Source organism: Clostridium sp. LS (genome assembly GCF_002760435.1).
Classification (GTDB): Bacteria; Bacillota; Clostridia; order Clostridiales; family Clostridiaceae; genus Clostridium.
The window spans coordinates 57,672-110,092 of record NZ_AUUU01000021.1 but is presented as its reverse complement, the minus strand read 5'-3'; the positions used below and the strand labels follow the sequence as shown (position 1 = coordinate 110,092).

48 protein-coding genes, 2 pseudogenes and 1 riboswitch (1 of these 51 only partly in view) are annotated in these 52,421 nt (G+C 29.4%); of the genes and pseudogenes, 9 read left to right on the top strand and 41 right to left on the bottom strand.

The genetic code is table 11. The features are described 5' to 3' along the window. Positions 1-482: 482 nt before the first annotated feature. From COL3_RS06070 to COL3_RS06060, 3 genes are all read right to left on the bottom strand, one after another. On the bottom strand, positions 483-1,352 hold the full coding sequence (locus COL3_RS06070) for an ABC transporter substrate-binding protein (protein WP_008418303.1): 870 nt from the start codon (positions 1,350-1,352) through the stop codon (positions 483-485). A gap of 138 nt (positions 1,353-1,490) precedes the next feature. Beyond that, positions 1,491-1,739, bottom strand: a complete 249-nt coding sequence (locus COL3_RS06065; protein ID WP_008418305.1) for a hypothetical protein — start codon at positions 1,737-1,739, stop codon at positions 1,491-1,493. Between the two features lie 119 nt (positions 1,740-1,858). Beyond that, positions 1,859-2,419, bottom strand: a complete 561-nt coding sequence (locus COL3_RS06060; protein WP_008418307.1) for a nitroreductase — start codon at positions 2,417-2,419, stop codon at positions 1,859-1,861. A gap of 304 nt (positions 2,420-2,723) precedes the next feature. On the opposite strand from COL3_RS06060, the gene COL3_RS06055 reads away from it, so the two are divergent. Next, a complete protein-coding gene (locus COL3_RS06055) occupies positions 2,724-3,611 on the top strand; it encodes a LysR family transcriptional regulator (RefSeq protein ID WP_008418309.1) in 888 nt (295 codons plus the stop codon). Positions 3,612-3,672: 61 nt separating this feature from the next. Here the strand turns inward: COL3_RS06055 and COL3_RS06050 are convergent, their stop codons facing one another. Next, positions 3,673-4,302 carry an HAD family phosphatase gene (locus tag COL3_RS06050; protein ID WP_008418311.1) on the bottom strand — a complete coding sequence of 210 codons (630 nt, stop codon included), beginning with the start codon at positions 4,300-4,302 and terminating at the stop codon, positions 3,673-3,675. A gap of 361 nt (positions 4,303-4,663) precedes the next feature. Between COL3_RS06050 and COL3_RS06045 the strand changes: the two genes are divergently transcribed. Continuing rightward, positions 4,664-5,758, top strand: a complete 1,095-nt coding sequence (locus tag COL3_RS06045; protein WP_008418312.1) for a hypothetical protein — start codon at positions 4,664-4,666, stop codon at positions 5,756-5,758. A 171-nt stretch (positions 5,759-5,929) separates the two neighbouring features. Beyond that, positions 5,930-6,266: pseudogene (locus COL3_RS06040) on the top strand (YnfA family protein). A 220-nt stretch (positions 6,267-6,486) separates the two neighbouring features. On the opposite strand, the gene COL3_RS06035 reads toward COL3_RS06040, so the two are convergent. The 3 genes from COL3_RS06035 to COL3_RS06025 all read right to left on the bottom strand — a co-directional run bounded on the left by COL3_RS06035 (position 6,487) and on the right by COL3_RS06025 (position 11,054). Further along, positions 6,487-6,804 (bottom strand): hypothetical protein, encoded by a 318-nt coding sequence (locus COL3_RS06035; RefSeq protein WP_008418316.1) that lies wholly within the window; start codon positions 6,802-6,804, stop codon positions 6,487-6,489. Positions 6,805-6,948: 144 nt separating this feature from the next. Beyond that, a complete protein-coding gene (locus COL3_RS06030) occupies positions 6,949-8,832 on the bottom strand; it encodes an ABC transporter ATP-binding protein (RefSeq protein WP_008418318.1) in 1,884 nt (627 codons plus the stop codon). Next, entirely contained in the window at positions 8,829-11,054 is a 2,226-nt protein-coding gene (locus COL3_RS06025; protein ID WP_008418320.1) for an ABC transporter ATP-binding protein, read from the bottom strand. Before COL3_RS06025 ends, COL3_RS06030 begins: the two co-directional genes overlap by 4 nt. 220 nt (positions 11,055-11,274) lie before the next feature. Here COL3_RS06025 and COL3_RS06020 point away from each other — a divergent pair, with 220 nt between their 5' ends. Beyond that, complete coding sequence (locus tag COL3_RS06020) at positions 11,275-11,487, top strand: hypothetical protein (protein WP_008418323.1); 213 nt, start codon at positions 11,275-11,277, stop codon at positions 11,485-11,487. Between the two features lie 141 nt (positions 11,488-11,628). On the opposite strand, the gene COL3_RS06015 is transcribed toward COL3_RS06020, so the two are convergent. Further along, on the bottom strand, positions 11,629-12,540 hold the full coding sequence (locus COL3_RS06015) for a DMT family transporter (RefSeq protein WP_008418325.1): 912 nt from the start codon (positions 12,538-12,540) through the stop codon (positions 11,629-11,631). A 180-nt stretch (positions 12,541-12,720) separates the two neighbouring features. Beyond that, the gene (locus tag COL3_RS06010; protein ID WP_008418327.1) at positions 12,721-13,806 is read right to left on the bottom strand and encodes a hypothetical protein; all 1,086 of its coding nucleotides are present in this window, start codon (positions 13,804-13,806) and stop codon (positions 12,721-12,723) included. Positions 13,807-14,177: 371 nt separating this feature from the next. Here COL3_RS06010 and COL3_RS06005 point away from each other — a divergent pair, with 371 nt between their 5' ends. Further along, positions 14,178-14,780, top strand: coding sequence for a hypothetical protein (locus COL3_RS06005; RefSeq protein ID WP_008418328.1), 603 nt, complete (start codon positions 14,178-14,180; stop codon positions 14,778-14,780). Between the two features lie 276 nt (positions 14,781-15,056). Here the strand turns inward: COL3_RS06005 and COL3_RS06000 are convergent, their stop codons facing one another. From COL3_RS06000 to COL3_RS28580, 15 genes are all read right to left on the bottom strand, one after another. Continuing rightward, entirely contained in the window at positions 15,057-15,896 is an 840-nt protein-coding gene (locus tag COL3_RS06000; protein ID WP_008418330.1) for a MurR/RpiR family transcriptional regulator, read from the bottom strand. Positions 15,897-15,915: 19 nt separating this feature from the next. After that, positions 15,916-16,674 (bottom strand): PHP-associated domain-containing protein, encoded by a 759-nt coding sequence (locus COL3_RS05995; RefSeq protein ID WP_008418333.1) that lies wholly within the window; start codon positions 16,672-16,674, stop codon positions 15,916-15,918. A 125-nt stretch (positions 16,675-16,799) separates the two neighbouring features. Then, on the bottom strand, positions 16,800-17,912 hold the full coding sequence (locus COL3_RS05990) for an ABC transporter ATP-binding protein (protein ID WP_008418335.1): 1,113 nt from the start codon (positions 17,910-17,912) through the stop codon (positions 16,800-16,802). 1 nt (position 17,913) lies between these two features. Continuing rightward, complete coding sequence (locus COL3_RS05985) at positions 17,914-19,710, bottom strand: iron ABC transporter permease (protein WP_008418337.1); 1,797 nt, start codon at positions 19,708-19,710, stop codon at positions 17,914-17,916. A gap of 12 nt (positions 19,711-19,722) precedes the next feature. Continuing rightward, positions 19,723-20,901 (bottom strand): extracellular solute-binding protein, encoded by a 1,179-nt coding sequence (locus COL3_RS05980; protein WP_008418339.1) that lies wholly within the window; start codon positions 20,899-20,901, stop codon positions 19,723-19,725. Between the two features lie 204 nt (positions 20,902-21,105). Continuing rightward, positions 21,106-22,320, bottom strand: a complete 1,215-nt coding sequence (locus COL3_RS05975) for an HDOD domain-containing protein (protein WP_008418342.1) — start codon at positions 22,318-22,320, stop codon at positions 21,106-21,108. A 226-nt stretch (positions 22,321-22,546) separates the two neighbouring features. Beyond that, positions 22,547-22,630: riboswitch (cyclic di-GMP riboswitch) on the bottom strand. Between the two features lie 119 nt (positions 22,631-22,749). Next, positions 22,750-23,799, bottom strand: a complete 1,050-nt coding sequence (locus COL3_RS05970; protein WP_008418344.1) for a galactose ABC transporter substrate-binding protein — start codon at positions 23,797-23,799, stop codon at positions 22,750-22,752. Between the two features lie 118 nt (positions 23,800-23,917). Further along, the gene (locus COL3_RS05965) at positions 23,918-24,313 is read right to left on the bottom strand and encodes a hypothetical protein (RefSeq protein WP_035282169.1); all 396 of its coding nucleotides are present in this window, start codon (positions 24,311-24,313) and stop codon (positions 23,918-23,920) included. 142 nt (positions 24,314-24,455) lie between these two features. Beyond that, positions 24,456-25,697 carry an AAA family ATPase gene (locus COL3_RS05960; RefSeq protein WP_008418348.1) on the bottom strand — a complete coding sequence of 414 codons (1,242 nt, stop codon included), beginning with the start codon at positions 25,695-25,697 and terminating at the stop codon, positions 24,456-24,458. Further along, positions 25,690-26,610: a tetratricopeptide repeat protein gene (locus tag COL3_RS05955; protein ID WP_008418349.1), complete on the bottom strand. Its 921-nt coding sequence runs from the start codon at positions 26,608-26,610 to the stop codon at positions 25,690-25,692. Before COL3_RS05955 ends, COL3_RS05960 begins: the two co-directional genes overlap by 8 nt. A gap of 201 nt (positions 26,611-26,811) precedes the next feature. Next, complete coding sequence (locus COL3_RS05950) at positions 26,812-27,846, bottom strand: SH3 domain-containing protein (protein ID WP_008418351.1); 1,035 nt, start codon at positions 27,844-27,846, stop codon at positions 26,812-26,814. Positions 27,847-28,068: 222 nt separating this feature from the next. Continuing rightward, on the bottom strand, positions 28,069-28,329 hold the full coding sequence (locus COL3_RS05945) for a hypothetical protein (RefSeq protein WP_035282172.1): 261 nt from the start codon (positions 28,327-28,329) through the stop codon (positions 28,069-28,071). Between the two features lie 255 nt (positions 28,330-28,584). Continuing rightward, positions 28,585-28,755: a Spo0E family sporulation regulatory protein-aspartic acid phosphatase gene (locus COL3_RS05940; protein ID WP_008418357.1), complete on the bottom strand. Its 171-nt coding sequence runs from the start codon at positions 28,753-28,755 to the stop codon at positions 28,585-28,587. Between the two features lie 147 nt (positions 28,756-28,902). Further along, the gene (locus tag COL3_RS05935; protein WP_008418360.1) at positions 28,903-29,325 is read right to left on the bottom strand and encodes a nitrogenase-associated protein; all 423 of its coding nucleotides are present in this window, start codon (positions 29,323-29,325) and stop codon (positions 28,903-28,905) included. A 255-nt stretch (positions 29,326-29,580) separates the two neighbouring features. Next, positions 29,581-29,748, bottom strand: coding sequence for a hypothetical protein (locus COL3_RS28580; RefSeq protein WP_008418363.1), 168 nt, complete (start codon positions 29,746-29,748; stop codon positions 29,581-29,583). Between the two features lie 309 nt (positions 29,749-30,057). Here COL3_RS28580 and COL3_RS05930 point away from each other — a divergent pair, with 309 nt between their 5' ends. Continuing rightward, positions 30,058-31,425, top strand: coding sequence for an 8-oxoguanine deaminase (locus COL3_RS05930; RefSeq protein ID WP_008418365.1), 1,368 nt, complete (start codon positions 30,058-30,060; stop codon positions 31,423-31,425). 123 nt (positions 31,426-31,548) lie between these two features. On the opposite strand, the gene COL3_RS05925 is transcribed toward COL3_RS05930, so the two are convergent. The 9 genes and pseudogenes from COL3_RS05925 to COL3_RS05895 form a co-directional block, all read right to left on the bottom strand. Beyond that, the gene (locus COL3_RS05925; protein WP_008418367.1) at positions 31,549-31,914 is read right to left on the bottom strand and encodes an arsenate reductase family protein; all 366 of its coding nucleotides are present in this window, start codon (positions 31,912-31,914) and stop codon (positions 31,549-31,551) included. A 766-nt stretch (positions 31,915-32,680) separates the two neighbouring features. Next, complete coding sequence (locus COL3_RS28575) at positions 32,681-32,851, bottom strand: hypothetical protein (RefSeq protein ID WP_008418369.1); 171 nt, start codon at positions 32,849-32,851, stop codon at positions 32,681-32,683. Positions 32,852-33,029: 178 nt separating this feature from the next. Further along, entirely contained in the window at positions 33,030-33,392 is a 363-nt protein-coding gene (locus tag COL3_RS05920) for a VOC family protein (protein ID WP_008418371.1), read from the bottom strand. Positions 33,393-33,564: 172 nt separating this feature from the next. Then, positions 33,565-35,775: an FtsX-like permease family protein gene (locus COL3_RS05915; protein ID WP_008418373.1), complete on the bottom strand. Its 2,211-nt coding sequence runs from the start codon at positions 35,773-35,775 to the stop codon at positions 33,565-33,567. Between the two features lie 180 nt (positions 35,776-35,955). After that, complete coding sequence (locus tag COL3_RS29245; protein WP_242982107.1) at positions 35,956-36,243, bottom strand: antibiotic biosynthesis monooxygenase; 288 nt, start codon at positions 36,241-36,243, stop codon at positions 35,956-35,958. Between the two features lie 6 nt (positions 36,244-36,249). Beyond that, positions 36,250-36,633: pseudogene (locus tag COL3_RS29240) on the bottom strand (hypothetical protein); the annotation flags it as partial. 164 nt (positions 36,634-36,797) lie between these two features. After that, entirely contained in the window at positions 36,798-37,496 is a 699-nt protein-coding gene (locus COL3_RS05905; protein WP_008418376.1) for an ABC transporter ATP-binding protein, read from the bottom strand. Positions 37,497-37,533: 37 nt separating this feature from the next. After that, a complete protein-coding gene (locus tag COL3_RS05900; RefSeq protein WP_008418378.1) occupies positions 37,534-38,952 on the bottom strand; it encodes an HlyD family efflux transporter periplasmic adaptor subunit in 1,419 nt (472 codons plus the stop codon). Positions 38,953-39,284: 332 nt separating this feature from the next. Continuing rightward, positions 39,285-39,905 (bottom strand): TetR/AcrR family transcriptional regulator, encoded by a 621-nt coding sequence (locus tag COL3_RS05895; RefSeq protein WP_008418380.1) that lies wholly within the window; start codon positions 39,903-39,905, stop codon positions 39,285-39,287. Positions 39,906-40,162: 257 nt separating this feature from the next. On the opposite strand from COL3_RS05895, the gene COL3_RS05890 reads away from it, so the two are divergent. After that, on the top strand, positions 40,163-40,879 hold the full coding sequence (locus COL3_RS05890; RefSeq protein ID WP_008418382.1) for an ABC transporter ATP-binding protein: 717 nt from the start codon (positions 40,163-40,165) through the stop codon (positions 40,877-40,879). A gap of 181 nt (positions 40,880-41,060) precedes the next feature. Here COL3_RS05890 and COL3_RS05885 read toward each other — a convergent pair whose 3' ends face one another. Further along, on the bottom strand, positions 41,061-41,411 hold the full coding sequence (locus COL3_RS05885; protein WP_008418384.1) for a PilZ domain-containing protein: 351 nt from the start codon (positions 41,409-41,411) through the stop codon (positions 41,061-41,063). Positions 41,412-41,587: 176 nt separating this feature from the next. Further along, positions 41,588-42,610, bottom strand: a complete 1,023-nt coding sequence (locus COL3_RS05880) for a 5'-3' exonuclease H3TH domain-containing protein (RefSeq protein WP_008418386.1) — start codon at positions 42,608-42,610, stop codon at positions 41,588-41,590. Between the two features lie 237 nt (positions 42,611-42,847). Here COL3_RS05880 and COL3_RS05875 point away from each other — a divergent pair, with 237 nt between their 5' ends. Next, a complete protein-coding gene (locus COL3_RS05875; RefSeq protein WP_008418388.1) occupies positions 42,848-43,399 on the top strand; it encodes a 3D domain-containing protein in 552 nt (183 codons plus the stop codon). A gap of 94 nt (positions 43,400-43,493) precedes the next feature. Here the strand turns inward: COL3_RS05875 and COL3_RS05870 are convergent, their stop codons facing one another. The 5 genes from COL3_RS05870 to COL3_RS05850 form a co-directional block, all read right to left on the bottom strand. Next, entirely contained in the window at positions 43,494-44,918 is a 1,425-nt protein-coding gene (locus tag COL3_RS05870) for an MFS transporter (RefSeq protein WP_008418390.1), read from the bottom strand. Positions 44,919-44,993: 75 nt separating this feature from the next. After that, positions 44,994-46,022 carry an epoxyqueuosine reductase gene (locus tag COL3_RS05865; protein WP_008418392.1) on the bottom strand — a complete coding sequence of 343 codons (1,029 nt, stop codon included), beginning with the start codon at positions 46,020-46,022 and terminating at the stop codon, positions 44,994-44,996. A 128-nt stretch (positions 46,023-46,150) separates the two neighbouring features. Next, complete coding sequence (locus COL3_RS05860; protein WP_008418395.1) at positions 46,151-46,603, bottom strand: MarR family winged helix-turn-helix transcriptional regulator; 453 nt, start codon at positions 46,601-46,603, stop codon at positions 46,151-46,153. 167 nt (positions 46,604-46,770) lie between these two features. Beyond that, on the bottom strand, positions 46,771-47,850 hold the full coding sequence (locus tag COL3_RS05855) for an NADH:flavin oxidoreductase (RefSeq protein ID WP_008418397.1): 1,080 nt from the start codon (positions 47,848-47,850) through the stop codon (positions 46,771-46,773). A gap of 217 nt (positions 47,851-48,067) precedes the next feature. Further along, entirely contained in the window at positions 48,068-49,258 is a 1,191-nt protein-coding gene (locus COL3_RS05850) for a M20 family metallopeptidase (RefSeq protein ID WP_008418400.1), read from the bottom strand. A gap of 377 nt (positions 49,259-49,635) precedes the next feature. Here COL3_RS05850 and COL3_RS05845 point away from each other — a divergent pair, with 377 nt between their 5' ends. After that, positions 49,636-51,342, top strand: a complete 1,707-nt coding sequence (locus COL3_RS05845) for an N-acetylmuramoyl-L-alanine amidase family protein (protein ID WP_008418402.1) — start codon at positions 49,636-49,638, stop codon at positions 51,340-51,342. 435 nt (positions 51,343-51,777) lie between these two features. Here COL3_RS05845 and COL3_RS05840 read toward each other — a convergent pair whose 3' ends face one another. Continuing rightward, positions 51,778-52,421: the 3' portion of an amino acid ABC transporter ATP-binding protein gene (locus COL3_RS05840; protein WP_008418404.1), read on the bottom strand. 79 nt of this gene lie beyond the right edge of the window; the window shows 644 of its 723 coding nt (coding positions 80-723); the start codon falls outside the window, past its right edge; the stop codon is at positions 51,778-51,780.

Below are 52,421 nucleotides of genomic sequence, written 5' to 3'. Positions count from 1 at the left end.
AACATCACTATTGAATACTGTCAACAACTTCTTCAAAAAAACTTTTATCCTCTTTTTCAGGGATATTATCGAATTTAAGTCGTATTACTTATGTCTCTTAGCGACGTTTTTCATCTTATCATTTCTGCTATATTTACTTTTTTTATTTTATCACCATATTATTAGATTATTCATAAATTTCGTTATTTTTCTTTATTATCCTCATTGTTATTTATATTGATACGCTAGATATAGTTGTTTATTATCTGTATCCTTAAATCTTAGGTAATCCCCCAGCGATAATACTACTTTAAAATAAATCTCTTTTCCGATTTTTGTTGAAACTATCTCTAAAAGCTAAAAATCTATTCACTTACAACAATATCAACTGAAGTTTGTGTTCCATTAACATCTACAGTTACTTTAGTGCTTCCTGTTTATAAACAAGAAACTTTGATCTAATAGTTCCCATAAAGTTATTAATATCATCTAAGTTCCTTAAATTAATTAGAAATCATATTATCTTTATTTAGTCCATTCGTTACAAGAATAGCATATAATGTGCCATCTGCTTTCATATCACTAATTTTTCTATTTAGTGCATTTAATAATTCCGTATCATTTTTTCTAACTGCTATCCCTACATTTCCAGTTATCTCAGGATTATAATCTTTTAGCATTCTTACCAAAAGATTTTTATCTTTCATTAAAGAATATTTTACTATAATAGAATCAACTATACCTGCATCAATTTTATTATTATTTATAGCATTTAACAGGTCAGCTGATGTATTGAATATTGCTATATCTTTTATCAATTTATTTTCTTTCCACCTTTTTGCCATTTCTAAAAATACTGTTCCTTTTTCTACACCAACTACTGAGTTTTTTAAATCATTTTTAAAATTTATGCTTGAATATGTTGGAACTACAATTGCTTCTGATCCTTTATACAAAGGCTGCGTAAATGATACTAGCTCTTCTCGCTTTGGAGTTATATATATTCCCCCTGCGGAAATATCTATACTATCATCCGTATTTAATTTTTCTAGTAAATCTGAAAATGGTGCTATCTTCATTTCAACTTTATTAATTTCAAGACGACTTGTAATTTCACCTATAATGTCAGCATCAATTCCTGATATCTTATTTGTATTATTATCAAAATAAAAATATGTAACATCATTTAATGGTGAGACAACAGTAATTTCTCCTTTTTCTTTTATTGTCTCCAATCGATTTTTTTCCTTAGTAATATTTATTGTTGTAGTTTTACTACTATCCACTCTACTATTCCCTTCAAGTATCATTCCTATTCCAATAAAATTTAGAATAATGATGAAAATTAATAGTCGTTGAGTTATTCTTTTCATATAAATCTCCTTATAAGTTTACTAATTAACGTTATTATATATTGTTTCTCATAACAAAAAAGCAGGGGAATTAATTCACCCTAATGCTATTTTGCATTAAAATATTAAAAATTAAACATATAAATCGATATTATAATACTAACAGAATTTAACCTTTATATTTACCAATTCTATTTCCTTACTTCCTTCGGGTAAGTCTGGAATTGCATCATCACCATACTTTATTCTTATTAAGCTTGCCCTATATAAATCATCAGAACAGTTACCATCTTTATATAAGACTATTGCCTTTTCTTTTTCTAAACAATTAGGAATTATATCTTCAACTTCATATTGTTTATCTTTATATTTGAAAATACATTTAATTAATGTTTTAATCTTATTCATTTTTATCACCCTAATTACTTAGTATATGATGATTTTCTAAAATTGTTACTTTTTTTATGGCTATTTTAAAAATTAAAACCATAGAGATTTGCTTTTCCCCATGGTTTTAACTTTATACTTTACTTTACTATATTAATAGTTCCTTCTTTTCTTGGTGGAGCCTTAGGTTCTTGACCGCCGTTAAAACCTAGAGCAGCTGTGCCAAATACTGCATAATTTTCTGGAATTCCCAGTTCTGTAAGTATGCTTCTAACCTTTTGATCATCTCCAACCATAGCTAGCATATGTATCCAGCAAGAACCAATATCAAGCGAATGAGCAGCCAACATTATATTTTCAAGTGCTGCTGCACAATCAAAGTGTCCTACTGGTAAGTTTTTATCACAAGATGTTATTATTATAGTTGGAGCACTATAGAATGGATTAAAATTTGGGTTACCACCTATCTTTTTTAATTGCTCTACAGGAGAGTTTAGTAATGCTTCTTTAGCTGCAGAAATTAACTGGCTAATCCTCTCCTTATTTTGTACAGCTGTAAAGTGCCAACTTTGACTATTCATACCACTTGGAGCAAACTTTGCTGCTTCTAATATTGTATTTAAATCCTCATCTGAGATTTGCTCTTCCTTATAAACTCTTACACTTCTTCTTGTTAAAATATTTTGTATTACTTCATTCATGTTTTTTTCTCCTTTCATTTTAAACACATTATAACTTTATTTTGTCATTGCCGACTGACAAGCTTGCTAAAAATATTTTAGGACTTTAACCCTAATAATTAGCATTATCATTTTTTGACAAATATATAAATAAAATTTATAATTAGTTTGTCTAATTATTGATGTATTTTATAAGATAATATAATGTTATCAATAATACTTACATCCGTCTAATTAATTTTTTTCATTAGATCTATGAAAATAAGTTATATATTTTTAATATTTATGTAACTAGTAGATATTTTAAAATAAAGGAGTACTGGCTATGAACTATCAACAATTAGAATATTTTAAAACTGTAGCAGAAACACAGAATTTTACATCCGCAGCCAATCTACTTTCTATAACTCAACCAGCTTTAAGTAAATCTATTTCAAAATTAGAAGAAGAGTTAAATGTTCCTTTATTTGAAAAGAGCGGTAGAAATATAAAACTAACCCGCTTTGGAAGTATGTTCTTAAAACATGTCAACGTTGCAATTATGGAGATTAATACAGGGATACAAGAATTACAAAATATAATCAATCCTATATCAGGCACAGTCTCTATTTCTGCAATTTATACCATTGGAACACATTTTATGCCTACAATGATTAGTGAATTTCTAAAGGAAAGCCCAAATACAAAATTTGAATTTTGTCAAGAATCCACTCCTGAAATATTAAAAGGCCTTAAAGATGGTAGATTTGATTTAGGTTTCTACGATGAATTTGAAGACATCAGCAAATATGAAGAGATTGATTCAATTCCTATAAAAAACGATGACCTGGTTATAATAGCTCCAAAAAACCATACGCTTTCAAATAAATCAGAAGTAATCCTAAAAGATTTAGAAGATGAAACTTTTGTATTTTTTTCTGAGGGAATAAAGAATAAAATGTGCTCTGTTTTTAACAATATTGGATTTATTCCTAAAGTTTCAATGAAACCTAATGAAAGCAGTATGATTACAGGATTTGTGAGCGCTGGCTTAGGCATCTCCATAGTTCCTGATACCCCGAACTTAAAAGTAGATAATTTATCAGTGTTAAAAATAAGAGAACCTTATTGCTATCGAACAATTCATATGGGATGGCTTAAAGATGGTTACATGTCTCCTGCTGCTAAAATTTTTAAAGATTTTGTTAAGATGCAGTCTCAAAAATGGCAATAAAATTTATATATCTTAAGGTTTTTCATTTTTAATATAAATAATTAATTGATCTATTACGCTGCTAAATTTTTTCAATCACTTCAAGTAAATCATTTATTTTAAAATCTGCTTCTGATTGATCAACAAAATAATCTTTTTGCACTAATGCTAAAGTCATAATCCCTGCTGATTTTGCCGCTTTAATTCCCAGTGTAGAATCCTCTACTACTAATGCATCTTTTGATGATAAATTCAAAGCGTCAAGAGTTTCAATATATATTTCTGGATCTGGTTTGCTCCTTCTACACTCCTCTCCACTAATAAAAAACTCAATATAATTATCAAGTTCACACTCTTTTATCATTCTTAAAATATCTTGTTTTCCAGATGATGAAGCAATAGCTATTTTAATGTTTCTTTCTTTTAATTTGCCAAGTACATCTTTAGCACATGGATTCAGTACATCATGAAAATTCACTTCATGTTTTTTAGAATACCTTAAATATTTTTCTTTTAAGTCCTCTCTTTTTTTCTCATCATTAGGTACTAGCATTTCCCAAATCATATCACTGCTTAATCCAATAAAATCTTGAATTTTTCTTGATGGAGTCTCTATTTTTAATTCATCAAAGAATTCCAATCTTCTTCTAAAATAGAACTTCTCAGTATAAGCTAAAACTCCATCCATATCAAAAATTACTGCTTTTTTCAAGTTTTATCCCTCCAAATTAATGAGTAAATACTATATAAGAAATTTACCTATTAGGGTGTACTCTTATTTCTCATACTTTAAAATAAACAAATCTAAATTATCATATTTCTTTATTGGTATTAGATATTCCTTAGAATATTATACATAAGTTTTTAAAATAAAAGGTTAAATAGACTTCTTACTTACAAATTATTATTCTTTTAATTCCACAAAATACTTATTTGACATAAAATTCACACGAATTTCACATAAATTTCACATTGGAACATTATAATGCACTTGTAACCAGTTATTTCAAATAATATATACTTTTAATTAATGTACAATCAAGAAAATTTTTATGATGCAAGGAGAGGTAATTATGAAGAAGAACAAAATATTAGGAATTGTTATTGCAACTATGGTTTCAGTATCAAGTATTGTTCCCGCATTTGCTGCTGATAATACTAATCAAAGCCCAACAGCTAGCAGTACTACAAATCAAGTACAACAAATTAGTGAAGCAGATAAACTTGCAAAACTTACACAAAGAGCTACAAAACTTGGAATAGACATTACAGGATTAACTAGTCAGCAAGCAAGTGATAAAATAAGAACTGCAATTGCAGCAAAACTTGGTGTAGATATTACAGGCCTTACACCAGAAGAAGCCAGAGCTAAAATTCAAATTGCTAGAGCTGCTAAGCTTGGAGTTGATATTACCGGATTAACTTTTGATGAGGCTCAAACAAAAATTCAAGAAGCCCTTGAGGATAAAGCTGCTGCTACAGCCGATAAAGTTTCAGCAAAAGCTGCCGCACTTGGAATTGATATAACAGGATTATCATTAGAAGATGCAAAAACTAAGGTTCAAGCTGCTATTGAGGCTAGAAGCCAAGAACTTCTTACTAGAAAGGCTGCTGAATTAGGCGTTGATATTACGGGTTTATCAACTGAAGATGCTAGAACTAAAGTAATAGCCGCAGAGGCCGCAAAGCTTGGAATTGATATTACAGGTTTATCAAACAAAGATGCTGTTGCTAAATTAAAAGCAGCCGTTGAAGCTAAAAATCTTGCTGAACTTACTCAAAGAGCAGCTCAACTTAGTGTTGATATAACAGGATTATCAAATAAAGATGCAAGAGCTAAGTTAGATCAAGCTGAAGCTTCAAAACTTGGCATTGACGTAACAGGTTTATCAAATGAAGAATCAAGAATTAAAATTCAAGCTGCTAAGGCTGCTAAGCTTGGAATTGATATAACTGGTTTATCAATCCAAGATGCAAGAGCTAAAATAGAGGCTGCATATGAAGCAAAAAAAGAAGAGGTAAGTCAAAAACTTTCTGATGCAGCAGCAAAACTTGGAGTAGATATTTCAGGTCTTTCTAATAAAGATGCTAGAGAAAAAATAAAAGAAACTCGTCAAGAAAAAAAATCAACAACTACTACAACTTCAACAACTACTGCTACTGTATAATAATTTATATAAAAAGAGGTATTTTCAAACATGAAAGTATCTCTTTTTAATTTCCTATATTTTAATTCTGATTTTTGAGATATTCTTCATATATTATTCTCTGAAAATCAAAAACATTCAAACCCAATATGCTATAATTACTATATTTAAATACTTTATAGGAGAATATGCATGGAAATTATTAAATCAATATTTTATTTTATATTAGCTGGAATATTCGAAATTGGTGGTGGATATCTTGTTTGGATATGGTTGCGTGATGGAAAAAGTTTATGGTATGGAATTCTTGGAGCAATAGTATTAATTTTATACGGAATAATTCCTACATTACAACCTTCTAATGCAAACTTTGGTAAGGTATATGCGGCTTATGGAGGTATATTTATTGTTCTATCTATTTTATGGGGGTGGAAAATTGATAATGTAACTCCCGATAAATTTGATTTAATTGGTGGATTAATAGCACTTTTTTGGTGTTATGGTGATTATGTATGCACCTAGAGGCTAGTATTTATTCTAGTAATTCTTCAATACTAGAAGTTACAACCAAACCAATTGTGATATTCTTTTGTAAAATCTCACAAATAATACGAAAAATATACATCTTTATAAATACATATGATATAATTAATCCAGAAGCAAATAATACCCTATTCAATTGAAAAATATATTGTAAAAAAATGTAGTCATATTTTTGACTACATTTTTTATTAAATAAAAAGTGTCCTTTAAGATAAACTTACACTGCCTTTCCCAAAAATAATAACTGAAGAATCAAAATCAAGAGGTTTTAAAACATGTTCTGTAGATCCAGGACCTAATCGCACTAATTCTTGAACAGTTTGATTTGAATCAATAATCATAATCATCACTTTATCATTAAGTGATGTAATTCTGGCTGTAATTGGGGTACCAACTAATAAATTTGATTCTCTAGCATTATATATACCTTGCGTTAATATTTTTCCTTCTGCAAAAGCATTTATTGTAATTGTGCTCAGTGATAGAGTTAAAAAAATAGAAAATAAAATAATGAATTTTTTCATTTTAACTTCACCTACTATAATATTATTAATTACTAAGTCAAATTTTATTATGTGAATAATAAAAAGAAATATTCAAAATTTAATAAATACAACTAGATTGAACTTTTCTTTTGCTCTATTGCATAATTGCCTTCAATGTATACATTAAAGATTATCATCTATTCCTGTCTCTGCCATTTCAAATTGACTGTTATAAAGACTTGCGTAGAATCCTTTAGTTTCTAACAGTTTCTCATGAGTCCCCTGTTCAACAATATCTCCATGACTCATAACAAGTATTAAATCGGCATCACGGATTGTTGATAGACGATGAGCGATTATAAAGCTTGTGCGGTTTTTCATAAGATTATTCATAGCCTTTTGAATCTGCACTTCTGTACGTGTATCAACAGAACTTGTAGCTTCATCAAGAATCAATATTTTAGGATCTGCAAGTATTGCTCTAGCAATTGTTAATAGCTGCTTCTGCCCTTGGGATACGTTTGAAGCTTCCTCATTAAGGATTAAGTTATAGCCATCTGGTAAAGTATGCACAAAGCTGTCTACATGAGCTGCTTTTGCTGCTTTTTTAACCTCTTCATCACTTGCGCTAAGTCGTCCATATCTTATATTTTCCATTATAGTATCATTATACAGCCATGTGTCCTGAAGAACCATTCCAAACATTGAACGCAAGCCCCTACGAGTAAAATCGCGGATATCATGTCCGTCAATTAATATGGCACCTTCGTTTATATCATAAAAACGCATAAGCAATTTAATCATGGTTGTTTTACCTGCGCCTGTTGGCCCAACAATAGCAACTCTTTGGCCTTCTTTAATTTTAGCTGAAAAATCATTTATTACTGTATTTTTAGGGTTATATCCAAAGTTAACATTCATAAACTCCACATTACCTTGGATATTTTCCGGATTTACAGGATTAGTTGTTTCAGTAACTTCCTCCTCCTCTGCAAGAAACTCAAATACACGCTCAGCTGAAGCTGCAGTCTGTTGAAGTATATTGGATATATTGGCAATTTGTGAAATAGGCTGAGTAAATTGCCTTACATATTGTATAAAAGCTTGAATGTCTCCAACGGAAATGCTTCCTTTTGTGGCAAGATACCCTCCTAAAATACACACACCTACATAGCCAAGATTGCCAACAAAGTTCATAAGAGGCATCATTATACTTGTTAGAAACTGTGACTTCCAGGCAGATCCAAAAAGTTGATTATTTAATTTATTAAATTTTTCAACACTCTTCCTTTCACCATTATAAGCCTTCATTACTAAGTGTCCGCTATACATTTCTTCTACATGACCACTTACGTTTCCTAAATAATCCTGCTGTTGTTTAAAAAATTTTTGAGAACTTCTTACAATTCCGATAATAAGCAAAAATGATATAGGGATCATAATAAAAGCTACTAGTGTAAGTTGCCAGCTTATAGTAAGCATCATTATCAAGACTCCAATTACTGTAGTTACTGATGTTATTATCTGACTTAAACTTTGGTTGAGTGTCTGGCTAAGTGTATCAACATCATTTGTAATGCGAGATAATACTTCTCCGTGATTTGTACTGTCAAAATATCTTAGAGGCATCTTATTAATCTTCTCTGAGAGTTCTTTTCTCATATTATAACTTACCTTCATGGATACACTTGACATAATCCATCCCTGAACATATGCAAATAGAGCGCTAAATATATATAGAACAACAAGTGCAAAAATTATATTTCTAATATAATCGAAATCAATATCTCCTGTACCAGATATTTTGGCCATTATTCCTTCGAACAATCTTGTTGTTGCTTTTCCTAAAATCTTAGGGCCAGCTACACCCAAACCGGCACTTATTATCGCAAGAAAAAAAACTATGACTATTGATATTCTGTACACCCCTAAATATTTAATAAGCTTTCTCATTGTGCCCTTAAAATCACGAGCCTTTTCCCCCTTCATCATGGCCATAGGTCCTCCGCCAGGGCGCGCACTTCTTCTTGGGTTGGAGTTTATGTGCTTATTATTATTTTCACTCATGCTAATTCCTCCTTTGAAAGCTGTGATAAAGCAATTTCCTTATAAGGTTCACAATTCTCCATAAGCTCCTTATGAGTGCCCATTCCTACTACTCTGCCTTCATCAAGAACTATTATCTGCTCAGCATTTTTTATAGTTGCAATACGTTGAGCAACAATTATAACAGTGGTAGAACCAGTCTTTGCCTTCAAAGCCTTTCTTAAGGCTGCATCAGTTTTAAAATCAAGGGCAGAAAAACTATCATCAAATATAAAGATTTCAGGTTTCTTTACCAAAGCACGGGCAATAGATAATCTTTGCTTCTGTCCTCCTGAAACATTAGTTCCTCCTTGTGAAATTTCAGTTTTAAAACCTTCAGGTTTATTATTTATAAATTCCATGGCCTGAGCTATTTCTGATGCTTCTATTAAATCCTCCTCACTTGCATCCTCTTTTGCATATTTAAGGTTGGATTCTATGGTACCACTATATAAGTTCCCCTTCTGAGGCACATATCCAATTTTATCTCTTAAATCGTGTTGAGTTACTTCACGTGTATCTACGCCATCAACAATAAGCTTTCCTCCTGTTATATCGTAAAATCTTGGTATAAGACTGATTAATGTAGTTTTGCCTGAACCAGTAGCTCCAATAATAGCAGTAGTCTGCCCAGGTAAAGCCTTAAAGGTTATATTCTTCAGTACATCCTCCTCTGCTCCAGGATATCTAAAGGATACATTGTTAAACTCTACAACTCCTTTTAGATTCTCATTAAATTTCTTTGGAGATGCTGGGTCGTTAATTATAGTTTCTGTTTCCAAAACCTCTGCTATTCGCTGTCCCGCAACCGATGCTCTAGGTATCATAATGAACATAAAGGACATCATTAGAAAGGCAAATAAAATCTGTACTGCATATTGCATAAAGGCCATCATATCTCCAACCTGCATGCTGGAATTTGCAATTTGGTTAGCGCCAACCCAAACAATAAGCACTGTTATTCCATTCATTATAAGCATCATAATCGGAAACAAAACCACCATTACACGATTTACAAATAAGCTTGTGTTTGTTAAATCCTTATTAGCCTTATCAAATCTTTCTTCTTCAAATTCTTGTGTATTAAATGCCCTTATTACCATTATTCCAGAAAGACTTTCTCTGGTAACTAAGTTCAATCTGTCAATAAGCTTTTGTATAACTCTAAATTTAGGCATTGCAACAGAAATTACAGCAATTATAATTATTAGGAGTATGGCCACTGCCAATGCAATAATCCAAGACATTGAAGTACTTCTTGCCATAGCTTTTATAACACCACCTATGCCTATAATTGGTGCGTAAAATACCATTCTTATCATGATAACAATGAGCATTTGAATCTGAGTAATATCGTTTGTAGTCCTTGTTATAAGAGAAGCTGTAGAGAACTTATCCATCTCAGTATTTGAAAAGCTCTGAACCTTTGAAAATATTTTACTTCTTAAATTTCTTGAAAGTCCTGCTGCTGTTCTTGACGCCAATAAACCTACAAGAACTATGCAGGCAGCACTTAACAAAGATATTAGAATCATGTAAATACCAATATTTAATATGTATTTATTTTGCATTGTGTCTGTATTCATCCCCAAAGCTTTGTATTCATCCTTAACTAAGCTGGCAGCAGCCTGAATAACCATCTTATCTCCAAGAGCTGTAAACTTCTTTGATCCCTCTTCCACCATACTTTTCCTCTGATCTTCAGGTACTTTTCTTAATAAAGCAAATAAATCAGTACTGGCTGGAATCTTCTTACCATTAAAATCAATTGTTCCGCCGCTAGCATCTGCTTTCATCTTTTCTACTCCAGAAACTGTTAGGAGGGCTTTACCCATAATTGGGTTTAATTTATCTATTTCTGCTACATCTTTATTTTTCAGTACATAAATGTGCTCTTTTTTAAGAACAGGATAATCTTCTACATATTTGTTGTAATCTGCACTGGATTTATCAACAAGAGTATAATTATCCATAACTTCGTTTTTATCTTGCCCAAAAATAAATAATGTCAGTCTATCCATCTGACTCTTTCTAATGGCTTCAGGTACAGCATTTTCAATCCCATTCTGCTGTATTCCAACATTTACAATGTTAGACATATAATCTGGCAGAGCTAAATCACACATTGCCTGCACAAATAGTAATGCTATAGCAGCAAAAATCAACCCAATAAAGGGTTTTAAGTACTTCATCAATCTAGTCATTATTCTTTCTACTCCTTTGCTTATTCTTACTTATTTATTTCAACTTAATCTTAATAGAATTTATTATGCTATGCCTTCTATTCTTTTATTCAAAATTCAGCATTAATAACCTACATATGTAAATAGTATTTCCAATGTAAGTTATTATTATTATTATTATTGATACCAAGGAATAATATAATCTTTTCCCACATAAGCTAAAGTCAAAAGAGGTGAGATTATGTCAGATAAGAATAAAGACTTAGACAGCCTTGAAAACTACTTTCAAAATTCTATTACTCAGGCTGCCAACATGGGAGCTTTTAGCTTTGCAGTATCCCCTATAAATGAATTAACTCAAATGAACAATCAAGGCTTGGAAACTAATGATAATTTGAATGAGAATAGAGAGACAGTAAATAAAATTAACGAATTAAGAGAAAATGGTGAATAGCTTTTATTTCTATTACAAAAAAATCTGTATAAATAATTGTTTTTCTATTAAATCAATTATTTATACAGACATAAAAAAATATATTATGGAATTAAGTATAAACACCCAAGAAATTTATTCCTAAAATAAATGTAGTCAAATTCAGGACTTTTCTGATTCTTCTCTAGGATCTGGCAACTGTGCTATCACTACTGCTGCCAGCATAAATAGACACCCTATTACTTCTCTAACCGATAACTTTTCACCAAGTACAACTGCCCCACTGATTACAGAAAAAACAGCTTCCAAACTTAAAATAACAGCTGCTATAACTGGCGGAGTATATTTCTGACCAACAATCTGCAATGTATAAGCTACCGCTACTTCAATTATTGCAGTATATAAAATTGGAACAGCACCACTTTTAATCTCGCTCCATTGTAGATTTTCAAATAGAAGCATAAAAATGCACGATAAAATACCCGTTGTTATAAACTGAACAAATGATAATTTAATTCCATCTACCTCTTTTGAGTACTTATCTATTGCAAGTATCTGCATAGCCCAAAAAACAGTGCCCGCAAGTTCATAAGCGTCACCTATCTCTAAATAAAATCCTTCTACCATGCAAAGCAGATACATTCCAAGGACTGCAAGAAATACTCCAATCAAGGTATTAATCTGTACTTTTCTGGTTAAAAATATCATTATTATAGCAACCAATACAATTTCAAGAGAAGTTAAAAAACCAGCTTTTCCTGCTGTTGTGTATTTAAGCCCTATTTGCTGAAGAGATGCAGCCGCAAATAAAGCAGTACCACATGATACTCCTCCAATGTAAAGCCGTTTATCCAAAAAGCCGCCATCCTTTTCATTGGTTTCAGGCTGTTTTTTATGCTCTATCTTTGTAATAAAAATTATAATAGGAATAAGAGCCAAGCCTCCCAGTAAAAAACGTAACATTCCTAATGTGTATGGCTCAATATAATCCATGCACATTTTTTGGAATACAAAACAGGTTCCCCACAGCATAGTAGCCAATAATAAAATTAATTCACCTCTCGTTTTTTTCATAATGCTCACCTCCCGTATAATTATTAGATTACAAAATAAAAAAGACATGAAGAAATTCCTCACGCCTCTTTGCTTTTCTACATTATAATTTATTCGCTTAACTCAATCAATTATCATAACTAGCCATTTCTCTTACCCTAAAGTACCAATAACTAGTATTTTTATAGTACTACATAGACATTAAAAATTAAAATATCTGTTTCTCAAATCTTTTATTACTTCTATATTAGTACTATAAGTTGCCCCTTCATCTCTAACATCCTTTGAATTTTCATCATATTCTCCTGAAAAAGACAGTAAATTAAAACTTGTCTCCATATAATAACGTTCATCGCAAATTAAAAGTTTATTATGAGAATTTACTTTTTTAATTTTAAAATTATCACCATAAGCTTTGAATTTTTCTTTTAATTTTTCTGCTATTCTATCACTATTCATATTCTTATTCCTATTATTATCTTTTTTAATATGATAAATTGAGCTATTTTCCTCTATTCCATAGATAATCTTAATAATTCCACCTTTTATAAGTAAATTTTCCATCATGCTTATTAAATTATCATTAACTACATAATTATTCATCCATGGACTTGCAATATTTAATTCATATTTAGAATCTGAAAAAGCTTCAATAAATTTCTCTCTAATTTCTTTATTTTGTAAATGATATTCTTCATATTTATTTGTAATTTCACTTAAAGTCCCAGATATTGTTTTATCAAAGGGCTTTACATTCTTTATTTGATATTGATTATCTTCATAACTTATATATAAATCACATATTTCTTCAATACTAAATTTATTTAATTTATATGTTTTTTCTAGTAATATTTCATTATTATTCAATTTACTTATAACTTCTTCTATTCTAATAACTCTCTCTTTATCAAAGAACATCAAAGCATTTATAGCTTTACTATCAATATTTATACTTTTATATTTTAAAAATCTTTTAGATAAATTATCTTTCTTACAGCTAATAACTGAATTTAAATCATTCGCTTTTAACAAACAATAATCCATATCTCTTATTTCATCATCATATTTTAATAACTCATCTTCATAACTTTCTAATTTTTCCTTTTTAGCTTTAAGTTCTTCATATTCCTTTTTTACATATTCTAAAGTTAAATTTTCTTTTGAATTGCAATTTTCCGATCTATGATTAATTAATTGCTTAATTTTAGCTATATTTTTATCTAAAAAATTTCTTGAAAATTTACTATTAGTCTTCTTATTTTTAGAGTATAATAAATCATCTTTCATCCTATACCTCCTAATACATTTATTATTATTATATTTTCAAAGTGTATTTTATCTTTAAGCTAATCCTTTATATTTAAATAAATTTCAGGTAACTTTTTGAAACCTTATATTTATACTTTCTCCATTCATCTTCAAAATTGGCAAACTTATATATAATTATTATATCATTAAAAGTTGAAAAATCTATGTACAACTATGATGCTCAAATATCTTAAAGAAGTTGGAATGTTTAAGCAAGAAACCAAAATATATTCTTTCATAATTAAATAACATAACATTTATAATATATGATATAATTAATTAGCAATTATAAAAAATTGTGCATTACTTTTATTCGAAATACACTACATATAATATTAGGAGGAATTTTAATGGATCGTACCGTCACCTTAAAAGAAGGTCTCAAAAATAAGTCTTTTTCGGAAAAGATAGATTATTTATGGACATACTATAAACTTCATATAATTGCTATAATAAGCATATTATTTTTACTCTTTACTCTTATTTTTGATGAATTAAATAAGAAAGTTCCATATTGCACCATTAAATATATTGATAATGGTATTAGCGGGCAAGAATTATCTGATGCAGCTGATAAACTAAATAATATTGTTTTACATAATGATAAGCATTCTATTATTAATTTTGATTCACATTTTGATATGGTATACATTTCAACTAAACAAGTAGATATTGCAATTGTAAGTAAAGAATTCTTTGAACAGAATTTTTCTTCTAATATGTTCTTAGACTTAGACTCTCTTAATGGTTTTTCTGATTTACCAATTAAAAACCATAAATTAATAAAAAAAGCTGACGACTCAGGTAAAAATGGCACCTATGGTATAGAAATAAAAGACTTGAATATTTTAAAAGACATACACTCAGATTCTGATGATAAAATACTTACAGTAATAGCTAATACAGAACATAATGATGCAGTAGTCAATGTACTCAAAGTATTTTTAGAATAGATAAAGATAACCAAAATATAAATTATATTTATGAATATAACCGACCGAAAGAAAGACTAACCATGTTGCTCGGTTGCTAGAGAATAGCATTGAGGATTTCTAATAAAGAAATCCTACAATCCTATTCCCAATGCAACACTGCGCAAAATAGTTAGTCTTTCTTTCTGGCATGGTATATATTTTCAAGTATAATTTCAATCTAATAATTTGTTTACTTATATAGATAACTACGAAATTAATAAGTCTAATCTATGCAGATAAGGCTAAATATAGAAGTTATACTTTTTTAGGCAATAGCTTTACATAAGTGTTTCTTAATTCTTGGAGCCTTTGAAGATTATTTAATGCATTTTCTTTACGTTCTTTTCCTACTGCAACAATTATGCTTTCTATTAATGCAAAGGGTGCCACCATTGAGTGAAATTCCCAAAGTTCACCTCTTGCTGCATAAATATGATATGTGGCTTTATTTAACATCGGGCTTACCATCAAATCTGTAATTAATATAGTTTTACAATTGATTTTCTCTGCTATATCAAATAAAACTTTTATTTCTGGAGATTCATGAACAAACCCAAAAATAAGTATAACATCCTCAGGCTTTATGTGAATTAAGTCCTCAAATAACTCATGTCCACTACCTGTTAGAATATTAACCTTAAAATCAAAACGCCTTAACCTAAATTCTAATAAAGAAGATAAACATACTGCTGGTCCCGATGCATAAATATGTAATGTATTGCATTCATTAATTGCTGAAATTATATTTTTAAATCCTTTATCCTCCAAATGGTCAACAGTTTCCTTAATATAATTTACTCCTGACATAATAGAATCCGAGATTTCATTATAACTATCCATTTTATCAAAAGCAGTTTTTATCTTAGATGCAGGTGAAAATGTGGTTTGTTCCTTCAAATGCTCTTTAAACTCTTTGAAATTCTTAAAGCCGATTGTTCTCCAAAAACGTGATACGGAAGAAACACTTACATTACACTCTTTAGCTAAATCTTGTTCTACCATAAAGGGTATTACGTCTATCTTTTGCATAATATAATTTGCAATTTTTTTATGGTTCTCCGAAAAATTTTTTTCTGCTGAATTTAAGTCTACCACTAAAATTCCTCCCTAATCTCTATTTAGCCTCTAACTGTTTCTTTAGAATACTTTTAATAATAGTTGCCGCTTTTATTTTAATATTTAAATGTGGTGAAACAGATATTTCATACCTTCCACACTTTATTTCATCTTTTATTTCCTTAACTGTATTGCATTCTTTTTCAAATGCTGTCATGACACTTCCAATCTGTAAATACTGATGAGTATCGCTGCCAGTAACAATAGGGACATTATATTCTTCCCCTAGCTCCTTTACCTTTTTACTCATTTCCTCAATTCCATATGTAAATAAATCTTTACCATTTAAATCAAAGGCATTAAATCTGCTTAATAATTCAGGCTCTGCCTTATATAAAGGATGATCTTCTCTAAAAGGATGTGAGCCTATAATCAGCATATCATAGGTTTCACATAATCCAAATAATTTCTTAAGTGAAATAAATGATTCCTTTGAATCATAATCATTTAAATATTCTCGTACTTCTCTAATATTCCTAAGGTTTCCTATTATCAATACATGTCCGTTCTCTTTCACGTCTACTTCCATGCCTGTAAAAGCCTTAAACCCATCAATATCATAATAGTCATCTTTATATTCATAATTCTTATCCAAGGTATCATAAACCTCAGGAAAGTTTAATGTATTAAAATGTTCAGTTATAGTAATCGCTGTTAACCCTTCCTCTTTTGCTTCCTTTATAAGTTCTCTGAAATTATCTATTGAAAAATTAGTTTTCTTAGATAATTTAACGTGTGAGTGAAAGTCAATTTTCATATTTATTTATTCTCCCTCTATAATTAATGTTCAAGTATATAATAAGTAGTGGATTATTAAAATTTAATATATTTCTATCTAACATGACTACGCAATACTCTATTTGATGCTTATTATTGCACAATCTATGATACCTGTACTTTTTCTATGTATTCTATTAGCTTTCCAGATTTTTTATCATATATATTTACCTTATTATCGTCATAAGTTACCCACATAATTGAATTAACTTCAAATTCTTCTTCACCTATTACCAAAGCTGTCAGTAATTGATTTCCTACTTTTAACTGCACCAGAGTTTCTGGTCCAGCTGGAAAAGTGGCAGCAACAGTTGCTCTAACAGAGTCCTTAACCGATTCCTCATGTATTTTTATATCCTCAGGCTTAATAGTTAGTATTACTTCTTTATGTGAAATATCTATAGGCAAAATATTAAATAATTTAAGGCTTGATTTAATAGCACCATAATCTCCGTAATTTTCATATCTTCCCTCTAAAATATTAAGGGAAGAATTCCCTATAAATTCTGCAACTTCTAATGTAGCCGGCTTTTTATATAAATTTCTTGGTTTTTCTACTTGAACTATTTCTCCTTTAAAAAATACTGCAACCTTTGTTGATAATGTTAAAGCTTCATGCTGGTCATGAGTAACGTATATAATAGTAGTGTTAGATTCTTGATGAAGTTTCTTTAACTCATTTCTCATTTCAATCCTTAACTTTGCATCTAAATTTGAAAGCGGTTCATCCATTAGCAATATTTTAGGTTTTGTTACCATAGCACGTGCAATAGCTACCCTCTGCTGCTGTCCTCCAGATAGTTCAGCTGGATATCTTTCACTTAGATTTGCAATCTGCATCTTTTCTAATGCTTTTATTGCTAAATTTTTAATTTCTCCCTTAGATATTTTTTTCATTTCAAGACCAAAAGCTATATTTTCATATACTGTCATATGTGGCCACAGAGCATAGCTTTGAAACACTAAACTTAAATCTCTTTTTGAAGGATCTAAGTGATAATTTTTTTCTCCATTATCTATTTCTGTTCCATTAAAAAATATACTGCCTTTCTCTGGCTTTTCAAGTCCTGCAATGACTCTTAAAGTAGTAGTTTTGCCACAACCTGATGGGCCGAGAAAAGTCATAAAGTCACCATTATCAATAGTAAGATTTACGTTTTTCAAAACATGATTATTATCAAAAAACTTATTTATATTTTTAAGCTCTATAAAACTCATCTTAACGTCCTAATCCTTTCGATAAATCTATTTTTCCAAAAACTGTTGCTGAAAAATATACAAATATTATTATTAATATAGTAAATATTAATATAGCATTAGTCAGCTGTGTAAAGCCTTTTTCTGTATAATAAAAAGTTAATGTTGTTAACGTTTCTGTTTTAGGAGTTACAAGCATTATTATTAACTCCATCTCCTTCATAGCCCCAATAAATACTAATAAAAAACTTGTAAAAAGGCTTTTCTTGTTTAACGGTAAAATTATTCGCTTAAACCTCTCATAAAAGTTTGCTCCATTAATTTTTGCTGCCTCTTCTAATTCCTCTCCCAGCTGAAGCATAGAACTACTGCCTACTCTTGTAGTAAAAGGTAATTCCTTAATAATTGTAATTAAAATAATTAATGATATTGATCCATATAATGCTGGTAAAAATAAGGTTGGCTTTGCAAACATAGAAATATAAATTGCAGATAGTGAAATACCCGGTATTAAATAAGGCACAAAGGAAATTTGATCTATAAATTTTGATAATCTTGCGCCCTTTCCTCTTGATATGACATATCCCAAAATCAAACCAACAAGTGCTGCGATAATTGAGGACATAATTGCTATATATAATGAATTCTTCAAGCCCAATAGAAAAGTTTCATTATGAAAAATTCCAGGCTCACCAGTATTAATTTCATAAATCGACTCTCCTATCCAATAATGCAAGGTCAGATTATTAAAATTAAAATTGCCATCCTTAAGCAAAAATGTTTGAAATAAAATAAGTAATAACGGAAGTATTGAAATTAAAACAAGCATAGTTAACATTGCTGCTCCAACAATATTACGCGCTTTACCTAACGATATAAGCTTTTGAGCAGCCCCTTTTCCTGTAACTGTAACATAGCTTTTTCTCTTTCCAATTAGCTTTTGGTTAATAGCTATAGTTCCCATAGATATTACAATAAGTATTAAGCTTAAAACATTAGCTTCGGTAACCATACGTGAACGCATACTGCTGTAAAGCATTGTTGAAACAGTGTAAAATTTTACTGGTGCTCCTAGTAGTTCAGGTACAGCAAAGGAACTTATAGCTTTGCTGAAAATAAGAATAAAAGCTGATAAAATTGATGGAAGTACTATTGGGAAAACTATTTTTTTTAATATCTTAAATGTATTTGCTCCTGATATTTTAGCTGCTTCTGATAATTGACTATTCATAGAACTTAAAGCTGCCCCAACAATTAAATAGAAATAAATACTATCATGAATACTAAGAGATGCAACTATTGGAACAAATCCATAAGCTATCCAATCTGGAGGATTAACATGAAATAATCCTTGAAGAATTCCTAAACTTCCTCCTATTTTATCATTTTTAAAAATCCCAAGCCATGCCATTGAAGCTACCCACGATGGAAACAAATAAGGAATAATTGTTAAAAATCCTATTGCTCGCTTAAAAGGTATGTCAGTACTAACTACTAACCATGCAAGTCCACATCCTAAGATCATTGAAATTATAGCCACTGAAACCCCAATAGCTAGAGAATTTAGTAAAGGCCCATAGAATAGAGAATCACTAATATCGCTATATAAAACTCTCAGCCAATGATATAACGTAAACTCACCGGGAATTGCCTCTGCTGCAAAGCGAATATCTTCAGACTTCCACAGAAATGTTGAATTAATCATTTTAAAAAGAGGAACAAGTACTGTATAGGCAAGAAATGCAAGAGCAATTAATGTAACTATGTTTATTGGATTATTAAAAAAGTTTTTAATTTTGTTATTAATGCCGACCTTCAAAAATTTAACCTCCTAATTTTTACTCTGCTTAATCCAAAAATCCCTTAGCTTTGGTGATTCCTTATACAATTTATCTCCATCAAAATCCCAAAGTTTTAAATCTTCATATTTAATATTGTTTTTGGATTGTATATCATTACGTGGCACCCAAGAACCTACAGCATTAAACTGATCAGCACCTTCTGCTTTACCATCTGCTTCTCCCATTATCCAACGCATAAATAATTTACCGGCATTTTCATGAGGAGCATTTTTAGCTAAATAAATATAACCTGGGTCTGGTACTGAAGTTTTTGGTTTCAAATCATAAATTGCAGATACATGCCATCCTTTTTCTTGAATTTTGCTCATATCTCCTGAAACTGATATTCCAACAGCTTTATTGCCAGTCTTTGAAATTGCATCAAGAACATCATCACTTCCCTTAAGTACAACAAGTCCATTTGCAAATAATTCTTTAATAAATTCATAACCTGCATTTTCAGTTCCATTAAGAACTACGTCTTTTCCAAATTTCTCTTTATAAGCAGCTGCCATATCATCACTATTAATAACCATAGTTGTATACAAATCCATAAATGCTGGCGAATTTAACGGATCTACTGCATAAATCTTTCCCTTCCATTCTGGAGTAGTTAAGTCCCACCAATTTTTAATAGGAGCTTCCTTAAAATCGTCAGTGTTATAAAAAACAGTTCTAAATTCAAGATAATTTGCATAACCTGGTGATTTAGTCTTAAAAGGCTCATCAACATGTGCTGCTATATCTTCAGGTAAATATCTCAAATAACGGCCGTTTTTAACCATTTCTTCTTCAACTGCACCACTAACCTCTTTTGTAATAATTACATCTGGATTGTAAGTGCCTGCATCCTCTTCACTAATGACCTTATTCATAATCTCATCAGACTTAAGCTTGCTAACTTCCACCTTAACTCCCGGATACTTTGCTTCAAAAGTCTTTTTCGCATCATTGGCACGAGCCGAAGTAGAATATACTACAACAGTTCCTTCCTGTTTTGCTTTTTCATATAATTCATCTACTGATGGTTCTTTTGTAATACTTGCATTTGTTTCTTGTTTATTAGCTACAGTAGATACATTTTTACTGCACCCAGAAATAGCAGTACTTAAAATAATTAAAACTGATATTAATACCATGAGTCTTTTTGACAAAAATCTTTTTTTCATTAAAATATACCTCCAAAACCTATCTTTAATTCCATAATCTGAATATATAGTAATATTGTTAACTTTGTATTAAATATAAGTTTGATTCTGGTAAAAAAATATCACTAATACTTTATATGATAAAAAACTATCAGAATACAACAAAGATAATTACGCAAGAAAAAAAGGTAAACTGAGTATTAATACCCAACCTACCTTCTTTTTTTAATAATTTACTACATCATCTGTCCATTTTATAAATTCCATATATGCACCTGCAAGTTTCTTTTGATCAACTTCCATTTCTTTAGCACAAGTCATAATATTTTCCCATCGGCCTTTTTCGTAATCAATTGCCAGCTTTAGTATTTTATTTAAAGGAGAATTTTCATCAATTAATCCTTCTTTGATTTCATCTGATATGCAGAGTTCCTTTATGATAACATCTATAGGACAATTTAAAATTGCATCAATGACTGAGAATAAACCTACCATATATGCTGAATATCTTTTTTCTCTATATTTACTCATGCTACAGATAAATTCACATAACTTAGCTCTTTGCAGTGAAATTTTTACTAACTCATCAGTATTATCTCCTTTTAAATCATTCAATAAAACTATATTCAGCCATTTTATAACTTCCTTCTTACCCAAAAGTGTAAGAGCAAACTTTATAGAATTTACTTTATTTCTTAGAGAATATGCTGATGAATTAATTAGTTTAATAAGTTTATACGATAATCCAACATCTTTCATTATTAATGCTTCCAACTCATTAAAATCAAATTCTTCTTTATTTATTGTTTTAAATATATTTAAGGCAGTATCTTTGTTAGTTGGAATCTTTTTTGTTGATAATACTACCGGTCTGCTAAAATAGTAACCTTGAAAATATGTGTAACCCAACTTTAAAGCCTCATTGTACTCTGCTTCGCTCTCAACCTTTTCAGCCAAAAATTCTATTTTTTCATTTACCTTTCGCAATTCAAATATCTTTTTTCTTTCGTATCCCTTAGTAATCATGAAATCTACTTTTATAATATCAGCTATTTTTATTAAACTTATATATTTTTTATCAAATACAAAATCATCCAAAGCTAAAATAAATCCTTTTTCTTTAAGCTTTTTACAAGCATTTATTATTTCGTCAGTTGGCTCTACATTTTCTAAAATTTCAATAACAACATCATCGCTTGGAAGTATTGTTGCTACTTCATTTTTTATCAAATCCTCTGTAAAGTTTATAAATCCTTTTTTATTACTTGTAATACTTTTAAAATCGAATGCATAAAATGAATTTGCTATAACATTTAGTGTCGCTTTATTTCCATCAATATTGTCGTAAAAATTATTCTGCCCATTTCTAAATAGAAGTTCATAAGCAACTACTTTATTATCACAGTTAAATATAGGTTGTCTTGCTACAAAAATATCCATAACAAATCATTCCTTTCATTAATATTTAGTTGATCCCTTTACTTCTCCTTACAAGCGTCATCATAGAATGTCTTTTACTTCTAGGAAATAAAAATCTCTTCATTGTTAATACACTTTTAAGTTTTATCTATACTTGTATACATTGTTATAAATTAAATTGCATTATATCTATATACCTAAATTCTGGTATAAAAAAACCAATTAAAACTAATCTACGCTCTGATTAGTTTTAACTGGTCGGTTGCACAATTAGCTCTAAATTCTCAAAGTGCCCAAATAAAGAGAATTTTTCACAGCTTCCAATTCAAATATTTTACTTTAAATATTATTTTTTGATATATATGAAATATTATCATTAAATCGAAATAAAATCAAGGACAATGATTATTAAAAAAAATATTAATTTTATTATATGTTTCAACTTTATTATTAAGCTATATACCTCTTGTAGGGTAACCGAATAGCAACTCCTGTCTCATCTGATTTATATTGGGTATTATAAAGAGGGTCATTTCCTTGAAATAAATTTAATCCTATTGCGTAAATAGCTTGTGCCATTTCAGCTGGATTTTGTATAACAGAACCTGCCATATATCCTTTCTTTATTAGCTCTTGAGCTTCCTCTGTTGCATCCACACCAACAACAGGTATGGTTTTTGTTTTGTCTCCCATATTATACCCATGACTTTGTAGGGCTTCAATAGCACCTATTGCCATTTCGTCATTGTTAGCAATTATTGCTTCTATCCTTGTGCTGTATTGCAAAAATAATGAATTTATAGCATCTCTAGCCATGTCACGTCTCCAATTGCTAACATTTAATGCAAGCTGCTCAGTTTTTATTCCTGCCTTATTAAGTGATAAAATAGAGTATTGTGTTCTTTCCTGAGCTTCTATACTGCTACGTTCTCCTTGCAGCATAATATATTGCAAAATTCCATCATTATTCTTATCAATAAAACTTCTATCATTGTTCCATAAGTTTATTAAGATTTCTCCCTGCAGTGAACCTGCTTCTTTTGCATTTGTACCTACATAATAAGATTTTTTATATGCTTTTATGGGATCTATTGCAACTGGCTCCCTATTAAAAAAAACTACTGGAATATCCTTACTCTTCACCATATCAATAACTTCTTTTGTAGCCTGAGTATTAACTAAGTTTACCAACAAAAAATCTACTCTCTCATTTCTAATGATGTTATCAATAACTTCACTTTGTATTGCTTGGTTTCCTTTTCCATCAAAAAATTTAAATTCGACTTTTCCCGGATTTTGTTTTTGAATCTCCTCTAAACTTTGCCTAACTAAAGAAATGAATTTATCTTCAAAGTTATATAACACCACATCTACAGATACAGGTCTTTCTCTAAATTGATTTGTTTTAGCATTAACTTTTATATTGTTATCCATTAATATTGTTGAAAACATAATAATTACAATCTCTAAAATTACTATTATCCTTCTAAGTGTTTTCATTAAAAACCCTCTCTTTCACTTCTAAGTAGTAATAGTATTATCAGTATTAAATTGTAATATTACATTATTTCATTTTTTAATTAAACCTATTATAAATATTCAGCTTCATTTAAACTAACTAATTTTTTCTACGTCTTAAAAAGACTATATCAAAAAAAGTAATGTAGAATGATAAAACTAAAGGAAAAATTAATTCTTTAAATAACTCAGTATCTAAACTTAGTGATTTAGTATAATAACGGTAAATACTTAATACACTAAATATAATCAATATAGTAATAAACCTAAATAATCTATTTTTTATTTCATTCCATTTTAACTTCCTCATATTATAAATAGTAATTATCGGAATATATACATTTATAAAAAACACTAAAAATACATACGCCTTCAAGAAACTTAGTGCAATACTATTGTCTATATCCTTCAAAACAATAAAAAGTGAAATTATTGCTCCAATTACAACTGAAATACAAAGAACCTTCGTAAATGTTAATACTTTATCTTTTTGCATTTTATACCCCATTTTTCTTAAAACTTCTTCTTATTCAATAAAGTTTAATATAAAAATTTCATCTATTGGATTTAACTTACTAAATATCATATTTATCTTGTTTCAAGATTACTAAATATTATATTTTGTGGTTATTTATAATTTATATATTCTTAACTGATGAAATATATTTCTTTACATCATCATAAAAACCGCTTTGATTTGAATACGTAATGTAATTTTTAACTGTTTTCAGCCATTCTATTGTAGATGGATGTGTTTGTTTGATTGCGCTTATTAAATCTTTTTGAGTTATTTTTCTTTCTATTCCACTTTCCATTATTTCATCAATAACTTTTTCTGCTGCCATATCAACAACATTTTCAATATCGGCACCCGAATATAATTCTGTCCCTTGAGCAAGTACATTATAATCAATATCCTCTATTGGTTTTCCTTCAAGTTTAAGTTTAAAAATAACTTTTCTTGCCTCTTTATCTGGTGGTTCAACAAATATTACTCTATCGAATCTTCCTGGTCTTTTAAAAGCAGCATCTATATCCCATGGTGTATTAGTGGCCCCCATTATCATAACTTTATCTTTTGATGAATCCAATCCATCCATTTCACACAAGAATTGATCTATTACTCCCCTAAGATATTGTGAAGATAATTTAAGCCTGCTATAACCTAAAGTATCAATTTCATCAAAAAATAAGACACACGGCTTTTTCATCTTAGCTTCTTCAAACATTAATCTTATATTTTTCTCACTTTCTCCAATAAATTTATCCAAGATATCTGTTATATGTACATTAATAAATTTAGCTTTACATTCTCCTGCCGTTGCTTTTGCAATAAAAGTTTTTCCACAGCCTGGAGGTCCAAAAAGCAAAACTCCACCCCCTATTTTCTTATTAAACATCGAAAATAAACCCGGATTTTCAAAAGGCTTAATTATTTTCATTGAAATAGCCTTTTTTACTTCACTAAGTCCTCCAACATCATCAAAAGTGACATTTTCATTATTATTTAAAGTTTTCTTTGCTTCAAATGAAATAATATTATTTCCCACATTTTCTTCACTTTGCAATTTTACGAGCTCAAGTTTTGGTGACTTTGGTTCATTTTCTCCCTCTTGATTTTGTGTTTCTTCTACCCTTATAGAATCATCAATTTTTGAAGTACCCTTTATTTCAACAGAATCTCCTATTTTTAGCGAACTAAGTTCATCTATTATTTTTATTTTTATCTCATCAGTACAATATTTAAGAGCTTCCGTAAAAGCAGAGAGAGCTTCTTTGACTTGTCCAACCTCTTTGTATTCTATCCCCAAAAGATACCATGAACTTGCATCTTCTTTATTGGCTTCAACTATTTTTTTAATTAAATCTATTTTATTCATCCAATCCTCTCCTTTTCATCACAAATTTATAAATCTTATTATAAATAGAAACATAAAACCTCAATAAATACCCTAAAATTATAAACAATCCAACCAACATGTAAAGAATTTTAAATACAATATCTGCATCTATAATATTATTAAAGTGAAAATTAGAATCAACAATAGCATATATCATCGTTATAATAAACAATCCCAAAAATAAATACCTTAAAACTTTCCCAACTTTATTGGCTGGCAACCCAAGTGTGAAATATCTTAAATCAATCAGTGTAATTTTTTTATGAAGATATTTTTTGTTTGGATCAAGTAAAAATGCTTGTTTATAATATTCCTTCGCTTTTTTATATTTTTTTATAGAAAATTCATAATCTCCAAGCTTTACTAGTTTATCAAACTCATTATCACTATGCTCTAAATATTTTTCTAAAATTTCTTTCAACTTTTTATTATCTTTTTTATCTTTATAATAATTAAAAACCACATGAAGTACTTTTGTATTAGTAGGTGCTAATCTATATGCATCTTCCATAATCTGTTCACAGTCTATCTTACTATTTAATTTATGCTGCATATAACCAGATCTGGCTAAGGCTAAAGCATTATTAGAATTAAGTCTTAATACTTCTTCAAAGCATTTTTTAGCTTCAGAGTAATTACCTTTATTCCAATAAATTATTCCCATAATACTATTACAATTTTCTATAGAATAACCTTCATTCAATGCATTTTTTATTTCTACAAGTGCTTCATTATACCTATTAAGATCGTTAAGACAGCTTGCACGTAAATATAAATAATACCCGTTTTGAGGCTTCTTTGAAAGTAATTTATCAATTTCCATAAGTGCCTTTTCACATTTATCTATTCGCATATAATGCCTTGCTAATTCCTCATTTTTCTCAATTTCCAAGCAACACATCACCTTTCAACTTTCTATTTGCATCATACCTCCGTATAATTTTGTTTACCGCCAATTTTATTAAATAATTCACTTTATATAATTATATACTAATTAATTTTGTAGATAAATATGTAAATTAATCATAATTTATGAAATAAAAATAAAGGAGCTGTATCAAACATGATATGCTCCTTACATTTACTAAGTATCTTACCTCCAGGTACTATCACTTAATCCGTAGTTTTTATCTAAATCTAATATAACCCCATGAACAGCTCCATTACCATTTACCATAGCCATTTTTCGTAATCGGATATCCTCAGGAATACTAGCTGAAGTATCTGCTACAGCATTAGCAATTACCTTTAGCAAATCTTTTTCAGGCATATTAGGCTTTTGTACAATATCAGCATCAATTATTTTAGCCGCCTCTGGACTAACACTTCCATTCTGAACTGCTATATCAAAAGCTAAAGCAAAGCCCCTCACTGTTTTTAAATTGTACTTATTACAAATAAGCATCGCTTGTCCAACTTTATATGCTTCAGCATCACTTTCAATACTTATAAAGTGTGGACTATTACATAAATTAACAAACTGGGAATACCAAGGCTGCATAATTGTATTTGCAGAATCATTTATAGACTTAGCCCATATAAGTTGATTTTCTTTATTATCAAGCAGCATTTTATGAATACTATCATAGTCACTTCCAAAAATACTTCTCATTTCAGAATTATATTCCCTATCCATTCTATTAAGAAGTGGCTGCAAAGTTCCTTGACCTATGCACCATTGAAGATACCCTAATGATAAACCTTGCCCATCAAAATTTCCTGCAATTTGATTAGAATTTCCAACTTCAAAATGCTTACTAATATTTTCTGCAACATTAACTACATCATCACTTGGAGACACATAATGCTGTATGTATGCATCACTCACATAGGCAATATTATTATTATAGATAATCTTATCCCATGCAGAACCATTAGCATTTATAGTATCTAATATTTGAACATTTTCAAAATTATATAAATAACCCTCTACAGTCCCATCCAAACTTGGAGCGAGTCTTACTTTTAAATCAATTTGAAGCTCTGGATTATATACATATGCTCTATTTTTTTCTTTAGTTGTGCTTTGATCTAATGTAGCTGCACTTGCATTAACTGTGCCAACCAAAACACTGTTTGCAACAATTAATAAGCTAAGTAAACTTAGAAATATTTTATTTCTTTTCATTCTACTAAAGCCTCCTATTATAATATATCTATATTTTACCACATAATAATACAAGTTTTGAATTATAACACCTTAAAATTACCTTAATTTAATCACAAAATAAAAACAGTAGTTATCTTTCCCTCACTACTGTTTTTTATAAATTATTCCCATAAAATGTTTTCATGTTATTCTATTTTATCCTCTCCAATTTTCCTTACTAGCATTAAATGTAGTACGCTTTTAACTTATTTCTTCTATAGATAATAACCTAGGTTCATTATCTTTTTGAATTTTTATATAAACCTTAGCCATCTTCATTTGCAGATTTTTTATCACTGATTTTACCTTACATATAAAATAATAATCCTCTTCTCCATTAGTAACTACTGCTATTGGGTTAAAGTTCCATCCATTTATACCATCTAATGCTCTTTTCAGTATTTGTTTATCTTCACTTGTGACCGATTCTCTTATTTTTAAATCATAACTTTCTTTTGCCATAATTTTCGTTCCCCTTTCCAATAAATATCTTACTATTAATTCTTGACAACTTTTTGGCAAATATATTAACCTTCTTTTAAGAAACTATTACAAAAAAATTAAGATTACAGCCTTTATATCTATAATTAATCGAATACCTATGTTTTAATATTTTTGAAGTTCATGAGTAATAACAAAATCTTTATAACATACTACCTTTCAATTTAATATATTATAATAAAAGAACCCTATCTATATCTAGGATTCTTAAGACAACTATTTTATCTTCTTCTTAAGTAATTTGTAATATTCATTCAGCACATGGTTTAAATTTTCACTCGCTATAATTACTTGTTTATCTATTAGTTTTTCTCCATTATCTATAATCTTATGTAACGCTTCTCTCATTCTATAAATCGCCTGCTCGGTTTCTTCTAAATTTACCAAATTATATCACCTCTCGCTTTTTTATTAGTATAATACTCTGGTAATATATTTGGCTGTATCATTTGTTACATGAAAAGTCCCTCTGAAACCCTCAGAGGGACTTTTACTTTTTTATTCTATTATTCTTATTGCTTCCTCATTACCTTATTAAATAATTGAATCACATTTATGATTATTGGAATTCATTTGACATTCTGTTAAATCCTCATGGGGAATATTTTTCAATTCTATTATTCCTTTTAGAAATTCTACATCAAAACCAGCTATTAACTGATTCTCAATTTCCATAAGGGGACGCTTTATTAATATTGGTTTACTGCATAGCAGATCTAAGGTATCTTCAATAGATAATTCTCCGGGGATTACCGTTCCAGCTTTAACTTCTGGAGCATTTTTGTTATACCAATCTTTAAGTTCAAGTTTTTCTAAATAAAGCTTTAATGTTTCTGGGGTCCATATTTTATCAAATATAGAACGTTCCTCTACAGTATGGCCTGATGATAAAAGCAATTCTTTTTGACGCGCGCCACCTTTACAACCTGGTTTAGTATAAAAAATTATATGAGCCATAAAACTTCTCCTCCTACAATAATTACATTTTCTTATTTGTTAAATTATATCATAAACTTACACAGTATTCCTAAAATGTCAATTCACGAATATTATAATATAGAGATTAGAAGTCTTATTTATAATTTTATGAATTTAGGGATTAGACTTCAGTAACTAGTGAATCTATGCCTTGCAGACTTTTACCATCAATAATCTATGTAGAAAAAGCAAAGGTAAACTAAGTATTTTCACTTAATTTACCACTAAAAATATTTATACTTGTAAAAATTTTTCATAAGTCTCTATCTTGTCCTCACTATTGTTTTTCTTTAACCATCTGTTATATTCTATAATAAAATCTTCTATTGTTTTTATATCTAACTTAGCGTTCTTTTTTCTTTTCATTTCTGCGTACATATTTATTTTAATTATATTTCCCATTTCTCTCACCTCTTTTATAAATATATGATAATATTAATTTCTTGTGATTTTATTATTAAAATAATTAATTTTTCATGATTTTTGTAAACATTATCATTAAAATATTTAAGAAATTAAGTTTTCCTATATTATTGACACGAATTCCCTTTTTTAATAACAGTTAATAAAAAACTATACAAATCGTTAAATAATTGATATTATAATATCAAGAAAAAATCTAATTTTATATTTCAACTAAACAGTGTAGAGTTAACCACTTTGAAATTACTCATTTCAAGGTGTTTTTTTTATTTTAAGGAGGATTTTATAATGAAAACTTTGCTTTTAAGGAATATTAGGCAGGTCATAACCTTTAATGACAAAGAAGAAGTATTTGAGAATGTAGACATATTAATTGAAGGCCCTAAAATTATTTCAATCGGAACTAACCTTGACGTCCCCTCTGAAACTGAAGTAATTGATTGCACTGGACTTATAGCTTTGCCTGGGTTTGTAAATACTCATCATCATTTATATCAAACTCTCTTTAGAGGAATTAAAGAAGTTCAGGAACAACCACTATTTCCATGGCTTATAGGGCTTTATGAATTTTGGGAAAATATAACCCCAGAAGCTGTCTATTATGGCGCTTTAGTAGGTTTCAGTGAGCTTTTAAGAACTGGATGCACATTAACTTCAGATCATCATTATGTTTTTCCAAATAACCAGCCACATACATTGATTGATGATCAAATAAGAGCAGCTCAAGAAATCGGAATTCGCTTTACCGCAACAAGAGGCTCTATGTCCTTAGGCAGAGATCAAGGCGGTCTTCCTCCAATGTCTGTTGTTCAAACTGAAGATAAAATATTAATAGATAGTGAAAGACTTATAAACAAATATCACGATATAAGTGAATTTGCAATGACAAGAATAGCTCTTGCACCGTGTTCACCTTTTTCGGTTACTAAAGATCTAATGGTTGAAACTAAGAATTTGGCTAGAAAAAAAGGGGTTATGCTTCATACCCATCTTGCTGAAACTCTTGATGAGGAAAGATTCTGTATTGAAAAGTACGGTAGAAGACCATTTGAGCTTATGGAAGATCTTGAATGGGTTGGTCCAGATGTTTGGTATGCCCATGGTATATACCTTAGCGATGCAGAAATAGATAGATTAAATGGTTCTGGTATTGCCCACTGCCCTTCTTCAAATATGAAACTTAATAGTGGTATTTGCAGAACTTCTGATATATATGGAAAAGGTGGGAGCATCAGTATAGCAGTTGATGGAAGTGCAAGTAATGATGGTTCTAACATGTGGGAAGAAGTTAGACGTGCATACCTTCTTAATCACTTAAAATATGGTACTGAAGGCCTTAATGCATATGAAATATTAAAAATTGCAACTAGAGGCGGTGCAGATGTTTTAGGCCGACCTGATACCGGAAGACTTGATTCTGGAAAGGCCGCTGATATAATATTATTTGATTTAAACGGTGTAGAATATGCCGGCTGCCATGACCCTCTTGTTTCACTTGTGTGCCTTGGAAATTCAAGTTATACAAAGATGACTATTGTTAACGGAAAAGTAGTATCAAAAGATGGACAGCTTATTACTATGAATACAGCTGAAATTAGGAAGACTGCTCATAGCATAGCTGAAGATATAATTAATTACCAAAGGTCCAAGAAATGATGATAATTTAACTTTTAAATATTTTCTCTAAAAGATATTTTTCACATCATTCATTAATAGTTCAAAATTTCAACCACCGAAAAATTTCTGTGGTTGAAATTTCATTGTTTAAAAATATATAATTTAGCGATTAACAAGAGTTTCTTCCCATAAGCTTTCATCTTTAAAGCCTACTAATACAAAATCTTCTCCAACCACAATAGGACGCTTAACCAGCATTCCATTAGTTGATAATAACTTAATCTGTTCTTCTTCTGAAAGGGATGCAAGTTCCTTACTCAAATTCATTTCTTTATATAAAGTTCCACTAGTATTAAAAAATTTTTTAATAGGCAATCCACTTTTCTTAATCCATTCTAGAAGCTCTTCAGCTGTTGGATTGTTTTCAGCTATATGTCTATCTTCATATTCAACCTTATGCTCATCTAACCATTTTTTTGCACGCTTGCAAGTTGTACATTTAGGATATTCAATAAATAAATAAGCCATTAGTTTTCCTCCTTCTCTTCTCAATTAATGTGATTATTAATTATTACAAGTAAATTATAACACACTTTCCACCTATATATCATTTGATATAGCTTCAAAGAACGTGTATCGTGAGACCTATCGAAGCAGTTATATAATATATCTATTCTTTTAATACTTGGTATTATTTAAAATAAATATTCATATAATAATAATGCCTTTATGATAGATTCTCTTTTCTCAAATTATTATTTATTTACCCCTTGACCCCTTTTACAGGGTTTTTTTTCATCATTAATTATTTTTTCTTAAATTAAAATTAACTATAAAAATACCCTGTATTGTCTAAATATCTTTCAAGTTCAAACTTAAGACTTCGACTTTACAGGGTATTTTATGCAACTGGGTGTGAAATATTATAAGTATACAAAATAACATGTTAAGGGAAAATGCTATTTGTATTTACACTCAATATATTATTCGTATTTTAATCGTATTATCTGACAAAAAACTATAGTAAATAATTATGGATATAATAATAAAGAAAGATAAGTATCACTACTTATCTTCCTTTATACTTGTTTTCTAATTTTATATTTGAATTGTTTTGCATATAAATAAAATATCATTTTTTTCCAAAGTAATCTATATTATTTTAATTTATTATAAAAATTCACAAAATATATTATCTTAAAATAGGAAGTTCTCCTAAAATTTATTTTAAATGCAGTATAAAGAAAACAAAGGTGTATTAAATCCTTTTGATTTAATACACCTTTATAAATGATTATCGAACACGTAAAAACTTCTCATAAGATTCTATTTTATCCTCTCTGTTATTCTTTTTTAACCAATCTTTGTATTTTAAAATAGTCTCTTCTACCGTTTCTAACTTCAGCTTATTCTTTTCTTTTCTCTTACTTTCTGCATATAAATTAATTTTAAATATCTTTCCCAATCCTTCTCACCTCCTTATACGATAATAATACAATGTATTTTTTAACTTTATGTGTATAAGAATGTTAAGAAGTAATTAAATAAAACAAATAAGGTTGGAATTTAATCCATCATCCACCTCATTTGTTTTTAATTCCCACTATTTATTCACTTAATTTGATCCATTATAATCTATTAATCTAAATATTCTCTACAAATTGTATTTTTAATCCATTAGGATCTAACACATAGAAAAACTTTGTATGTGGATTTGGTTGAAATGGACCGCTATGAATATATATCCCTTTCTCTTTAACAAAGTTCATCATTTCCTCAACATTTTTTACTTCAAAACCAAGGGAAATATGTTCTCCATAATACACTTCTTCTACACCATCATCGCATATCAATTCAACTTTTGTTTCTCCATCTCCTAAAAACGCAATTTCTCTTCCTGGACCAGCATTAAATCTATTGATCATATTAAGCCCAACAACGTCTGCATAAAACTTCAAAGATTCATCTAAATTTTTAACTTTTATTGTAGTCCAACAAAATTTCATAATTCATTCCTCCTAAACTGTATTTTTCACCTATTTCAATACCTCTATGTTTACCAAAATAAAATTATACTACTTCGAATAATATATGAACATTAATTTATTTATTATTTCCTATAGTTTATCTTAATTAGCTATAATTAACAAGTCTGTTAATAGGAATTATTAACGTATTTTAATCTCTATTCTTAAGGGCTTCACTTAATGATATTTTATTTATATGGCGCCTTAGCAGCATATTACTTATGAAATATGAAAACAGAATTAATACTATTATAAAGCAATAATCTTGCGGCTCTAATACAATTGAAAAATATGCTTGTACATTGGCTATTAGATTAGGATAAATTAATTTTGTTATTTTTAGTGCTAATGGTATTGAGATAACTGTTGAAAAGGCTACTGTATATAATGAACTTCCTAAGTACAATTTGTTAATTTCTCCTTGATTAAATCCAAAAATTTTAATTAAAGAAATACTTTGAAGACTCTTATCAATCATAAGCTTAAGCAGTAAATACATGCTTATAATAAAAAGTATACTTGAAAATACTATAAGAACTATAACTATGGGCAGCATCATAGATGTCATACTTTCCGCGGATTTTATTAGATTTTGGGCAGTAGTTTCTGAATATATATAGTCATTATTAATATCAAGAGGTTTCTTAGACAAATATCCATTAAAATAGGATTTATCCTCTCTTAATAATTCATTCAATTGCACTCTATTCATAAATAAATTTAGACCCAATTTATAATCTACAATCCCTTTTATCTTTAGATTATATACTTTATTTTCACTTTTATCCTTTAAGATAATATTATCTCCAACATTTAAATTAAACTTATCTTTTGCACTATCTGAAATATATACACCTGGATCATCGTCATTTATGCTAAATGAATAAAAATTAGATTTTTCATTTATTCCTTGAAGCACTACATCCATGTCTAAACCTAAATCTTTATAATATATAGATAGATTCTTAAATGTTGACTTTTCGAGACCTTTATTCTCTGTAATTTCAATTGGAAACTTTAAGGTATACATATAGTTATAGGTTGTCTCTTCTTTCACATTTTTTACATATTCATTAATAGCCGAATTTATAGCTACTCCAAAGACAAGTAAAAAGGTTGACATAAATATCCCAGAAAATAATATAATATTTCCTCTAATTTCTCTAAAAAATTCTCGTAATCTAAATTTTGTTATAAAACCAAAACTATTTATTTTTATTGTATTTAATTTATTTGCTTTCTTTTCTCTTCTCAGTAATTGAAGTGGCGTACTATTAAGCTTTTTAGAAATTATAAAATAATTAATGAATACTACTATTACTATAGGAATAACAACGCCAATAAAAATCAAGTAAGGAGGATATATTCTTTTAATATTAGGCAATACATAGGTATCTGAAGTTGCTTTACCTATTGCATCTTCAATATCAAAGCCTAAACACGTTCCTATAATTGATCCTATACTAACAACAATAATTGGCAAAATCATAAAATGATTTAATATTTCTTTCTTTATATATCCCAAAGAGTATAATGCGCCTATTATTGGACTTTCTTGGTCTATTGAATTAATAAGTGACATGGATATCATAAAACCTATCATTATACATAGCACACACCCAATTATTATTGATACATTCTTGTTAGTTTTGCTATCATTTATATATCCAATAGCCCTTGTATTGTCTGAAATCTTAACAAACTCTCTCATAGTAGAATTTTTTGACACTATGTTTTTAACTTTATCAGCTGATATTCCATTTAATTTAAATACATAAGAATAAGATTTATTCTTTAAGTTCCTGAAATCTTCTTCACTAATAAAGCCTATACCAAAGGTCTTGGGATTTGATATTACATCTCCTGACTTTTGAAGAATATTAGTATAATCAGGTGCTGCCCCATATCCAACTACATTAAAATTCTTTTTATTAATGATTAAGTTACTTGAAAGTTTAAAATTATTAACTTCTCCAAAATGTTCATCAATGATTATTTGATTTGTTTCACTTATTTTATTCCCTTGAGTTATTGATATTCTATTAATGTTTTTTCTATCTTTAAATATTCTAATTGTTTGATTTTCATAAAGCTTATAATCTACGTAAAAATTTTCTTCTATATTTACTCCCAGCTCTCTTATTTTCTCTAATGTCATACTATTTAATGGACTGCTAACATAAAATTCTCCATCTTCTAGGTTATTTTCTAATGCTGCTTTCTCACCAGTTGCTATAATGCAGTCTGTTGAATCTGAAAAGCCAACAATTAACATAGAGCTAATTAAAACCAATATTATTAACCCTAAATATTTACCTATATTCTCTCTAAATTCTCTTAGTATTCTTTTATTTAATACCATTCATTCACCCCTTTCACAATATTACTGAATATGTATAGCAATTTAATATTGCAAAATAAAAAAATCGCAAATCCAATCATCTCTTGAATAATGCGACTTTACAATCTATTATTTATTTATATTGATTCATATTATTAAAAACATTTTAAAACAATTTTAAAGCTAAATCAAACTCAAATATCAAGCTTGATTAATCCAGTATTTTTCTATTTCTACAGCCTCTACATATTCTTGCTTTAATGCTGTAAGTTTCTTATATTGTTCTGTAAATCCATGTGACTTCTGTGTCTGTTCATTTGTCCAAATTTCCATAATACATATATCATCGCTAGAATTTGCTGGCACATAATAGTCATATTTATAGTTACCAGGTTCCTCCCTAGACAATTGAATAATACCTTGTTCTTTTACCTTATTATAGAATTCATCTCGTTTTCCTTTGCGGATGTGATAACGCACGTTCACCATTAATAATCTTTGCATTTTTTCAAGTGCATTTTCATAGCTATATGCTCTTATTACTGCAAAATACTTTGCAAATTCTTTTGTCCACATATCCATTTCTTCTTCAATTTCGTTTACTTCATTCATAATAAAGCACACAATTTTGCATGTTGTTTGTGCCATACTTGGTAATAATACAGAAAATCCCCACTCTACATCTGCTTTTTCATCTTCAAAACCATTTCTAGCATCAACAATAAGCTTGCTACCTACATTTTCCTTAAGCAATTCCAATGCAAATGTTGTTGGCCTCCTATAATTCTCTCCAGATGCAAACTTTTTCCATGTAAGTAAAACTGCATTATCCTTTTCTATGAACTTTACATTGCAAAATTCAGAATCAAATTCCTTCATAAATATTCCTCCGTTTATATAAATATTTATATTTCCCCTTTTAGAACTATATTGAGTAAATTATAACACATATTGTAAAGATCACATTATTCAATTTTCAAAGAACATTATTTTTATTTCTATTACTAACTTTTAAAAATTACATAATTTATTAAAACTGAAGCTTACCACTCAATATCCTTTGCTTTCATTAATTTTTCATTTTCGTATTCTTCTTCAATTTTTCCATCTCTAACTTTTATCACTTTGTGAGACATATATTTTATAGCATCATTGTGGGTAACTATTATCATGGTAGTTCCATATTTTATATTTACTGCTTCTAAAAGTTCAAGAATTTCCTTAGATGTCTTATAATCTAAAGCACCTGTTGGCTCATCGCATAACAAAAGTTTAGGATTCTTAATAAGTGCTCTTGCTATTGCGGTTCTCTGCTGCTGCCCTCCTGACAAATGCCTAGGAAACTTATCTTGATGCTCCCATAAACCCAAGGTTTTCAATAATTCATCTTTATTTAAAGGATCCTTTGTAAGATACTCACATACTTCTATATTCTCTTTAACAGTTAGATTAGGAACAAGATTATAAAATTGAAATATAAAGCCCAATTTCTCTCTTCTATAAAGAGCTAACTCTTTAGAATTTAACTTTGAAGTTATAATATTATCAACTTTTACTTCTCCTAGATCTATGCTTTCAAGTCCCCCAATAACATTTAATAAAGTCGATTTACCCGAACCTGATGGTCCTAAAATTGTGCATATCTTTTTTTCTTCTAGTGTAAGACTTGCTCCCTTTAGCACATGAACTATGCTATCCCCTTCTCCATAAGATTTTTTAGCATTTATAACCTCAAGAAACATATTGTTGCCTCCTTATTTTTACTCAATTGAAGTTTTTTCATCTTCCTTTTACACTAATCTTACTTCCAAGCTCGTAATCTGATGGAGAATTGAGCACAATCATATCTTCTTTCAGATCTTGTCCAAACACTTCAACATTAGTATCTGTTTCAGTTCCCTTTGTTATAAGAATTTGTTTGACTACATAGTCATTCCCCTGCTTATCTGCTATATATAAACAATCATTGTTATCCTTATCTTTAATAACACTTTCAATAGGAACTGTATAAATACCATCTTTTTCATCTACAATAATGTCTGCTTGTGCCTTCATGCCTATTTTAAGCTTTATATTTGCATCAGATAGCTTAATCTTAACCTCATATTTAGCTTCCTTATCATTTGAGTCATTATTAAGATCTAATGCGTTAGTATCTTGTGCCTTTGCTATTGACTCAACACTTATCACTTCACCCTTAATGATACTAGTGCCTGTAGAATCAGTTTTTATTTCAACTTTTTGCCCTTCCTTAATTTTCTCAATATCCACTTCCTTTACGTCTACATTCACAGTTATTTTATTTTCATCTTTAATTTCAAATAATGTTCCTGAACTTACATTTCCGACACTTGCATTTTTTGCACTTATTATTCCATCTACTGGCGATCTTATTACTGCATTACTTAAATCTTTTTTTAGATTTTCGAGAGATATATGCTGGCTATTATCTTCTGCTTTTACTTTAGCTGCATCATATCCGCACTTTGCTACAATCAAATCTTGCTGAACTTTAGCCTTTATATTATCTAAGGACACAATACTTTTATCATAATTATCTTTTGCATTTTCATAAGAAATTTCATATTCCTTTAGCTCTTGATCAGAAATACCATCGCGATCATGTATTTGAGTATATTTATCGTAGAGACTTTTTTTATCTTCATAATCCCGTTTTGCAGAATTTAAAGCTGCTGCTGCATTTTTAATATCTTCATTTTTCTCATCGCTGCTTAATGCAAGAGCATTGTCATACACTGATTTTGCGTTCTTCAGTGCTACTGTATTTCCAGCATCTGCTGCTGAAACAGTCGCTTCTAATTCCTTAATTTGATCTTCTAATTTACTTGTATCTAAAATTGCTAAAACATCGTTAGATTTAACTCTATCTCCTACCTTAACTTTTACTTCTTTAATTGGAAGTGTTACATTGCAATATACATTTGTTGAATCTTCACTTTTCACCTCACCCTTAGCATTAATTTTACTGATATTACTCCCTGCACTAAGTACAGTATACTTGTCTTCCTCAAGACCTTGACTTTTTAACACAATATTTACGATAAGAAATCCTAAACACAAAATTAGTATACAAATTAACGAAAACACTAATCTTTTATTTAAATTTATAGAGAATTTCTTTTTATCATTTGTGCCAATTTCATTCTTATCAGTTTTTCTTAAAATAAATTTTATCATTACTTAGCCCTCCCCACCCCTGTTTAACATGATATTTTTACTCTGTCCTTGTCTCAATTAGAAGCAGGCTTTAATTCCTAATCAAGAAAAACAAGCTTGTCTCCTCAAATATAACAGCGTTATATAACACTGTTATATTACACTGTTATATTTATTTTGTCAATATTACTTTAAATGATAAAGACCTTTATTTACACCATCTTTATGAGTATTAACACGAAAAGAAAGACTAACTATTTTAGTCACAATACAGAATTGTGCAAAATAATTAGCCTTTTATTATTTTCAAATATATGTGTTATCATAAATTAATTGTATCTAAAATATACTATCTATTTAATTAATTCACTCCATCCCGCAAAGAAGAAAGTGTTAATATTATCATATTGCTTTACTGCTATTTCATATGGAATGTCATGCTTAATAAATTCGGTCATAGATTTAATATAAAATTCTATTATTATGTGAATAGTGAATTCATCAATGTTTGAAGTTTTTTTGAGCGTATGAAGCAACTCCTTATGCTGTTCTAAAGCTTTCTCCATAAAAATATCCATAAAGTTTTCTAGGCTAGATCCATTTGAACGCATAATAATTAACTTACAAATATCAAAGTTATCGTATAAATATTCAAGGTATTTTTTATGATTGCTTTTTGTAGAAAATATCCATTTGGGAAATTCTATTCCTTTATTGCACATGCTTCTATCTTCGCCCTCAACTTCATTCATTAATTTATAAAATCCATCAATTACATCTTTAACCAGACTTACAAATATATCATCTTTATCTTTAAAATAACCATAAATAGCTCCTGTTGTTACGCCTGCTTGTTTAGCTATATTTCTTAGAGATGCATCCTTAAAGCCTTTTTCTAAAAATTCAACTTTAGCGCTGTTTAAAATATTATTAATGGTACTTGAACCATCTTTATTATCTAATTGCTCATTCATTTAATTTTTCTCCTTATTCGTAAAATCTATCTTAACAAAATCAGTTGCATTTACTTGCATTATTATACTTAGTATATCATAAATAAAAACTTCCAACCAATTCAGCTATTGTTAAGTATATACAACTAAAATAGAATTATAAGACTTCTTAATAAACTGAGAAATGGTAACCACTTAAAAAAGTGTTTAATTTAAATTTTTATGTAAAATGGACTTTATCTCCTCTCTTTAATAGAAACTAAAAAGGAGGCTACAAAATGAATAAAAATATTATAGAAATGAAAAACATCATCAAAAGTTTTTATATTGGAACTCCTAATCAACTAAATGTTCTTAAAAGTATAGATGTAAATATTAAAGAAGGTGAATTTGTATCTATTATTGGACAATCAGGCTCAGGTAAAAGTACTTTGATGAATATAATAGGTGCACTTGACAGAGCAACTTCTGGAACCTATATTTTAGATGGAACTAATATTAATGATATATCAGATAATGGTTTATCTGACATACGAAATAGAAAAATAGGATTCGTATTTCAAACTTTTAATTTAATCCCTAGAAGTTCAGCTATTAAAAATGTTGAATTACCATTACTTTATGCAGGCATAAGCGGTAAAAAAAGAACACAGCTTGCAGAATATTATTTAGAACTTGTTGGCATGAAAGATAGAATGCAGCATCAACCAAATGAATTATCTGGAGGACAAAAGCAAAGAGTTGCTATTGCTAGAGCACTTATTACAAACCCAAGTATTATACTTGCTGATGAACCAACAGGTGCACTTGATTCAACAACCGGACGGATAGTAATGGACTTATTTCATAAAATAAACAAAGAAGAAGGAAAAACTATAGTTCTTATAACTCACAATAATGAACTTGCAGAGGAGACAGAAAGAATCATAACGCTAAGAGATGGTTCCATAGTGTCTGAAGTGAGCAATTCAAATTTTCAAAATCTACTTAAATAACTCTGTTAATTTATATTCTAAGATGGCAGTCTAGCCTGCCCATGTAAATACTTGACATTTATCTATATCTCAACGAAATATGAACCACTTTTTTAATGAATGATTCATTCTTCGTTGAGATATATTTATACTTTAAAATTATGTTTTTGTTATTATATATAAATTCATTTCATAACTGAATTTATTTTAGATCTTGTAGTATCTTTCTATACGCATCTTGTAAAGCAACAAACTGGCCGCCAACAACAAAGCCAAAATCATATAAGTTTACATGCCTAACTTTAACAATTGCAGGAATAGTTACATTATTATACTTAATAGCTATTTCCAGCATATCATTCTTCTTAAACTCCGTATCAGATATGAATCCTATACCAGAAATAGATATCTCGATACCTTTGACTTCTAAATCTACCTTATTCAGATTTACACTTTCAATCTTAAACTTATGATTGTATTCGTGTCTATTATTTACTCTACGCTCTTTTTGAAATACTTGTTCTTTTCCGTTTAAGAAGCTATGCCCTTTCATATATTTTCACCCTTTCCTGCGGTTATTCATATTATTTTAATCTATATTTATATTTTAACAGGATTTTAAGAAATATATAAGTACTTGTTTTTCAAAAGATGAAATTGTTTTCAATATTTTATAGTTAACTGATTAAATTTATCTTAATAGCTATCCTTTATCTAGTGCTCCTTCTATTAATTCAGTAAGTTTGTAAACTCCAATTCTAAAAATATATTTCTCATACCTTCTTCATTAATTTTTAACTTTAATACCTCTTCAGTTATATAATCAAGCTCTTTAATATCACATTTTATAGTCGCTAGCTGCTTACAAAGTAAAGCCGCATTTTTTCCTACCAATTTTATGTCTGATTCTTCTATTAGTTTCAATAATGGAGATCGGGTAATGCCAAGGCCTTTGAAAGTCTCTTTAATTTCTTTTTCAGAAGAATTTTCAATAAAATCATATATTCCTTCTACAGTTTCAAATTCTCGTAAAAGAGGAATAACTGATTTTTCGCCTACCCCTTTTACTCCAGGTATATTATCTGAAGCATCTCCTTCAATTGCCTTTCTATCAATTATTTGAATTGGGCGCACGCCATAAAATTGCTCTACATAATCAGAAGTATATTCAAAAACTCCATTTGGTATATTAAGCTGTTTCCTATCTATTCCAAGTGTATCATACATGTCAGAAAATTTTGAAGTTATCAGCCATACTCTTATGTTCTCATCAATAAGCTGCAGACAGTCTTGATCTTTAGTCCATATAGTAACTCTCATATAATTTTGAAATTTTTTTGACAATGTCCCAATTATATCATCCGCTTCATATTCATTAAAAACAAATTGTTCAATGCCCATCTCCTTCAAAACCCTTTGCGCCAGGGGAAATTGACTTCCAAGTTCATATCTAAACTCTTTTCTATGTCCCTTATAGTCTGAAAATAATTCTTTCCTAAAGGTAAATTCCTTAGTACGGTCCCAAGCCACAGCTAAATGGCTGGGTTTTTGATTTTTAATTACTTTAAGCATTGATGCCATCATTGTATAAACACCATTAGTAAACTCTCCCTGAGAAGATTGCCGTATTTTACCTAGATATTTATCTTTTTCTTTATCAGTTTTTGCAAATTTATACTCCTTTGGCAGATTTCCAAAAAAACAGCAAGACAACAGTGATGAACCATCTATTAAAAGTAAATGCTTATGCATACTTACAACTCCTTATTCTTCAACTTCAAGTATATAATTTTTCACTTATATCTCATTTAAACATAATTGCTCTAAATAATTTTACACCATATAATAATTAAAACAATCTTTTGAATTAAGTATTTGCTATACTCTTTCCTTAATCTAATTATATTTAACACAGATTTGTAAATTTTTAACATATATGTTATAATATATTTACCATATTGTATAGTACTTACGAGGGAGAGTTGTTGAATGCTAAAATTAAAGAGTATTATATGCTTATTAAGCATTATAACTTTATTTAATGATTATAATGTAAGCATCGTAACACCATTTAACACTTTAGCAACAGATGTTGTAAAAGATAATAGTATAAGAATGATAGGTGAAAATAAGCTAGGATTGAACGAAAATTTTATTGGTATTAAATGTGAAGAAATCAAGCAACAAGTAAAAGAAATTGAAGAAACGCCGAAAAAGAGTGAACCTGAATGGAAAGATTTCACACTCACATTTTACACATCTCTTGATTCAGAAAATAGCAGTGCAGGTCCAGTTACTTGCCAAGGCAAACCACTATCACCAGGTGGCGTAGCCAATAACGTAATGCCACTAAACACTAAAATATATTTAGAAGGTTATGGACAAGTTGTTGTTAATGATAGAGGTTCTGATAAATATTTCGGAGTTGATAATAGATTAGATGTATTTATCGAGAGAGAACCCGGAGAAAGTGATAGACAGTATTTTAAAAGAGTAAACAACTTAGGCGTACAGAAGGTTAAGGGGTATATTCTTAAATAATTTAAATATTTCTATTTTAGATATGTGAACCTCATTGTTTTAATATTTAAAATAAAACCTCCGAAGAAATCGAAGGTCTAATAGTTGTACAAATTTAAAAATTATTATATTTTTTTCTTAGCCTTGCTGCTGTAACTACAATTCCAATAAAACAAATAATGGCTGCACTAATATATACGTATCTCATTCCAAAAATGAAAACATCATTCCTGCCTTCAATATATCCAAGCACTTTTTCACCCATTTTTATACTCATGAATGAATATAAGAGTAAAGTGGCCATAGCAACTCCTGAAGATTGTCCTAAATTTCTTACAAAAGCATTTATGCTTCCTGCTATACCTAATTTATTACTAGGCGCTGAAGACATAACAAGTGAATTATTAGGAGATAAAAAAACTCCATTTCCAATGGCTATTAAAGAGATATACATAATAAGTTCTTGAATTGTTGAATATTCATTTAAAGTCGCCATTAAACTCATTCCTATTCCCATAAGTATGAGTCCAAGGAATGTTAAGAATTCTGAACCAATTCTATCAGATAAATAACCACTAAAAGGAGAAATTACTGTTATTATTACTGGCGAGATCATCATAATTGTTCCGGCATGAGCTGGATTCATCTTTAATACATTCTCAAGATAAAATGGTTGAATAATATTATTACTATTAAATGACATATAACATATAAAAGTACATAATATACCTACAGAAAATAAAGAGCTTTTAAATAATGAAAGATCAATAAGCGGATATTTTAAATTTTTTTCAACAAATATAAATATCATGAATAAAAAAATTGCTGCTAAAAAACTAAATATTATGAAATAATTTCTATAACCTATTGTCTCACCAGCTATTAAAGCGTAGAACAAAAATAAAACACAGATTCCAAAAATTATAGCTCCGACAAAATCAATTTTTTCTTTCTTCCCCCCCACCTTGACTGATAACATTTTAGCTCCAATAATTGTGGCAGTTATTCCAATAGGAATATTTATAAAAAATATATACCGCCAGTTTAAATATGACACAATAAAACCACCTAGAGGCGGTCCTATCATTGTTCCAAGAGCTAAAAAAGTTCCTGATATTCCAAGGGCTCTCCCTCTTTCATTAGCTGGGAATACTTGCGTTATTATACCTTGATTATTTGCCATAGCCGCTGAAGCCCCTATTGCTTGTATAATCCTGAAAATCACTAATGTTTCAAAACTTTTTGATAAACCACAAAATAAAGAACCTATAGTAAATACAAGTAAACCCAAAATAAAAATTATAGACTTTCCTTTTATATCCCCTAACCTTCCAAAAAATAAAATAGTACTAACAATTGTAACAAGGTAACAAATCACAATTAATTGTATAGAAGACATAGTTACAGAAAATATATTTACCATTATTGGAAGCACAACATTAACTATAGTGCTATCTAGTGTAGCCATAAATGGGAGCAGCACTACTACAGCTAATATTACCCATCTATTTTTATATTCATTCTTTTGGGGTATCTCCATAATTAAAAATCATCCCTTTTTCATAATTATATATTGTTATATTTCCATTATAAGTATAGTAAATTACTCTGATAATTATATACTAAGTTGATGAATTGCCCATTCTGCCATTTCACGCACTTTTTCATGATTATCATTACATGCTTCATGAATACTATCTTTATATTCCTCTTTATAATTATTAACCATTGCATTTATAGCATTAACTTTCCATTTCCAAACATCATCCTTTGGTATATACCAAAACTTTGGCTGCATTACATTTTGTAAAAAATCATAATCCATTTTAAGAATTTTTTCTAATGATATGTTTTGGCTCAATTCTTCTAAAAACGGAAATTCCTCGTTTCCTTCCCATCTATTCTTATTCATTGGGCATGCATCTTGGCAGGCATCACACCCGTATACCCAATCGCCAATTTCTTTTTTAAATTTCTCATTTGGCATATCTCTTCCCATAAATGTAGTAATGCAAGAAACACATGCAAAAGGATTCATAGTATATGGTTCTGACAAAGCCTTGGAAGGGCAAGCTTTAAGGCACAAATTACATTTTTCTGAACAAGGTTTTACTTTTGGTTCTTCAATTAATTCTAATTCTTTATCAATTACCCATGCTTCTAAAACTAACCATGAACCATTTTCGGTGTAAAAAAAATTATTTCTTCTAATTACTCCTAATCCAGCTTTAAGTGCAGCCCATCGCATAGCAGTAACTCCAAATTTTCGTTCAGTTTCTGCTTTAACTCCAATTTCCTGCATATATTTCTCAAACTTTAAACTATCTTGAAAATCCTTAGAGTTCTTATCTACTCTGCTATCAAATAAATAAGTCTTTCCAATTACCCCCTGCAAGTGCTCTGGAACATGATACTGTGCATATCTTCTTACACATACAACAATAGATTTAGCCCATGGATAAGCATTTTGTACTCGCGCAAAATTATAATAACGTTGATAAAAAGGTTTTGTAGCTGGTATTTTTTCAATTCTCTCATTAAGTTTTTCTTCATATTCATACATGTCAGATACTTTAATGATTCCGCATTTTTCAAAGCCTAAATCTAGTGCTGCCTTTTTTATTTGCAATGCTAATGAATTCATTTGTTCAACATTCCTTTCAATATACTTTATTTATTCCAATATTCAATTACATATCACACTTACATGTATATACATGTTTTTATTTATAATAATTCCTTACTCTTAATTAGGTCAAAATAAAACCTTTATTAATCTATATGCTTGTTAATACAATTTTGTATTTGTCCTAGAGTTTTTAAAAATTCTTCAAATTTTTCAGCACCAATCTCCTGCTCTATTAAAGATTGTACATTACTCCATACTGGAATGGCTTCATTTAGTTTTTGTTCTCCGCTGTCACTTATTGATATGCATCTTTTTCTTGAATCATTATCATCTGTTCTTACATTAACATATCCTTTTTTTCTTAAAATTTCTATGTTTCTAGTTACTGTGGTTTGATCCATTAACATTCTCTCTGCTAATTCGCTTATTGCAATATTTTCGTTTGCAGTTATTTCTGCTAATAATGAAAATTGAGGCGCTGTTAGCCCAACTGTTTGAAAAATTTTATCAAAGTGCTGAGTAGTAACTCTAGTTGTCATACGTAGATTTCTGCAAACACAATTTCGTAATGGTTTTAGATGACTTAAATTAGACATAAATAATATTCCTCCGTCGAAGATTTGAATATACATATAGTAATCTATAGCAATTCTTATTGTCAAGGTACCTCTAAATTGGTTTTATCAAATATCTCGTATATAACATATGCTATTTATACTTCATAATTTCCTTAATATTTAGATCTTCACATTGTTTTATTGCATTATTTATTGTTAAAAATACATATTGTTTTACCGAAACCTGAGCATTTGCCGCATGATATACATTTTGCTGGTTCCATATTACCTTCATTCCAACGGTTAATTAGATCACTTTCGCATATTAGTGGTCTACTTAAGGCAAAGTAGTCGATTGAGCTTTCATTTAAAATTTTTGTTAATAATTTAAAATCACGAATTCCACCAACAGAGATTACTGGTACCTTTACTTGTTGCTTTATCTTCTCAGCATAAGACATATAATAAGGTTCCTGACCTTTCTCTATTTTTCTTGAATAACTTTCATTTGGACGTGAGGATAAACTTCCTCCACTTACCTCAATTGCATCTATACCTGCTTCTTCAAGTCTTTTACATACATATTTACATTCATCAAAAATCATACCTTGATCCATAAAATCTTCACTATTTATTTTAATTAGAATAGGATACTCAGAACCAACTTTATCGCGCATTTTCTTATATGTTTCTAATATCATTCTAATTCTATTTTCAATATTTCCACCGTATTCATCAGTTCTTTGATTATAGTAAGGTGTTAAAAACTTACTAAGCAAATATCCATGTGCTGCATGCATCTGTATACCATCAAAGCCTGCTTTCTTAGCTCTAAGTGCTGCATTTGCAAAAGCTGTTTGCACAAGATTGATTTCTTTTATAGTCATTTCTTGAGGAGTATTTTTATATCCTAAATCTTCAACATTACTTGGCCCCCACATGACTTTTTTATGGTTTTTAACAGTTTGAGTTCCAGCTGCTCCTACTTGAAGTATGATATTAGCATTATATTTATGAACTACCTCAACAATCTTTTTATATTCATCAATAAAAGAATCATTATAAATTCCCATTTGTCCTGGAATAAATTCTTCGAGATCAGTTACAGCTGTTAGACCAGTTATTATAGTTCCAACACCTCCTTTAGCCATATCTTCATAAATCGAAAATAACGCCTCAGTTAAGTGTCCTTTTTCATCTGCCATCCCTTCATAGGTTGCAGATCTAAAGAACCTATTTTTTAGCTTTAGTGAACCAAATTGTGTTTGATCAAATAATGAGTTCATAAATAACCAACTCCCATTAATATTTATATGCATATACATGTATTATGATAAAAATTTTTACTTGTCCTCGAAAAATATAAATTTATAAAATTTATATGTATATACATATGTTATCATAGGAAATATTTATAGTCAATTAATTACTTTAAAGAAAGTTAATAAAAGAATTTAAAGACCAATTACTTTATTTCTATGTTGTAATTGATCTTTTCAAATATTATTTATGATTTAAAAAATCTATTGCCGTTTGAAGCATTAGTGCAGTTCCTCTATATAAAACAGAATCATCCATCATATATTTTGAGTTATGTGCTGGATAAACTATTCCATCCTCAAAAGCAGCTGGATTATATATCCTAAAATAACATCCTGGGACCTTTTCGAAGAAAAAGCCTGCATCTTCTGCTCCCATATTATAATCATTAAGAATGTGTACTTCATCTTCATTTAGTATCTTTTTTGCTGATTCTATAAATATATCAACCATATTTTTGTCATTTATAACTGCTGGGCATCCGCCATAGAAATCTAATTCGAAATCTGCCCTCATTATTTTCGCTAAACCTGATACAATTTCCTCAATTCTCTGCAATACAAATTTTCTTATTTCATTATCTGTATTTCTTACAGTTCCTTTTATTTCAACAATATCTGGAATAATATTATTGGAACCTCTTCCTCCCTGAATACTGGCAAAACTTATTACAGTAGGCATGGTCTGGTCAATTTCTCTTGTTAATATATATTGAATATTGTTAACAATTAAGGTTGCTACAGATATAGGGTCAATACATAAATTAGGAGTAGATGCATGACCTCCCCTGCCTTTTATTTTTATATTAATTGGATCTTCTGCTGCAGACATACCTCCATATCTTACAAGAACATCACCATTTTTATATTCTCCAATCTTACTATCAACATGTAAAGCTAACATTGCATCTACTTTAGGATTTTCTAACACACCATCTTCAATCATGGCTAAAGCTCCGCCTGGACCTAATTCTTCACTTGGCTGAAATATTAACTTAACTTTTCCACTTAACTCATCTTCATTTTCCTTAAGTATTTTTGCTATACCAAGTAATATTGCTGTATGCCCATCATGTCCGCAAGCATGCATATTTTCATTTTCAGATCTAAATTCTAAATTTGTTTCCTCCTTAATTGCTAAAGCATCCATATCAGCTCTAATTGCAATGGTCTTTCCATCTTTTTTTCCTAATACAGCACTTATACCAGAGTGATTTTCATATGTAGTATATTCTATGTTAAATTCATCTAATTTCTTTTTTACATATTCAAAGGTTTTAGGTAAAACCATACCTATTTCAGGTATTTTATGAAGGTCTCTTCTCCATTTTATTATTTCATCGCTAAGTGCTTGAGCTTGTGCAAGTATATTCATTTTTATTATCCCTCCAAAAACTTTAATTAATATTTATTGTATAACAAAAGCTCTTTATATTACATTTTAATTTACTAAATATTTTAGTTATAATTTCTTATATGCCAAAAGGGATGTTTCTTTGTTTTATTCATTGACTTTCTATGATTATTTATATTATTCATAAAATTGTAATAATCTATTGCAATATTAATTGAGTTGTTTTATACCAGTTCACTTTTTATAAAAAAAGAGGTTATATTGTATGATTTTTAATGATTTTGACCCAATACAGTATCTTAATTAGCTATTTAACTTTATTTTAATATTGCTTTAACAATCACATGAGATGATACAAAAGTGGTAAAAATAATAAAATTAACTACTGGAGGGATATTATGATAAACAGAAGAAACAAAATTACAGCTTTATTAGTAGCTGCTACATCAATCATGTCAATTGTACCAGCTATGGCTGCTACAAAATTGGGAACTAAAGACGGTACTATTGAAAAGGCAGTAGCTTTTAAAGATGGTAAATACATTTACCAAGGTTACAGAACTGACGATGATGATTTAGCTTTGTATTATAATGCAGGAGACAAGGACAAGAAGTTAGATACTGTAACTGATTTAGAAAATAAATATAGTGACAAATATGTTCAAGCATTCGATGGTAGTGATGAATATATAGTTGATTTATCGACTGGAACATTATCAGATAGCGATACTGTATCAGATTTAACAAGTACAGCAAAAGTTAAATTACAAGAAAAATTAAGTAAGACTTCTAGATATGGAAAAGGTCCTGGAAAGGTTACAATTGCTGAAGTTACAGGTTTAGGCTCTAGATTTGGTGCTGTATGGTATTCATATAGTGCAACTACATCAGCATCAGTAACAACTACTTCAAACACTACAACATATGGAGATCCTAGCATAAGCTATACTGGTTACGTAGATCAATTAGGAAATTACATTGATTGTTCTAAAAATGAAAACATATATGTATACAATGGTACTAAGATGGTTAAGTTAGAGAATCTTGGGGATACTAGTGATGGTGTAACTTTAGATAGCATTACATATTTAAGAACTTTATCACAAGATGATAAATATATTTATAGATTAATTTCAGCAAGTGTTACTGGTGCTGTTTCAGTAAAAACTGGTGCTGCTGATACTACACTATACTATGTACAAAGAATTTCAAAAGAGCAAGGTGATAAAGAGAAAGATGCTTACTTACCTAAATCTACTGAATCATTCCAAATAGAAGGAGCAGCTAATATTGGTAATAGTGATGTAGGTGATGCTTATAATGCTATTGATCCTTTAAAGACTGGTATTGCAAGTTATACTGGAACGAAATATTATATGATTGATGGATCATTATATGTTACATTCTGGGAAGATGGCGGTACATCTAAAGTTAAGACTATTAAATTAAACTTTAAGAATTCTGCAAAACTAGATGAATATAGTTCAGGTGTGAAAACAGGCAAATTGGACGGTCATGTAATAGTTAAAGATTCAGATAAAGACCAAAAAGCAAATGCTTGGGTAGTAGATTCCAATAAAAATGTATGGGCTCTTTACGAAGGGGAAATCCTAAAGTCAGCTAAGTTAGGAGATTTTAATACAATTTATACTTGCGATAGATCATTCGACAAGATAGATGTATATGATGACAACAACTTAATCGCTTGGGACAACTCTGGAAAGGCGTATACAACTGTTACTGAAGGAACTAAACAATCACAAGCTGACGCTGCTACAATAGTAACTCCAGCTCCAGCTGCTACAATTGGTTGGAAACAAGACGGAACTAACTGGACATTCTTTGATGCAACTGGAACTAAGGTTGTTAATAAGTGGGTTAACGTTGATGGAGCTTGGTACTTCTTAAAAGCTGATGGTGTTATGGCTACAGGTTGGATAAATAATAACGGAACTTGGTACTATTTAAAATCATCAGGAGCTATGGCTACTGGTTGGATAAATGATAATGGAACTTGGTATTACTTAAATGCATCTGGTGCAATGTTAGCTAACACAACTGTTGATGGTTACACATTAAACGCTTCTGGTGCTTGGGTTAAATAGTTCAAATTGAAGATAATTTGAACTTCAGTTTAAATTCTTGCAAATAATATATTTAATATAAGCTGTAATTTCTGTAAGCTCTAAGCAGAAATTAATATAAAATATTTTTTAAACATTTTTCCTAACTCTTAAATTTAATAATAAGTATACGTTAATTATAAGAAGGTATTCATCTATAAAATGAGTACCTTCTGTTATTTATGGTGCAGTTAATAAAAAAAGTTTTATTCCATTTAATATACATGCGATTAAATAATCAAAGGAATTCATTATATAATTATCAATATTACTTTTATTTACCAAAACGTTTCCTTAACTTTAAAATAAAACTTAAAATAGGACAGTATCAAAATGAATTTAATGCTGTCCCTTTATTATTACGCCTAAAAAACATTAGGCTTTCCTTCATTAATTATTAATCATCTATTATAAGTTTTAAAGCACTTTTGATAAAAAATCTATTGTACGCGGGTTTTTAGGATTTTTAAATACTTCTTCAGGAGTTCCCTGTTCTACAATTTTTCCCCCATCCATAAATATAATTCTATCTCCAACTTCCCTTGCAAAGCCCATTTCATGAGTTACAACTACCATAGTCATTCCTTCCTTAGCTAGATCTTTCATTACATTTAAAACTTCTCCAACCATCTCAGGATCTAAGGCTGAGGTAGGTTCATCAAATAGCATTACATCTGGCTGCATTGCTAAAGCTCTGGCTATTGCAATTCTCTGTTTTTGTCCTCCTGATAATGAGGCAGGATATGCATCTATTTTATCTGCTAGTCCTACTTTTTCTAACAAAGCAACTGCTGTTTTTTTAGCTTCATCTTTTGAAATTCCTTTTACTTTAGTAGGTGCTAAACAAATATTATCGCATACCGTCTTATGAGGGAACAAATTAAATTGTTGAAACACCATTCCCATTTTTTCTCTCATTTTATCTATATTGGTTGCTTTTGAAGTTATGTCTTTATCTTCAAAAGTAATTTGCCCGGATGTGGGAGTTTCCAGCAGGTTAAGACATCTTAAGAATGTACTTTTTCCAGAACCAGATGGCCCTATTACTACTACTACTTCCC

Excerpts from the sequence above, each read along its gene's own strand:
- COL3_RS06010 (WP_008418327.1), bottom strand. The coding sequence starts at position 13,806 with ATGAAAGATGATTTATTATACTCTAAAAATAAGAAGACTAATAGTAAA.
- COL3_RS05890 (WP_008418382.1), top strand. The coding sequence starts at position 40,163 with ATGAATAAAAATATTATAGAAATGAAAAACATCATCAAAAGTTTTTAT.
- COL3_RS06035 (WP_008418316.1), bottom strand. The coding sequence starts at position 6,804 with ATGAAAAAATTCATTATTTTATTTTCTATTTTTTTAACTCTATCACTG.
- COL3_RS06015 (WP_008418325.1), bottom strand. The coding sequence starts at position 12,540 with ATGAAAAAAACGAGAGGTGAATTAATTTTATTATTGGCTACTATGCTG.
- COL3_RS05870 (WP_008418390.1), bottom strand. The coding sequence starts at position 44,918 with ATGGAGATACCCCAAAAGAATGAATATAAAAATAGATGGGTAATATTA.
- COL3_RS05960 (WP_008418348.1), bottom strand. The coding sequence starts at position 25,697 with ATGAATAAAATAGATTTAATTAAAAAAATAGTTGAAGCCAATAAAGAA.
- COL3_RS06060 (WP_008418307.1), bottom strand. The coding sequence starts at position 2,419 with ATGAATGAAGTAATACAAAATATTTTAACAAGAAGAAGTGTAAGAGTT.
- COL3_RS05865 (WP_008418392.1), bottom strand. The coding sequence starts at position 46,022 with ATGAATTCATTAGCATTGCAAATAAAAAAGGCAGCACTAGATTTAGGC.
- COL3_RS06045 (WP_008418312.1), top strand. The coding sequence starts at position 4,664 with ATGAAGAAGAACAAAATATTAGGAATTGTTATTGCAACTATGGTTTCA.
- COL3_RS05980 (WP_008418339.1), bottom strand. The coding sequence starts at position 20,901 with ATGAAAAAAAGATTTTTGTCAAAAAGACTCATGGTATTAATATCAGTT.
- COL3_RS05885 (WP_008418384.1), bottom strand. The coding sequence starts at position 41,411 with ATGAAAGGGCATAGCTTCTTAAACGGAAAAGAACAAGTATTTCAAAAA.
- COL3_RS05845 (WP_008418402.1), top strand. The coding sequence starts at position 49,636 with ATGATAAACAGAAGAAACAAAATTACAGCTTTATTAGTAGCTGCTACA.
- COL3_RS05945 (WP_035282172.1), bottom strand. The coding sequence starts at position 28,329 with ATGGCAAAAGAAAGTTATGATTTAAAAATAAGAGAATCGGTCACAAGT.
- COL3_RS28580 (WP_008418363.1), bottom strand. The coding sequence starts at position 29,748 with ATGGGAAATATAATTAAAATAAATATGTACGCAGAAATGAAAAGAAAA.
- COL3_RS06070 (WP_008418303.1), bottom strand. The coding sequence starts at position 1,352 with ATGAAAAGAATAACTCAACGACTATTAATTTTCATCATTATTCTAAAT.
- COL3_RS05905 (WP_008418376.1), bottom strand. The coding sequence starts at position 37,496 with ATGTTTCTTGAGGTTATAAATGCTAAAAAATCTTATGGAGAAGGGGAT.
- COL3_RS06025 (WP_008418320.1), bottom strand. The coding sequence starts at position 11,054 with ATGACTAGATTGATGAAGTACTTAAAACCCTTTATTGGGTTGATTTTT.
- COL3_RS05925 (WP_008418367.1), bottom strand. The coding sequence starts at position 31,914 with ATGGCTTATTTATTTATTGAATATCCTAAATGTACAACTTGCAAGCGT.
- COL3_RS05950 (WP_008418351.1), bottom strand. The coding sequence starts at position 27,846 with ATGAAAAGAAATAAAATATTTCTAAGTTTACTTAGCTTATTAATTGTT.
- COL3_RS05990 (WP_008418335.1), bottom strand. The coding sequence starts at position 17,912 with ATGAGTTTTATAGAGCTTAAAAATATAAATAAGTTTTTTGATAATAAT.
- COL3_RS06020 (WP_008418323.1), top strand. The coding sequence starts at position 11,275 with ATGTCAGATAAGAATAAAGACTTAGACAGCCTTGAAAACTACTTTCAA.
- COL3_RS05855 (WP_008418397.1), bottom strand. The coding sequence starts at position 47,850 with ATGAACTCATTATTTGATCAAACACAATTTGGTTCACTAAAGCTAAAA.
- COL3_RS06030 (WP_008418318.1), bottom strand. The coding sequence starts at position 8,832 with ATGAGTGAAAATAATAATAAGCACATAAACTCCAACCCAAGAAGAAGT.
- COL3_RS05875 (WP_008418388.1), top strand. The coding sequence starts at position 42,848 with ATGCTAAAATTAAAGAGTATTATATGCTTATTAAGCATTATAACTTTA.
- COL3_RS06055 (WP_008418309.1), top strand. The coding sequence starts at position 2,724 with ATGAACTATCAACAATTAGAATATTTTAAAACTGTAGCAGAAACACAG.
- COL3_RS05930 (WP_008418365.1), top strand. The coding sequence starts at position 30,058 with ATGAAAACTTTGCTTTTAAGGAATATTAGGCAGGTCATAACCTTTAAT.
- COL3_RS06005 (WP_008418328.1), top strand. The coding sequence starts at position 14,178 with ATGGATCGTACCGTCACCTTAAAAGAAGGTCTCAAAAATAAGTCTTTT.
- COL3_RS05860 (WP_008418395.1), bottom strand. The coding sequence starts at position 46,603 with ATGTCTAATTTAAGTCATCTAAAACCATTACGAAATTGTGTTTGCAGA.
- COL3_RS05895 (WP_008418380.1), bottom strand. The coding sequence starts at position 39,905 with ATGAATGAGCAATTAGATAATAAAGATGGTTCAAGTACCATTAATAAT.
- COL3_RS05920 (WP_008418371.1), bottom strand. The coding sequence starts at position 33,392 with ATGAAATTTTGTTGGACTACAATAAAAGTTAAAAATTTAGATGAATCT.
- COL3_RS05965 (WP_035282169.1), bottom strand. The coding sequence starts at position 24,313 with ATGCAAAAAGATAAAGTATTAACATTTACGAAGGTTCTTTGTATTTCA.
- COL3_RS05850 (WP_008418400.1), bottom strand. The coding sequence starts at position 49,258 with ATGAATATACTTGCACAAGCTCAAGCACTTAGCGATGAAATAATAAAA.
- COL3_RS05900 (WP_008418378.1), bottom strand. The coding sequence starts at position 38,952 with ATGATAAAATTTATTTTAAGAAAAACTGATAAGAATGAAATTGGCACA.
- COL3_RS05975 (WP_008418342.1), bottom strand. The coding sequence starts at position 22,320 with ATGGATATTTTTGTAGCAAGACAACCTATATTTAACTGTGATAATAAA.
- COL3_RS05915 (WP_008418373.1), bottom strand. The coding sequence starts at position 35,775 with ATGGTATTAAATAAAAGAATACTAAGAGAATTTAGAGAGAATATAGGT.
- COL3_RS05995 (WP_008418333.1), bottom strand. The coding sequence starts at position 16,674 with ATGAAAATTGACTTTCACTCACACGTTAAATTATCTAAGAAAACTAAT.
- COL3_RS29245 (WP_242982107.1), bottom strand. The coding sequence starts at position 36,243 with ATGGTGAACGTGCGTTATCACATCCGCAAAGGAAAACGAGATGAATTC.
- COL3_RS05970 (WP_008418344.1), bottom strand. The coding sequence starts at position 23,799 with ATGAAAACACTTAGAAGGATAATAGTAATTTTAGAGATTGTAATTATT.
- COL3_RS05935 (WP_008418360.1), bottom strand. The coding sequence starts at position 29,325 with ATGGCTCATATAATTTTTTATACTAAACCAGGTTGTAAAGGTGGCGCG.
- COL3_RS05880 (WP_008418386.1), bottom strand. The coding sequence starts at position 42,610 with ATGCATAAGCATTTACTTTTAATAGATGGTTCATCACTGTTGTCTTGC.
- COL3_RS06065 (WP_008418305.1), bottom strand. The coding sequence starts at position 1,739 with ATGAATAAGATTAAAACATTAATTAAATGTATTTTCAAATATAAAGAT.